Source organism: Amycolatopsis sp. NPDC043885, assembly GCF_056435685.1.
This window is the reverse complement of record NZ_JBWKEA010000001.1, coordinates 1-56,367: the sequence shown is the minus strand read 5'-3', so window position 1 is coordinate 56,367 and position 56,367 is coordinate 1. Positions and strand designations below refer to the sequence as shown.

The window sequence follows — 56,367 nt, the reverse complement described above, 5'->3', positions numbered from 1 at the left end:
GCTGATACAAGCGGGGACGAACCGAGCGACTCGGAAAGGCGGCGACGGGCGGCGCGTCAGCTCGCCAAACTGGCCGCCGCCGGGGTGCCGGGCGCACATCCGGGCACCTGGTACGGCCTGCTGGAACCCTCCACCGGCGAACCGGTGCACGGGCCGGGCGACCTCATCCGCATCTCACCGTCCACTGTGGAGGTTCTGGTCAAATGCCCGCTGCGCTGGCTGATCGAACGCCACGGCGGCAGTGACCCGGCACAACTCGCGGCGGTCACGGGCACCCTGGTGCACGGTCTCGCGCAGGCGGTCGCGGGCGGCAGCAGCGACGAGCAGATCCGCGCAGCCCTCGACGAGGCGTGGGTCCGGGTCGACGCGGGGGCTCCGTGGTTCTCGCGCCGCGAGCGGTCGCGGGTCGAGCAGATGCTGCGGAACTTCATCACCTGGCTGGAATCCAGCCGCAAGGAGCTGATCGAAGCCGGGGTCGAGCAGGACATCGAGGTCGAGCTTCCGGTCGGCGATGACGATGTCCGCGTGCTCCTGCGCGGCCGTGTCGACCGGGTGGAGATGGACAAGGACGGCCGTCCGGTCGTCATCGACATCAAGACCGGCAAGGTCCCGATCTCCGCCGCCGACGCCGAACAGCATCCGCAGCTCGCCGCGTACCAGCTCGCCGTGCTGCTCGGCGCGGTCGAGGGCGGTTCGAAACCCGGTGGCGCGCGGCTGGTCTACGTCGCGAAGTCCAACAACAAGACCGGATCCACCCAGCGCGAGCAGGCGCCGCTGGACGAGGACGGCGGCAAGCAATGGCTGGAGCTGGTGCGCTCGGCGGCCGGATCCGCCGCGGGCCCGGAATACGGCGTCACCGAGAACCCGGACTGTGATCGTTGCCCCGCAAGGGGTTGCTGTCCGCTGCGCCCCGAGGGCAGGCAGGTGACCGGCCCTTGATCTCCGAACTCCAGCGCCGCCAGGTCGAGCCGGGCGAGATCGCCCGTGCGCTCGGCCTGCACAGTCCCACCGACGAACAAGCCGAGGTCATCGCCGCGCCGATCGAGCCGTCGCTGGTCGTCGCGGGCGCGGGCGCGGGCAAGACCGAGACGATGGCCGCGCGGGTGGTGTGGCTGGTGGCCAACAGTGTCGTCCCGCCGGAACGCGTGCTCGGCCTGACCTTCACCCGCAAGGCCGCCCGTCAGCTCGGTGAGCGGGTCCGCACCAGGCTGCGCCGCCTGGTCGGATCGGGGCTGCTCGACAAGATCGACCCGACCGGCGACCTGCGGACGACGGTGACCGCGGGCGAGCCGACGGTGCTGACGTATCACGCGTACGCCGGTCGGCTGCTGTCCGAGCACGGCCTGCGGTTGCCCGTCCAGCCCGGGGTCCGGCTGCTTTCGGAGACGTCTTCGTGGCAGTTCTCGCATCGCGTCGTGTCCACTTGGGACAATGACCTGGACACCGATCGTGTGCCGTCCACGGTGACGGCGCAGTTGCTGGCGCTGGCCGGCGAACTCGGCGAGCATCTGGTCGAGACCGAACGGCTCGCGGAGTACACGTCCTGGCTGTGCGAGGTCATCGAGAACGCGCCACGCGCGAAGGGGCAGCGTGCGTCGTTGCCGCAGAAACTTGCCGAAGTCATGACGGCGCAACGGTTCCGGCTCGCGCTCCTGCCGCTGGTCGAGGCGTACCACGCGCGGAAACGGGCAGAAGGCGCGCTCGACTTCGCCGACCAGATGTCGCTCGCGGCGCAGCTCGCCAGCAGCTATCCGGCGGTGGTCGCGGGGGAGCGCGAGCGCTACGGCGCCGTCCTGCTCGACGAGTACCAGGACACCGGACACGCCCAGCGGATCCTGCTGCGGTCGCTGTTCGGCGGCGTCGAGCATCCGCCGATGCCGGTGACGGCGGTGGGTGACCCGGCGCAGGCCATCTACGGCTGGCGCGGGGCGAGCGCGGCGAACCTGCCCCGGTTCACCACGGACTTCCCCCGCGACAACGGCGAACGGCTCGTCCCGGCCTGGGATTTCGGCCTGCTGACCAGTTTCCGCAACCCGCCCGAGGTGCTCGAACTCGCGAACGCGATCTCGGAACCCTTGCGGGAACGCGGTCTCGGCGTCGCCCGGCTGCGCGCGCTGGAAGGCGCGGGTTCGGCCGATATCGCGGCCGCGCTGCTGCCGGACGTTCGCGCCGAACGCGAGTGGGTGGCCGACGCGGTGGCGAAGCGCTGGTTCGAAACCGTGGAGGAGAGCGGAAAACCGCCGACGGCCGCGGTACTGGTGCGCCGCCGCGCCGACATGGCGCCGATCGCGGCGGAAATGCGGGCACGCGGGCTGCCGGTGGAGGTCGTCGGTCTCGGCGGCCTCCTCGACGAACCCGAGGTCGCGGACCTGGTCAGCACGTTGCGCGTACTCGCGGACCCGCTCGCGGGCAGCGCGGCGGCACGGTTGCTGACCGGGGCTCGCTGGCGGATCGCGGCGGCCGACCTCGCGGCGTTGTGGCGCCGAGCGGGCGAACTGTCCTCGCCGGTGCCACCTTCCGGCAAGTCCGATGTGGACGAGCCGGTGCTGGTGACCGAACGGGTCGAGCAGGCGGGGCTCGCCGACGCCATTGACGATCCCGGGACACCGGAACGGTATTCGCCCGAGGGCTACCGGCGGATCCGGAAGATCGGCGCCGAGCTTTCGGCGTTGCGGCGGCGGCTGGACCAGTCGCTGCCCGAGCTGGTCGCCGACGTGGAGCGCACCATGCTGCTCGACGTCGAGTCGCTGGCCCGCCCGGGACCGGCCGGACGCGCGCATCTGGACGCTTTCGCCGACGTCGTCACGGATTTCGCCGAGACGTCGCCGACGGCGACCCTGTTGTCCTTTGTGGACTATCTGAACACGGCCGCGCACGCGGAGGACGGGCTCACCCCGGGCGAAGTGGAGGTCGTCCCGGACCGGGTCCAGGTGCTGACGGTGCATTCGGCCAAGGGGCTGGAATGGCGCATCGTCGCGATCCCGCACCTGGTCAAGGAGGTCTTCCCGGGGCGGCGGCGTTCGTCGTCGTGGCTGCGGACGTCGACCTCGCTGCCCGCCGCGCTGCGTGGCGACTCGGAGGACCTGCCGGAGTTGCGGATTCCCGAAGGCGCCGACCGCAAGGAAGTGCAGGAAGCGCTGGAGCTGCACGAAGAAGGCTTCGTCGCGCGTGAAGCGGACGAGGAGCGGCGGCTCTGTTACGTCGCGCTGACTCGTTCCGAGCACACGATGCTGATCTCCGGTCATTGGTGGAACGAGAGCAGCGCGCGGCCGAAGGGGCCGTCGGAGTTCCTGCTCGAAATCGGCGAGGTGATGCGGGCGAACTCGGTCGGCCGGATCGAGCACTGGGCCGAGGAACCGGAAACCGACGGCGAGAATCCGCTGGTCGCCGACTCCCGCCGGGCGCGCTGGCCGGTCGATCCGCTGTGGCCGCGGCGCGAGGGCGTCACCAACGGCGTCGACATGGTGCTCGGTGCGATGGAAGACGCGGAGCATGCCGAGGAAGACGAAGAGGACGATCCGGACGGCTGGATCTCCGACACCAAGGTGCTGCTGGAGGAGCGGGCACGGGCGCGGGACCGGGTGCAGCAGGTCGTCCTGCCACCGCATCTTTCGGTGAGCCAGCTGGTCGAGCTGTCGGCCGATCCCGCCGCGCTGGCCAAACGGCTGCGGCGGCCGCTCCCCGTGCGCCCCAACACCTACGCGCGCCGGGGAACGGCGTTCCACGGCTGGCTGGAGCAGCGGTTCGGCGGCGAGCAGTTGCTGGAGATCCACGACCTGCCTGGGGCGGCGGACGTCGACGAGGCGCCCGATACCGAGCTGGAGGCGCTGCAGACCGCGTTCGAGAAGAGCGAGTGGGCGCATCGGGTGCCGCACGCCGTCGAGGTCCCGTTCTCCGCGGACGTCGTGGGCGTCACGGTGCGTGGGCGGATGGACGCGGTGTTCGCCGACGCGGACGGCGGCTGGACCGTCGTCGACTGGAAGACCGGCGCTGTTCCGGAAGCCGATCGGCTCGAGTCGCTGGCCGTGCAGCTGGCGGCGTACCGGCTGGCGTGGGCGGCGCTCAAGAAGGTGCCGGTGGAGAAGGTCCGGGCGGCGTTCCACTACGTGAAACACGACAAGACCGTCCGCCCTGCGGATCTGTTGGACGCCGAAGGCCTGCGGCAACTCCTGCGGAGCGTCCCGACGATCTAGCGTTTAGTCCTCTGGATGCGGTCCTTGCGTGTGCAACTACCGCATCCAGAGGACTAAACGCAGAGGGCGCTAGGCGCGGTCGCGGACCTTGAGAGCCCAGGTCACCAGCGGGATCTGGAGCGGGACGCGGGCCCAGAAGGCCACCCGCCAGTGCTTCGGGGCCTTGCGGCGATCGGCGTCGACGGCCATCTTCACGTTCCCCGGCAGGACCACGACGAACAGCAGCGCGGCCGCGAGCCCGCCGAGACGTCGCGTCTTCGGGTTGGCGACCGCCGCGGCGACGCCCAGCTCGGCCACTCCGGAGCCGTAGGTCCACGCTCGCGGGGAGCCGGGAAGCTGCTTCGGGATGATGGCGTCGAACGGCTTCGGCTGGACGAAATGCAGTACACCGGCCGCGCCGAGCAGGCCGGCGAGGAAATACGCGGGCCGCTGAGACGGCTTGGAATCCGAAGACATGCCCCGAGCTTCGCATACCGCGCTCAACGCGAGGATCTTCGGCTATCCTCCCGACCGTGAGTGACGCGGACCAGGCCGGAGCCTGTGCATGAGGGTTCTCAAGCGTTTCCCGGTCAGGCTGAGCGACCGCCCGGACCACGAGCTCGTCGGCGTGATCCGGATGCCGGAACTGACGGTCAGCCCGCTGCGGTCGATCCTCAAGCGGATCATCGGCGCGGTCCTCGCCCTGCTCGCGACCGTCCTGATCGTGTACCTCGACCGGGACGGCTACCGCGACGCCAACGGCGACGGGCTCTCCTTTCTCGACAGCCTCTATTACGCGACCGTGTCGCTGTCGACCACGGGGTACGGTGACATCGCACCGGCGACGCCGTCCGCGCGGCTGGTGAACGTCCTGGTGATCACCCCGCTGCGGGTGCTCTTCCTCATCGTCCTGGTCGGTACCACGCTCGAAGTGCTCACCGAGCGCTCCCGCCAGGCTTTCAAGATCCAAAAGTGGAGGACGAAAGTGCGTGACCACACGGTCGTCGTCGGATTCGGCACGAAGGGCCGATCGGCGGTCAACGCGCTGCTCGGGGACGAGAACGTCGAACCCGATCACATCGTCGTCGTGGACACCGACCAGCAGGCCCTCGAAGCGGCCACGTCACTCGGCCTGGTGACCGTGCACGGCTCGGCCACCCGCGCCGACGTGCTGCGGGTCGCCGGCGTGCAGCGGGCCAAGGCCGTCGTCGTCGCCCCGAACCGGGACGACACGGCCGTGCTGGTCACGCTGACCGCCCGTGAGCTGGCGCCGAAGTCGCATATCGTGGCGTCGGTGCGGGAGGCGGAGAACGTCCACCTGCTCAAGCAGTCGGGCGCGAACCAGGTCGTGGTGTCGAGTGAGACCGCCGGACGCCTGCTCGGCATGGCGACGTCGACGCCGCTGGTGGTCGACATGGTCGAGGACCTGCTCACCCCCGAGTCCGGTCTCGCGATCGCCGAACGCCCGGTGGAGCCGTCCGAAGAGGGCGGTTCGCCGCGGCATCTGCCGGACATCGTGCTGGGCGTCGTCCGCGACGGCGTCCTGTACCGCGTGGACGCCCCTCAGGCCGACGCGATCGAGCCGGGGGACAAGCTGCTGTACATCCGGAAGGTGACCTCCGCGGAGACGATCGAGCGGTAGCGGGGGACCTTTGGTATCACGCTGCGCTGGACAGGGGGGCTCCTCTGTTCCGCCGCCGGTATCACCTCCCAGGGCTTCTGTGTTTTGCCGCGAGGTTCTGGGAACATGGCGTTCGTGCGCAAGCGATCGGACCCCGCCAGAGGGCTCAGCCCGGGGTGGAACTCCCTGGCCGTGGCGGCCGGGGCCGGCCTGCTGGTGATCTTCCTGGCGTGGTTCGCCGGGCCGGGGCTGTTCGGTATCTCGAACGAGACCAAGGGGACGACCGTGCAGGCGGAGGTCGTTCAGCCCGCGCCCTGTACGGGCGGTGGGGCCACCGAGACGGTCAAGTTCGAATTCGGCGGCGCGCCCATGGAAGGTTCACTCAACGGCTGCGGACACGGCAAAGGCGAGCGCATCGAGGTCGTCGTCCCGGACGGGGCCGCGGGGGACGCCGTCGCGGTGCACGCGGCCGACGCGACGGCGGGAGCGAGCGACGCGCGGCGGCCTCTCGGGCTGGCGCTGCTGGTGTTCAGCTGCTTCGCCGGCGGGATGTACGTCTTCCTGGTGGTGCGCGGCCCGCGGGTCCCGGTGACGGCCTGACCTGGTCTCGTGAGTGGTAAGGACGGTTCTAACCGTCTTTACCACTCACGAGCCAGGTGACCAGCCGGACCGGGCAAGCCGGAATCGACGACGGCACCGCATCCGTCGGCGAACGGCACCCACCACCCGAAGCGCGTGAAGGCCCCCTTCCCCTCGGGCTCAACCGAGGGAAGGGGGCCTTCACGCGCAAACGTCAGGAAACGGCGCTCGCCGGCGCCGAGAAGGTGTTGCAGTCGGCGATCCGGTTGTTGCTCGCGCCCGCCCGCCACCAGGACGCGTAGTGCGCGTTCGTCCCGTGGTCCTGGCTGCGCGAGGTGTTGTCGCCGCGGGTCTCCTGGTCGTTCCAGGCCTTGTTGTACATGTCCCGGCTGATCGTGCCGCCCTGGTCGACATGCGCGCCGAGGAACATCCCGGAGAAGCACTGTGCCTGGAGTTCCTTGCGCCGCGACATCTCCAGCCCGGCCGGGCTGTTCTGCCCGGCGTCGTAGATCTTCTGCCAGGCCGCGTCCATCAGCCCGGCGACCTCCTGCACGTGGTGCCCGTACTCGTGCGCGAAAAGGGCAAGGTAGACGCCGGGGTTGTTGCCGTACTGGTCGGTCTGAAGACCACGGAACGGCACGTAGAGGTTGTTCTCGCAGTAGTACGCCGCCGTCGCGATGCCCACCTGGATCGTGCCGCATTCGGTCTCGAAGCTGGCCCCGGTCGGGAAGTGCAGCGCGGGCGGGGTGAACGGCAGGTCGTAGGCGTCGAGGAACGGGCCCCAGGCGCTGTCGAGGCATTTGCCCGCCGCCGTGAAGAACGCCTCGGCGGCCTGCTGGCTGCTCTGCCACTGCGGCAGCGTGCAGACGCGGTTCCGCAGGCCGGCGTTGGGGTCCTGGAGGATCGGGTGGTCGCCGAGCTTGAGGATCTTCTGCGGCCCGCTCGACGAGGACGGCGCCCTGGACGGCGACGTCGGGAACGGGTTCGTCGAGGAAGACGGCGACGAAGACCCGCTCGGCGGCAGTTCCGCCCGCGACGACGTGGCCGGGAGAGTGCTGTAGCCCGCGTTCGCTACGTGATCGGAGTCGTCACGATTGAGTGAAACGATCGCGACCAGGCCGAGGACCAGTACGGCGACCGCGCCGAGGCAGATACCGATGATCGCGCCCACGGACCGGCGTGGCGGCGGAGGCGGGAAGTGGTGCGGCGCTCCGTGCCACTGGGCAGGGTGCTGGCCGTGCACCGGCGGTGGCTGGACGGCGCCGCGTGGCGGCCACTGGCCGTGGGGCGGTTGCGTCATCAAGTCGGTCCCGGTGGTTCTAGGGGGCGAACCGGGGGTACCCGGCCCGATGTTCAGCATAACGAGCTAACGGTGTCCCCACCCACAGCTCGGCTGCAGAGGGTATCCAGCGTGAGGCGAGCGGTCACCCATCAGTGTCGTCCCCCCAGCTCTGGCTGGGTGTCGGACCCTCTGGAAGAGTGGGCGCAAGCAACGTGAACGGGTAAGGGGCTGTCGCATGACGGAGACCGGCGGACCGTCCGGGCCTGAAGGCACCGAGACGCCGAAGCCGCAGGCGGGGGAACCAACACAGCCGCGGGCGGAGACACCGACACCGCCGCAGGGGGAAGTGCCGCCTTCACCGGCGCCGGAGCAGCAGTGGCAGTCCCCGTCCGGGGCGACGCCACCGCCTCCCCCGCTGCCGTCGTACCAGCCGCCGCAGCAGCAGTACCCGAACTGGAAGGTCGGCCTCGGCAGGCCCGGCGTCATCCCGCTGCGCCCGCTGAACCTGACCGACATCCTCGACGGCGCGGTCACCGCCATGCGCAAGTACTGGCGCATGGTGTTCGGTGCCGCCGCGGTCACCGCCGTGCTCACCGCGGCCATCAACCTGGTCGGGCTGCTGCTGGTCGACACCACCGCCGATCTCGAACGGATGCGCGATCTCGGCCCGGCGGCCACCGATCAGGAACTGATGAACCAGATGCTCGGCGTCCTCGGCGGGACGCTGGCGTCGTCGTCCATCAGCCTGGTCGCCACCCTGCTCGGGACTACGATCCTCACCGGTTTCCTCACCGTGCTGATGGGCAAGGCCGTGCTGGGCAAGCCGGTCACCTTCAAGGAGGCGCTGCGTGAGGCGACGCCGCGGCTGCTGCCGCTGCTCGGCCTGACCGTGCTCTACACGCTGGCGATCATGGTCGCCGCGATCTTCTGCCTGCTGCCCGCGATCATCCCCTACACCTTCTGGGCGCTGGCCAGCCCGGCGTTCATCCTCGAACGCGGCACGGTGATGGAGGCGTTCCGCCGGTCGGTGAAGCTGGTGTCGGGGATGTTCTGGCGGGTCTTCGGCATCTTGCTGCTGGCCACCGTGATCTCGTCCTTCCTGGCGTCCATCATCACGATCCCGTTCAGCTTCAGTGCCTTCCTGTCCATTTTCGGCGATCTGGACCAGATGTACGTGCCGTCGACCGGTGACCTGATCCTGCAGTCGGTGGGCACGGTGATCGCGCAGACGATCGTCGGCCCGTTCACCGCGCTGGTCACCGTGATCCTCTACATCGACCAGCGGATGCGCCGCGAGGGCATGGACATCGAGCTGGCCCGCGCGGCCGGGATCGCGACGCCGCCCCCGCCGCAGGCATGGTGACGCGCTTCCTCACCGAGGTCCCGGTCGACATCGACCGGGACACCGCCCGGCTGCGTGCCGCCGAGGAGCTCTCGGGCGAGGCCTATCTGGCCGCGAGACCGAGCTGGCTGTCCGAAGCGTTCAACTGGGTGGTCGAAAAGCTGCTGGGCTTCCTCGAAACGGTCGACAGCGCGGTGCCTGGCGGGATCTTCGCCGTACTGCTGCTGGTCGTCGTGCTGATCGTGGTGGTCGTGGTGATCCGGCTGAAATCCGGTCCGCTGGCGACGTCGGCCAAGAGCGGGCGAGCCGTGTTCGCCGGGCGGCGCAAGGCGTCCGGCGAACATCGCGAGGCGGCCGAGGAGGCCGCGTCGCGGGGCGACTTCGACGACGCCGTCCGTGAGCGGTTCCGTGCCGTGGTGCGGTCCTTGGAGGAGCGGGCGCTGCTGGACGAGAAGTCCGGGCGGACCGCCGACGAGGCCGCCATCGAGGCCGGACGGCTGCTTCCCGACGTCGCCGTTCCCTTGCGCGCGGGCGCCCGGTTGTTCGACGACGTCCACTACGGCGGGATCCCCGCCACGGAGGCAGGCTACCGGTCACTGTCCGAATTGGACGAAAGCTGCCGTCGTGCCAGGCCAGTCGCCTTGGCGGCCGGATGACCTCGGTTTCGCCCGACGCCCGCCGGATCTGGCGCGGGGTGCGGCTCCCGCTCGCGGTCGTGCTCCTGATCGTGCTGACCGGGACGCTGCTCGTCCTCTTCCGGGGCGAGCAGACCACCGGCGCGCTCGAACCGGGTTCGTACGAGCCCACCGGCAGCCGCGCGCTGGCGACCTTGCTGGAACGGGAAGGCGTCAAGATCCCGATCGTGCGCACCGCCGCCGCGGCCAAAGGGGTCGCGAGGGGAGCGACGGTCTTGATCACCCGGCCCGAGTACGTGCCCAAGAGCGCCTTCACGGAGATCAGGCAGAACGCCGAGCACGTCGTACTGGTACAGCCGAGTCCTGGCACGGTCGAAGAAGTCCTTCCCGGTGTGCGGGTGACCGGCCAGGCCGAGACCGAGACCCGTGCGCCCGACTGCGAGGCCAAGGATCCCGTCGCGGCGGGGAACGCGACGATGGGCGGCCTTCAGTACTCGGCCACGCAGCCGAGGGCGCAGGAATGCTACGGCGGCTCGTATCTCGAAGTCCCGGGTCCACAAGGGACGGTGACCGTGCTCGGCACGCCCACCCCGCTGACCAACGACTGGCTGGCCGACGAGGGCAACGCGGCGCTGGCGATGCGGCTGCTCGGGAAGCACGAGCGGCTGGTCTGGTACCTGCCGACGGCCGCCGATCCGTCGCTGGAGACCGAGAAGAAGCCGCTGTCCGAGCTGATCCCGGCGGGCTGGTCGTACGCGGCGTTGCAGGCCGGGGTCGCGGTGGTGCTGCTGGCGTTGTGGCGGTCCCGGCGACTGGGGCCGGTGGTGACCGAACCGATCCCGGTCGTGGTCCGCGCGGCGGAGGCCACCGAAGGGCGGGCGAGGTTGTATCGCAAGGCGAAGGCCGCCGCGCACGCCGGGGAAACCCTGCGGGAGGCGGCTCGCGCGCGGCTCCGGCCGTTGCTGGGGCTCACCCGCGACGCCGAACCGGCCGCGCTCGTGGAGTCCGTCGCCGCGCGGACCGGCCGGGCGCCCGCCGAGGTCGGCGCGCTGTTGTACGGGGATCCGCCCGCCGATGACGCCGCGCTCGTGCGGCTGGCGGACGGACTCGATGTCGTGGAACGAGAGGTGGAGCGGTCTTGAGTACCGAACAGACCGGACAGTCCAATATGGACGCCGCGGCCGACGCGCGCGCGGCGCTGATCGCGCTGCGTACCGAGGTCGGAAAAGCCGTGGTGGGCAACGACGCGGCCGTCACCGGGCTCATCATCGCGTTGCTGTGCCGGGGACATGTGCTGCTCGAAGGCGTCCCCGGCGTTGCGAAGACCCTGCTGGTGCGGGCGTTGGCGGCCGCGCTGGACCTGGAGACGACCCGGGTGCAGTTCACGCCGGACCTCATGCCGGGCGACATCACCGGTTCGATCGTGTACGACGCGCACAGCGGCGAGTTCTCGTTCCGCGAGGGCCCGGTGTTCACGAACCTGTTGCTGGCCGACGAGATCAACCGCACCCCGCCGAAAACGCAGTCTTCGCTGCTGGAGGCGATGGAGGAGCGTCAGGTCTCCAGCGACGGCAAGACGCGGCCGCTGCCCGACCCGTTCATCGTCATCGCGACGCAGAACCCGGTCGAATACGAGGGCACGTACCCGCTGCCCGAGGCGCAGCTGGACCGGTTCCTGCTGAAGCTGACCATGCCGATGCCGTCCCGTGAGGACGAATTCGGCATTCTTTCCCGGCACGCGCAGGGTTTCGACCCGCGGGACCTGTCCGCGGCGGGGGTCACCCCGGTCGCCGGGATCGCCCAGCTCGACGCCGCGCGGCGCGCGGTCGCCGGGGTCACCGTGCGCCCCGAAGTGCTCGCCTACATCGTCGACGTCTGCCGGGCGACGCGGTCGCTGCCGTCCGTGCGGCTCGGCGTCTCCCCGCGTGGCGCGACGGCGCTGCTTGCCGCCACCCGGGCGTGGGCGTGGCTCGCGGGCCGTGACTACGCCACCCCGGACGATGTCAAAGCCTTGGCCCGCCCGGCTTTGCGGCACCGTCTCGACCTGCGGCCCGAGGCCGAGCTCGAAGGCGCGACCGCCGACGGCGTGCTGGACCGGGTCCTCGCGTCCGTGCCCGTTCCGCGCTGATGGCCGTCACCGGGCGGCTCGGGCTGCTGGCGCTCCTCGCGGCGCCGGTGGTCGGTTTCCTGCTGCCCTCGTCGGCCGGGATCGGGCTGGCCGCGGCGGTGCTGCTTTTGTTGGTGGTGCTGGATCTCCTGCTCGCCGGGAGTGTGCGGCGGTTGGAATTCGCGCGCTCCGGCGCGACGTCGGTGCGGCTGGGGGAGGCGTGCGAGGTCACGCTCACGGTGGCCAACCCCGGCGGCCGTCCGGTGCGCGCGTGGCTCCGGGACGCCTGGCCGCCCAGCGCCGGCGCGGAAGACCGGCACCGGCTGACGTTGCCCCCTGGCGAACGCCGCGTCGTGACCACGCGGCTCCTGCCGACCCGGCGCGGTGACCGGATCGCCGCCAGGGTGACCGTCCGGTCGATCGGGCCGCTGGGGCTCGCCGCGCGACAGGGTTCGCATGACGTGCCGTGGACCGTGCGGGTGCTGCCGCCGTTCCACAGCCGCAAGCATCTGCCTTCGCGGCTCGCGCGGCTGCAGCAGCTCGACGGCCGCAACGCGGTGCTGATCCGGGGCCAGGGCACGGAATTCGACTCCCTGCGCGAGTATGTGATCGGTGACGACGTCCGGTCGATCGACTGGCGGGCTTCGGCGCGCGCGTCCGACGTCATGGTGCGGACCTGGCGCCCCGAACGCGATCGGCATGTGGTGCTGGTGCTCGACACTGGCCGCGTTTCGGCGGGCCGGGTCGGGGACGCGCCCCGGCTCGACGCGGCGATGGACGCGGCCCTGCTGCTGGCCGTGCTCGCCGCTCGGGCGGGTGACCGCGTCGACCTCCTCGCCTACGACCGGCAGGTCCACGCCGCGGTCCAGGGATCGACGGAGTTGTTGCCCGCCTTGGTGAACGCGATGGCACCGCTCGAATCGTCGCTGGTCGAGACCGACGCGCGGGGGATGGTCGCGGAGGTGCTGCGGCGGACCCGGCGGCGCGCGCTGGTCGTCCTGCTGACCGGGCTGGACGCGGCACCGCTGGAAGAAGGCCTGTTCCCGGTGTTGTCGAAGCTGACCTCACGGCACCAGCTGATGATCGCTTCGGTGGCGGACCCGCGGGTCGCCGAGATGGCGGCGGGCCGTGGCGACGCGGAAGCCGTCTACGACGCGGCCGCGGCCGAGCGGGTGCTGGCCGAACGGCGCCAGGTCACCGCGCGGCTGGCGCGGCACGGAGTCGAGGTCGTCGACGCCGTGCCCGAGGAGCTGCCGCCGCGGCTGGCGGACCGGTATCTCGCGTTGAAGGCGGCCGGACGACTGTGATGTCGAGAGCCGTGGACCGGCTCCGACCCCCTGGTGAACCGATCCCCAGGAGGAACCGATGGATTTCGACCGGCACTGCGCGGAGATCGTCACCCAGGCCGAGCTGCTCGCGACCGAATTGGCCGACGCCGACCTGACGACGCCCGTGCCGTCTTGTCCAGGCTGGACGCTGGGCGCGCTGGTGCGGCATCTCGGCGCCGGGCACCGATGGGCGGACGAGATCGTCCGGAGCCGGGCGACCGCGCCGGTGCCCGACGACCAGGTGCGCCGGGTGGACGGCGACGATTCCGGACGGCTGCCCGGGTCTTGGCTGGTGGACGGTGCTTCCCGGCTGGCGTCGGCATTGCGGGAAGCGGGACCGGACGCCGAGGTCTGGGTGCCGTTCCACTACCGGAACGCGTCGTTCTACGCGCGCCGCTTCACGCATGAGACGCTCGTCCACCGCGCTGACGCGACCTTGGCCGTGGGGCTGGAGTTCCGCGCCGCGCCCGACGTCGTGTTCGACGCGATCGACGAGTGGATGGAACTCGAAGCGCTGCCGCTGCATTTCGAGTTCAGGCCGGAGAAGCGGGAAATCCTGGGGGCGGGCCGGTCGGTGGGTTTCGAGTCGGGGGAGCACGCTTGGTTCCTCGACCTCGACGGCTCGGCGGTCACCTGGGAGCGGGGACGGCGAGGTGCCGCGGTGACCGTGCGCGGCTCGCTGACGGATCTGGTGCTGACGCTTTACCAGCGCAGGGAAGCCAGGGACGTCGTCGGCGATCTTGAGCTGTTCAACTTGTGGCAGACCCACGTGCGGTTCGGCTGAACCCGATGGAGTGGCGCCGGTTGGCGAAGGCGGTCGCGGGCGGTTAGCTCGGAGGGAGATCCGGACCGACACGATTGGGGCCCAGGCTTGCGCAGGTTCGTGCTGTTCTTCGCGGTGGTTTCGGTGACGCTGTCCGGGGCGCCCGCTTCCGCGCAGCCCGCCGGGACACCGGTCTACCTCGCCGACGGGGGCGGCACCATCTCCTTGGCCGCGGCCGACGGCAAGCTCGCCCTCGCCGACGCCAAGGACGCCAACGCGCACTGGGTGTACGACAAGGCCGCGCTTTCCTACAAGCATGTCGCGAGTGGACAGTGCCTGGCGGCGATGAGCCCCGTCGACGGGGTCGGCGTCAAACTCGTCGCGTGCGACAGCAAGGACCGTCACCAGCAATGGCGTCGCAACGCCGGGCTGCCCGGGCTGGTGCTGCTGGCGAACGTGGCGACGGCTCGGTGCCTGACCGCGGAGGCACCGGTCGTCGGGGCTCGGCTGTACCAGGAGGTCTGTTCGCTGTCCGGACTCTCCAACACCTGGGCGGCCGGCGTGCGGACGCTCGCGATCCTGTCGGGGAACGGGCAGCGGCTGTCGACGAAGACGCCCGGTCAGCCGTTCGTGGTACGCGTGGTCGGGGAGAACGGCCAGCCCGCGGCCGACGTGCCGGTGAACTTCTTCGTCCGCGCGGCACGGCCGAAGAACGTGCTGGTCTTCGAAGGCGGTGCGGAGACGGCGACCGCGAAGACCGGGGCCGACGGCTCGGCGGCGAGCCCGAAGATCGTCCTGACCGAACCCGGCGAGTTCGAGATCCGGTTCACGGGCAGCGCGAGCCTGGAGGACGGGAACAGCATCACCTTCGAAGGTAGTTGCAGCTGCTAAGCAAGTGGTAGCAAAGGTCCCTTGCTCCCTTTCCCCAGGTCAGCCCGCTTCCGGCCGGGCGTCTCCAGCGTATCGCCAGTCGACATCGCCCACTTCGCCCGCTTTCGCGGCCCTGCGCCCGACGACGAACACGTAAAGCAGGAACGCGACCTCCGCGACCACACCGATTCCGATGCGCGCCCAGGTCGGCAGGCCCGACGGGGTCACGAAACCCTCGATCACGCCGGAGATCAGCAGCACCACGGTCAGCCCCAGCGCCATCACCACGACCGAGCGACCCTGTTCGCCGAGTGCCGCCGTCCGGGAACGGCGTCCCGGGTCGATGACCGTCCAGCCGAGCTTCAGCCCCGTCCCGGCGGCGACGAACACCGCGGTCAGCTCCAGCAGACCGTGCGGCAGGATCAGGCCGAAGAACACGTCGAGCCGCCCGGCCGAAGACATCAAGGCGGCGCCGACCGCGAGGTTCAGCGAGTTCGCCCAGAGCGCGTAGATCACCGGGACACCCAGCACCACGCCGAGGAACAGGCAGGTCGCGGCCACCCACGCGTTGTTGGTCCAGACGCGTGCGGCGAAGGAGCCCGCGGGATCGGACGAGTAGTACGTCTCGTACTTCCCGCCCGGCGCGGTCAGGTCCTTGAACTCCTCGGGCGAGGCCAGCGACGCGAGCACCTGCGGGTCACCGGCGATCCACACCGCCGCGATCGCCATCACCGCGATCGACGCCGTCGCCGACGCCAGCCACCAGCGCCGGCTCAGGTACAGCGCCGCCGGGAACCGCTGGGTGAAGAAGAGGCCGATCTCGCGCCAGGCGGGGCTGTGCGAACCAGTGACGGCCGAGCGGGCCTTCGCGACCAGGCCGGACAACTGCGCGACGAGCACGGGATCGGGCGCGACCGAGCGGATGATCGACAGATGCGTCGCGACGCGCTGGTACAGCGTCACCAGCTCGTCGGCGTCCGGGCCGCTGAGTTTCCCGGCGCGGCCCACGAGGTCACGCAGCCGGTTCCATTCGGCCTGATGCGCGGCGACGAACACGTCCACGTCCAACTCGGAGCCCTCCCGGCGATCGTCCTTGGTCGCCCAGCCTATTCGTCACTACGCTTGCCCGGTGGAACAAGAGTCCGAACTCGTCACCGGCGAGGCTGTCGTCCTGGACGTCCGCGCGGCGAAACTGGCCAGCCGCGGGCTCGCCATGATGCTCGACGTCGTCCTCCAGCTCATCGCCCTGTTCGTCGCGATGCTGGTGCTGAGCCAGGTCGCCGCGTTCGGTGACGAAGCGCTGGCGCTGACCCTGTTCCTGGTGACCGTCGTGCTGATCATGGTCGGCTACCCGGTGATCTTCGAGACGCTGACCCGCGGCCGCACCCTCGGAAAGATGGCGCTCGGCCTGCGGGTGGTCCGCACCGACGGCGGTCCGGTGCGGTTCCGGCACGCGCTGGTCCGCGGGCTCGCCGGGTTCTTCATCGACTTCTGGGCGCTGGGGATGCTCGGCGTCGTGGCGGTGGTCACGTCGCTGCTGTCGCCCAACGGCCGCCGCGTCGGCGACTATCTCGCCGGCACGCTGGTGGTCCGGGAACGCATGCCCGCCGCCAGGACGCCGTACGTCGGGATGCCGCCGCAGCTGGCGTACTGGGCCTCGCAGCTGGACTTGACCCGGCTTTCGAACGACCTCGCACTGGCCGTCCGGCAGTACCTGAGCCGGACGAGCGAGCTTCGCCCCGAAGCGGTCGAAGCGCTCGGGTACGGGCTCGCGCAGCAGGTCGCGGAGGCGATCGGGGCGCCGGTGCCGCCAGGGGTGCCGTCCTGGGCGTATCTGTCGGCCGTGCTGGCCGAGCGGCGGCGGCGGGACCAGGCGAAGCTGCGACCGGCGGTTCAGTACGGGCAGTCGGCGCCTGCCGCGCCGGGATATCCCGCCGCGCCTGGGCAGCAGGCCTATCCTCAGGCGACCGCGCCGGTCGTCCAGCCGGAACCTCCCTCAGCGCCGGTTCCGGAGAACCCCTTCGCGCCGCCGGGCTGACCTGGCGCCCCCAAGTCCGTGAAGGCCTCCTTGCCTACCCTCAAGGTAGGGAAGGAGGCCTTCACGGACTTGACGTCAGGGGCCCGGCAAAGTCGATTGGTGCAGCTCGCAGTACTTGCTTGAGGGGTACGGCGAACGCGGAATGGGGCGTAGTCCGGCACTCGGTCCTGGTGTCCCCAATGTGGCATTGGAGACGCTCAGCGTCTCCAATGCCACATTGGGGACACCGAACGAACCGGGAGGCTCGCGCCAAGCGCCTCTGAACCGCGTGAACACGACTTCGCCGGGACCCAGAGTCCGTGAAGGCCTCCTTCACTACCCTCAAAGTAGGGAAGGAGGCCTTCACGGACTTGACGGAAACCCCGGCGCGGTCAGGAAACGTCGGCCGACTTCGCCGCCCAGGTGTTGCACTGGAACATCCGGTTCTTCTGCGCGCCGTGCTGCCACCACGAGGCCGCGTGCGCGTCGGAGCCGTGGTCGCGCGGGCCGCCGTTGTGGTCGCCGCGGTCCTGGGTCTGCCAGGCGTCGCGGTACATCGCCTGATCGACCGAGCCACCGCGCCCCACCGTCGAACCCAGGAACGTCCCGGACAGACACTGCGCCGAAAGCTCGTTCCGCCGCGACATCTCCAGGCCGGCCGCCGAGTCGGTGCCCGCTTCGTAGCGTGCGGTCCAATAGGCCTCCGAGATCCCCGAAAGCACCTGAATGTGATGCGCGTACTCGTGGGCGAAGACCGCCAGATAGACCCCGGGCCGGTTGCCGTACTGAGGCACCTGAAGGCCTTCGTACGGCATGTACAGAGTCTCGTTCTGCGAGCAGTAGAACGCCGCCACCGAGCCGCCGCTGGCGTCGCCGCACGGGCTCGACCAGTTCTTGCCGGACGGGTACTTCACGGTCGGGATCCGGAACGGCAGTTTCGTGTAGTTCATGACCTGCTGCCAAACGTTGTCCAGACAGGGCCGCGCGCTGTCGAAGAAGGCCGCCGCCGCGTCCGGGTTGTTCGCCCAGCGCGAGAGGTTGCACGGCTGGTTCGGCAGGCCGACTTGGGAATCGAGCCACAGCGGGTTGTCCGCCAGCTTGTGGTGCGGCCGCGGACCGGACGGCGCGCGGCTGGCCGACGTCTCGCGGGTCGAGCCCGCCGACGTCTCGCGTGAAGCGGTCGAATCGCGCGAACGGGTGCTCGTCGTCGACGCGTCGCTGGACGTGGTGGTCGTCGTGTAGTCCGAAGAGGAGGTCGTCGGATAGCTCGAGTATCCGACGTCAGCGACGTGCTTCGAGCCGCCGTTGGCGATGGTGACCACCATGAGCAGCCCGCCCATCAACGCCATCAACGCCACGATCGCGACCGCCGCGATGACCCCGCCGTTCGACTTCTTGGCTTGGTATCCCCCGTAGGGCGCGAACCCGGGCTGCGCGAAACGCGGACCGTACGGAAGCTGCGGCGGGCCGACGGCGCCGGGCCGGAACGGGACCGGCGCGCCGATCCGCGGCGGCGGCAGCGGGGCCGCGCCCGGCGGGGGCAGCGGCATGCCGCCACTCTGCGGCCCAGGCCGGATCGGCGTCGGCTGCGAAATCGGCGGCCGAGGGTGACCGGGCGGGACGGGACCCGGCCGGTTCGGCGGAGGCATCGGCGGGCCACCGCGCGGCGGCAGCGGACGCGCTCCCGGCGGCGGGAGCGGACGGCCACCCCGCGGCGGCTGCCCGGGTGGTGACGGTGGCGGAGTCGGCCGGCGTCGCGGATCAGGCGGGCCGGGCGGCTGCTGGTTCATCGAGTGGATCCCCCATGCGATTCGGCAACGCCGTTCGCCCAAGTGGCGGATTCGGCGTTTCGGCGGTCAGCATAGATCGGCTGCCCTAGAGTGTGTGGCTGTGTTGACGAAATGGGGGACGGCGGTCGTGGCCGTCGCGGCGAGCTCGGCCTTGATGGCCCCGCCGTCGGATACGAACGTTCCGGAGGCGCCCGCGGCGGGCCCTTCGCTGACGAACGCGCCACAATTGCCGAAGCCGCCGCCGATCGGCGCGCGCGGTCAGCTCGGGCTGCTCCAGCCGCCGAGCGGCGCGGCCGCGAACGTCGCGGTGAAGGTGGAACGCGACGGTTCGTTGTCGATCACCGAGCAGGTGACCGTCCCGGGTGGACAGCACCTCGTACGCCGGATTCCCTTGAAGGTTCCCGCCGGTGAAGAGCAAGACCGCGTGTACGTCGTCCGTGACGTCTCGGTCGAGGGCGCGGGCAAGGCGGAGCCGAACGGCGAACAGCTGGTCGCCACCTTCGACGGCGGCGTGGCCACCTTCAAGTACAAAGTGGACGGGGCGGTCGCGGACGTCAACGGCGCGCAGCAGGTCCGCTGGCAGGTCGCGAGCGGCTGGGACGGCGAGCTGTCCCGGGTGTCCGCATCGTTCAGCGCGCCGACGCGTGAAATGCCCACAGTGGACTGTTTCGCCGGTCCGCTCGGTTCGGACAGGCAGTGTTCGCTCGCGGAGACCGACCACAGCGGCGTCGTCCGCATCGAACAGGACAAACTCCCGGCGGGTGAACGGGTCGACCTCGCCGTCCAGCTCCCGGCGGGCACGGTGCCCGCGAACGCGCGGTTCGAGCAGATCGCCACGGTCGGCGGCGCGTTCGCCCTCACCGCCCTCGCCGGCCTCGGTTTCGGGGCGCTGGCACTGATCCTGGTGCTCGGCGCGCTCGCCATCTGGCTGCTGCGCCGCCGCGACAAGGGCGCGCTCACCGCGGGCACCGGTCCGGTCGACGTCCTCATGCGAGAAGGCGATCGGGTCTCGTTCGTCTCGCCGGACGGTGTCCTGCCGGGACAGGTCGGCACGGTCGTCGACGAGACGGTCGACGTCGTGGACGTCAGCGGCACGGTGGTCGACCTCGCGGTCCGCAACTACCTGTGGATCGCCGAGGTCCGCGGCGCGGGCACGGTCGACTGGCGGATCGCGCGCCGCAACGCGCCGGACGAGCACCTCGCCGCCTTCGAACGCGAGATCTACACCGCGATCCTGCCCGAGGGCACCGATTCCGTGCTGCTGTCGGAACTCCGCGGCCGCGGCACCGTCGATCTCCGTGTCGCGGGCGAGGCGATGTACGCCGACGTGGTGCGCAGGGGCTGGTTCTCGCGCCGCCCGGACAAGGGCAAGAGCAAACTCACGTGGGCGGGCATCGGCCTGATCGCCCTCGGCCTCGTGGGCACCGCCGTCCTGACCTTCACCATCGGGCACGCGCTGCTCGGCGTCGCGGCCGTGCTCGCCGGGGTCGCCGCGCTGCTGGGCGCTTCGTGGGTGCCGCCGCGGACCTCGCGCGGCAGGCGCCTGATCGGCCAGGTGCGCGGGCTGCTCGAATACCTGCACACCGTCAAGGTCGCCGACATTCCGGTGGGGGACCGGGAAATGGTGTTCTCCCGGTCGCTGCCGTACGCCATCGTGCTCGGTGACGTCGAGCGCTGGCTCCGGACGTTCGAGGGGCTGGACCCGTCGGCGGACGGTTCGGCCGGGCTGTACTGGTTCGGCGGCCTCGAAGGCGATCGGGATCTGCGCCGGTTCGCCGCGCACCTTCCGTCGTTCCTGTCCGCTTTGGACGGTCTGCTCGCCGAATCCGGGCACCTGCGCTCGCTCCGCCCCGAACCGGTCCCCGCCTGACGTGAAGACTCGCATTTCGTCCTCTGAATGCGGTCCTTGCACGCGCAACTACCGCATTCAGAGGACGAAATGCGTGGGGTTGGCGGTGCTTCTGGTCGTGCTGGGCGCGGCACCGGCGGGAGCACAAGGCGAACCGCAGCTGCCCTCGCTGCCGAACAGCGCGGAGATCTCGCTCAAGGTGGAACGCGACGGCGCTCTCTCGGTCGTCGAGGCGGTGTCCGTGCCGAGCGAGGCGACGATGACCCGCCGGATCCCGCTCCGCACGGCGGCACCGCACGACCGTGACCGGATCATCGGCATCCGTGACGTCGTCATCGAGGGCGCGGGCAACGCCGAGCTGACCGACGACGAGTTCACCGTCAAGCTCAAGGGCGGAACCTCGGTCGTCCGGTACACAGTGGACGGTGCGGTCTCCGAAGCCGACGGCCTGACCCGGGTGAGCTGGCAGCTCGCGGGCGGCTGGGACTCCCGGCTCGAACTCGTGCGAGCGAGCTTCGCCGCGCCGTCCGTCCCGAACGCGGTCACCTGTCACGCCGGGCCCGAGGGGTCTCGCGCGCGCTGCGGCACCGCCCAGATCGCGCATTCCGGGCTGACCAGGTTCAGCCAGCAGAACCTCGCGGCCGGGCAGCGGATGGAGATCTCGGTCGAACTGCCCGGCGGGACCGTCCCGGCGAACGCGCGCCTGGAGCCGTCGAAGACCTTCGCTGGCGCGTTCGTGCTCACCGCTCCGGTCGGCTGGGCTTGGTTCGGCTTCGTGCTCGCGCTGATCGCGGCCGCGGTGGCGTTGACCCTGCTGAGGAGGCGGGACGAGCACCCTGGCGACGCGCTCCCGGTCCGGCTGCTCACCGGGAAGGACGACCAGGCCGCGTTCGCCTCACCCGACGGCGTGCTGCCCGGACAGGTCGGGACCGTGTTCACGGGTCGCGCGGACGCCGTCGACCTGGCCGCGACGGTCGTCGACCTCGCCGTCCGGAACTACCTCTGGGTGAGCGAGGAGCCCGGTGAACTGACCGGCTGGCGGCTCGTCCGCCGCAACCCGCCGGACGACCAGCTGACCGCCTACGAACGCGCCGTCTTCGACGCGCTGCTGCCCGGCGAACGCGAGTCCGTGCTGTTGTCGGAGATCCAGTCGGCGCGGATCGGGATCGAAACGGTGCGGGACGCGCTGGACGACAGCGTCGTCGAACGCCGCTGGTACACGCGGCTGCCCGGCAGGCTGACCCGCGCCGGCCTGCGGATCTGCTTCTACGGTCTGTTCCTCACCGTCCTGCTGGCCTTGACCGTCGGCTACGCCCAGCTCGGGGTGATCGTCATCGCCGCGGGCGCGGTACTCGCCGTCGCCGCCCGGTGGCTGCCGGTGCGCACCGGCGCCGGTGTCGCGCTGCACCGGCGGCTGCTCGGCGTCCGTGACGCGCTGCTGGCGACCGAGGCGACGGCCGTTCCGAAGCTCGAACGCGAGGTGCTGCTTTCCCGGGCGCTGCCGTACGCGCTCGCTCTCGGCGAACAAGCACAGTGGGTCTCCGGATTCGCCGCGCTCAAGGGGCCGCCCAAGATCTACTGGTACGGCAAGGAAGACGGCGATGAAGTCCCGATCGAGCGGGTGAGCGACTTCACGGCCGCGCTAGTGGGAACCTTCGCCGCGACCCGCCAGGGTCGTCGCCTGGAGGCCTGAGTAGCCCGTAGGGTGGTGCGCATGGCCGATCCCGAGCTTGTCCGATTCACCCTCGACAACGGTCTGCGCGTGGTGCTCGCGCCCGACGCGACCGCTCCGGTGGTGGGTGTCAGCGTCCACTACGACGTGGGCTTCCGTTCCGAGCCCGAAGGGCGCACCGGTTTCGCGCACCTCTTCGAGCATTTGATGTTCCAGGGGAGCGAGAGCCTGGAGAAGCTCGCGCACTTCCGGTACGTCCAGTCGAGTGGTGGCAGCTTCAACGGCTCCACCCATCCGGACTACACGGACTACTTCGAGGTCCTCCCCGCCGCGGCTCTCGAGCGCGCCCTGTTCCTCGAAGCGGACAGGATGCGGGCGCCGAAGCTGACGCGGGAGAACCTGGCCAACCAGATCGACGTGGTCAAGGAGGAGATCCGCCTCAACGTGCTGAACCGGCCGTACGGCGGGTTCCCGTGGATCCTGCTCCCGCCGGTGCTGTACTCCACGTTCCCCAACGCGCACAACGGTTACGGCGGTTTCGAGGATCTCGAACAGGCCACCCTCGACGACTGCGCGGCCTTCTTCGACACCTACTACTCGCCCGCCAACGCGGTGCTGACCGTCGCCGGTGACTTCGCCGTCGAGGAGGCCCGCGAGCTGATCGAGAAGCACTTCGGCGACGTGCCGCACCGGCCCGCGCCGGAGCGTCCGTCGTTCGCCGAGCCCGCCCCCGAGGGCGAGCTGCGCGGCGAGCACGTGGACCCGCACGCCCCGCTGCCCGCGGTCGGCGTCGGCTACCGCATGCCGGATCCGATCAACGACCTCGACGGCTACCTGGCGAACCTCGTGCTCGCCGGCGTGCTGACCGACGGCGACGGCTCCCGCCTGCAGCAGCGCCTGGTGCACCGCGAGCCGCTGGTCGTCGACATCGGCGCGGGTGCCGGGCTGTTCGGGCCGTTCGAGGCCCGCGACCCGGACACGTTCACCATCACCGCGATCCACCCGCACGAGGTGAACACCGATCAGGTCCTCGCCGCGCTGGACGAGGAGCTGGAGAAGCTGGCGGCCACGCCGCCGGAGGACCACGAACTGAAGAAGGTCACCGCGCGCTGGGCCGCGAGCCTGCACTCCGAGCACGACAAGCTGGTGTCCCGCACGCTGGCCCTCGGCTCGTTCGAGCTCCTGTACGGCGACGCGTCGCTGGTGTACCGGCTCGCCGAGAAGATGTCGGCGGTCACCGCGGAAGCCGTTTCGGCGGCGGCGAAGGCACTGCGGCCGGACTCGCGCGCCGTCCTCGTCATCCGTCCCGGCAGTGGATCTTCAGACCAGGAAGGTACCGAGCAGTGAGCGCACCGCACCGCACCGCCGAGGAGATCGGCCGCACGGCCACCGGGCCTCGTCCGGTCCCGCCGCTGGGGACACAGCGCGCCGTCGCCGATCTGTCCCATGTGGACGCCACGCTGAGCAACGGGTTGCGGGTGCTCGCCGTCCGCAAGCCCACCGTGCCGCTGGTCGAGCTGCGCGTCTGGATCCCGTTCGCCGGTGACGACAAGTTGCACCCGGCCACCGCCGAGGTGCTGGCCGAAACCCTGCTGACCGGCACCGCCCGCCGCGACCGCATCGAGATCGACGCGGATCTGGCGCTGATCGGCGGTGACCTCGCGTCCGGCGTCGACCCGGAGCGCCTGGTCATCACCGGTACCTCGCTGGCCGACGGCCTGCCGACGATGCTCGACGTCCTCGCCGACGCGCTCACCGGCGCCTCGTACGCGGACGCCGAGGTCGAGCGGGAACGCGAGCGGCTCATCGAGCGGATCGCCGTCTCCCGCACCCAGCCGAGGACGATCGCCCGCGAGGCGCTGCAGAAGCACCGTTACGGTGACCACCCCGCGGTGCGCGAGGTCCCGCAGGCCGAAGACGTGGCCGTCGTGACGCCGGAACAGGTTCGCGCGCTGCACCGGGCTTCGGTGCTGCCGCGGGGATCCGTGCTGGTGATCGTCGGTGACATCGACCCGGAGACCGTCATCGGCGACCTGGAGAAGGCGTTCGGCGGCTGGGCTTCGGACCGCTCCGCCGTCCGCCTGCCCGCGCTGCCCGAACTCGCCGGCGGCAACGTCCTGCTGGTGCCGCGCGCCGGTGCCGTGCAGTCGCAGATCCGGCTGTCCGCGCAGAGCGTGTCGCGCACGGACCCGCGGTACCCGGCGCTGCAGCTGGCGAACCTCGTGTACGGCGGGTACTTCTCGTCGCGGCTGGTCGAGAACATCCGTGAGGACAAGGGTTACACCTACAGCGCGCACTCCGGATTCGAGTTCACCGACCAGACCGCCGTGGTGAACGTCGACGCGGACACCGCGACCGACGCGACCGCGGCCGCGCTCATGGAGACGCGGTACGAGCTGGCCAGGCTCGGTCTCGTGCCGCCGACCGCCGACGAGGTCGAGTCGGTGCGGCAGTACGCGATCGGCTCGCTGGTCACGGCGGCGTCGTCGCAAGGAGGCCTGGCCGCGCAGCTGTCCGCGCTCGCCGCGACGGGGCTGGGCGTCGAATGGCTCGCCGGGCATCCGGAGCGCCTCGCCGCGGTCACCGCCGAAGAAGTGGCGAACGCGGCGCTGGAGTTCTTCGCGCCCAAGCGGTTCACCGGTGTCGTCGTCGGCGACGCCGATGTCCTCGCGCCGAAGCTGACGGCGCTGGGCGACGTGGCCATCGGGGAGCCCGCCTGATGGAGACACCGTTCGGGTTGGGGGCGCTCCCGACGCTTTCGCGCTCCACGGCGGACCGTCAGGAATCCTTGCGCACCAACCCGGACAGGCTCGCCGAGCGCTGGCCGAACGCCAGGATCGTGTTGCTCGACGAGCACGCGCGCACCCCGGTGGTGGAGGGTTCCGGCGTGCTCGCGACCCGCAAGTCGCAGGACTTCGGCACCGAGCCGCCCGCGGACGCGGTCTTCCTGGGGGAGTGGCAGCGCACCGACTACTGGTCGATGCCCGGCCGCCCCGCCGGGGAGACCGAGACCGTCGAAATGGCGGGCAGCTGGAGCGTCATCGAACAGGTCCAGCGCCGCGACGGCGAGATCTGGGTCGACCTGCGCGGCTACGGTGACCTGCTCGACGACACGTCGGCCGGGCTGTTCACCACCGCGCAGGCGCTGCAGGCGTGGCGGCGGCAGGCGAAGTTCTGCACGCGCTGCGGCAGCCCGACCGAGCTGATCCAGCTGGGCTGGGCGAGCAAGTGCACCGGCTGCGGCAGTGAGGAGTACCCGCGCACCGACCCGGCGGTGATCTGCCTCGTGCACGACGACGCCGGCGTCAACGGCGAGCACGTCCTGCTGGCGCGGCAGCCGATCTGGCCGCCGGACCGGTACTCGATCCTCGCCGGTTTCGTCGAGGCGGGGGAGTCGCTCGAAGGGTGTGTCGAGCGGGAGATCCGCGAAGAGGTCGGCGTCGAGGTGCGCGATGTGCGCTATCTCGGCAGCCAGCCGTGGCCGTTCCCGCGGTCGATCATGCTCGGTTTCACCGCCAGGGCCGACATCTCTTCGACGATCGTGCCCGCGGAGGGCGAGATCGAAGAGGCGTTCTGGGTTTCGCGCGAGGAGGTGCGGGCCGCTTTCGCGAACAGTCAGCTGCGGAACGCGGGCGCCGTGCCGACGCCGATCGCCGGCGGTACGCGGCAGCTGGTGCTGCCGGGGAACTCGTCGATCGCGCGCGTGATGCTGGCGGCCTGGGCCGGGGTCTGACGTCTGGCGGGTAGCAAGGGACCTTGCTACCGCTGGGTGCCGGGCCGCGGTGAGCCAGCGTGTGTAGGTAGCTCCTTGGAATCCGGTTGCGGTTGATCCCACGGACTGTCCCCAATGTCACATTGGGGACACTGAGCCCTATCGCTCCTGCCTCCATGCGGAACTGCCTATGTAGGTATGAACCGCAGATCTGGTCGCGCGGTGGGTCGCCGCGTTCGCCCCACTCGCACCAGCAGTCACAACGGCTGCGCGTGAAGGCCCCCTTCCCTCGGCTCAGCCGAGGAAACTCGACCTTCACACCTTGCTGTACTCAGGCAGGTCGGTCAGGCGACCGCGATCGCGTTGTTGACCGCGGTGACGGTCTCGGCGGGATCGTCGACCGTGAGCACGAGGCGGTTGAAGTCCTCGGCCTCGTCGAGGGTGATGACGACCGTGCGGTCGAACCCGGAGACGTTCCAGAACTGCCGGTCGCCGTCGGCGTGAAAGGTGCCGGCGAGCTTGCCGGGGATCCGGAGACCCGGTCCGCGCCAGCCCTTCGGCTCGTCGCGCATCCCTGGGTCGTGTGTCGCGCCGCGTACGTGGGCGAGCGGGAATTCGAGCCGCCGGGTGAATGACCAGACCTTGTCGATCCCCACGGGTTCGACCACGAGCCGGTCTCCGCTGATGGTGACACGGTTGTTGCTCATGCCTTTTTTCCTTCGTCGTCGAAGTCCTGGACGCGGGCGCGGGCCAGCAGCCGTCGTCCCAGCTGGTCGGGGGTCGCCCCGAGGTTCTGGATGACGGCCCGCGCCCGGACGCGCAGCCGCTGGTCGGTGGGTGCCAGTTCGAGCAGCGCGACCAGCAGGATGTCGAGCTGCTCGTCGCGGTCCGCGGCGACGTGTTCCAGCACACGGGCGAACAAGCCGTGCTTGCTGCCGAACGCGCCGTAGAGGCTTCCCCGGTGGACACCCGTCGCCTCGACGAGGTGATCGACCGAAGTCGCGTTGTATCCCCGCTGCCGGAAGACCGCCGCCGCGGCTTCGATCGCTGTCGTCTCATCGAACTGGCGTGGTCGGGCCATGGGTTTGAGAATAGTCATTCAAGAATGACTGGTCAAGAACTTCGTATCGGCCACCCTCCGTGCCGGTGCGTACACTCACTGTGCGAAACACGGCAAGCGTTACCTCCTGACGATTTCGGGAGGACCGAAGTCACCTTCGCCGTGGGCGCGGTGTTGCGAAAGCCGCTTTCGCAACACCTCATGAGGCCGCAAGGCGACCGCCGCCGGTTCGCAGGCCGCAGGGGCAGACGTCGAGCCCCGGCGAAGGTTGGTGATTCGCCCTCAAGGCGGTGACGTGTCCGCTATTCTCTTGCTGTCCGTTTCAGGACCATCGAGTTAGGACACTGGGGAAAACATGAAGAACACCTTGCGGCGGCTTGCCGTCGCCGGAGCCGCTGTCGCGGCCTTCGCCTCGATCAGCGCCGTGACCGCGGGAGCGGCGCAGGCCTCGGACTACGAGTATTTCGGTACGTACAGCAAAGAGGACTGCGGGATCACCGGCCACCATGGCCAGATCGCCGGGGACTGGGACGGGTGGATGTGCTACCCCACCTCGCTTCCCTGGGAGTGGGATCTGTACGTGCAGCCCAACTTCTGATCCACCACCGCGTCGCCGAAGGGCCGCTCGGGAGGCTTTGAACCTCCTGAGCGGCCCTTTGTCGTTACTTACCAGGCAAGTCCGCCGCGCGAACACCCTCCGCGCCGGTACGCGTACCCACTGTGCGGAACACGCCAAGCGTTACCTCCCCGTTTCCCCGCGCCGTTGACGGCTGTGGCTCGGCTCACTACAGTCCCCGGAAACCGTCTGTAAAGTTTCCTAACGAAGTCGGGAGCGAGCCAAGTGCGAGCCGGCAGTCCGCGAATGCTGCGCGAGATCAACGATCGCGCGGCCATCGAGGTCCTCCTCAGGGACGGTCCTCTGACGCGCTCCGAGCTCGAGGTCGCCATCGGCCTGTCGAAGCCCGCGACGGCGCAGCTGCTCACTCGGCTCGAACAGGACGACGTCGTCACCAAGGCGGGCGTCCGCGGCGGGGGCCGGGGCCCGAGGGCGCAGCTTTGGCAGGTCAACGGTGGTGTCGCCTACGTCGCGGCCGTGGACCTGACTCCGCGGCAGGCCGACTTCGTGGTCGCCGACGTCTCGGGCGCGGTGCTCGCCGAGTATCAGGTCCCGCTGCCGGTCCACGAGGGCGCGGACGTCGTCGGCACGTTCGGCGCGGCGCTCACCCACGTCGCGAACAGCGCCGGTCTCGCCGCCACCGATCTCCGCCACGTCGTCATCGGCGCCCAAGGTGCCTTCGATCCCCGCACCGGCTTGCTCTCCTCGGCGCCCCACATCCCCGGCTGGCTCGGTTTCGACGTGCCGCGCAGGCTCAGCCGCGAGCTCGGCGTCGAGGTCACCATCGAGAACGACGTCAACCTCGTCGCGATCGTCGAGATGACCGTCGGCCAGGCCGTCGGGCTCGACGACTTCGTGATGATCTGGCTCAGCGACGGCGTCGGCGGCGCGGTGGTGGTCGGCCGCAGACTGTTGCGCGGCGCGACCGGCGGTGGCGGCGAGATCGACTGGATGCGCGTTCCCGATCCGGTTTCCGTTGCCACGCCGAGGGAGAAGCCTCGTGCGGGAGATCGTTTCGGTGATCTCGTCGCCTCTCCGGCCGTCGTCGAGCTGGCCACCGCGCACGGCATCGTGGCCGAAACCGGCGCGGACGCCGTCGCCAAGGCTCGGGAAAGCCACAACGAAGCCTTCCTCGACGACCTCGCCCGCCGTGTCGCGGGCGGAGCGGCAGGCCTGATCGCGGTCGTCGACCCCGAACTCGTGCTGCTTTCCGGCGACACCAGCCGGGCCGGTGGCGACGAATTCGCCGCACTGGTCGCGCGAAGGCTGCACGAACTGGTCCTGCCCCGCACCCCCGTCGGGGTCGCTTCGGTGCAGGGCAACGCGGTCCGCGCGGGCGCGCTCCAATCGGCGCTCGCCACCGTCCGACGGGACGTCTTCGGCGTCAACACCCCTTCGCTCCTCGGGCCCGGGCGGTCCGGGGCGGGAGAGCCAAATCCGATCGTGGCGATCCCGGATTCACGAACAGAACCACCGTCTCCCGCCCCAACCAACTAGGAGGAGGGTCATGAGTTCCACGACCCAGGTTCGGAGAAGCGGCCGCCGTCGGCGCGGCTCGATAGTGCTCGGCGCGGTCACCGTCGCCGCACTGGTGTCCGCTTGTTCGGGCGCCGCAAGCGGCCCGAGCGGTGGGGCGGGCGACGCGGCGGCCGCCCCCGCCGCGGACGCGAAGCTCACGCTGACCGTCTACAGCAAGTTCACCGACCGCGAATACAACGTGGTCACCGCCGGGCTCAACAAGCTCAAGGCGAAGTTCCCGAACATCGAGATCAAGCACGAGGGCCAGCAGGACGACGACAAGATCACCCAGTCCATCCGCGGTGGCAACCCGCCGGACGTGGCGATCTCGTTCTTCACCGACAATCTCGGCGCGTGGTGCTCGACGGGCAGCTTCCAGGATCTCAAGCCCTACATCGACCGCGACAAGATCGACCTGACCCAGATCCCGGACGCGGTCCGCAGCTACACCGAATACCAGGGCAAGCGCTGCGCCATGCCGTTGCTCGCCGACGTCTACGGCTTCTACTACAACAAGGACATGTTCGCGGCGAAGGGCGTCACGTCGCCGCCGAAGACGACCTCGGAACTGTTCGAGGCCACCAAGAAGCTGACCGAGTTCAACGCGGACGGCTCCATCAAGGTCGCCGGCTTCCTGCCGTCGATGCCGTTCTACGCCAACATGGCGCAGTACTGGGCCCCGAACTTCGGCGCCACCTACCTCGGCCCCGACGGCCAGTCGCACCTCGCCGACAGCCCCGAGTGGAAGGCGATGTTCGACTTCCAGAAGCAACTGGTGGACTTCTACGGCGGCCACGCCAAGGTCGAGCAGTTCAAGGCCGGTCTCGGTGAGGAGTACTCGGCGGACCACGGTTTCCAGCGCGGCAAGCTCGCGATGATGATCGACGGCGAGTACCGCACCGCGTTCATCAAGGACCAGGCGCCGCAGCTCAAGTTCGGCACGGCGGCCCCGCCGGTGCTCGACAGCAAGCCCGACCGCTACGGCGGCGCGTTCACCACGGGCACGATCATCGCGATCCCCAAGGGCGCCAAGAACCCCGGTGCGGCCTGGGAACTGATCAAGCAGGTCACCCTCGACACGTCGACGCTGGTCGAGCTGTCGAACGGCCTGAAGAACGTCCCGAGCACCAAGGCCGCGCTGACCGACCCGAAGCTCGAGGTCACGCCGGAGTTCAAGACGTTCCTCGACCTGTACAACGGCGGCAAGCTGACGCCGAACCCGTCGACCCCGATCGGCGACGCGCACCTCAAGGCGGTCAACGACTTCGCCGAGAAGTGGCAGGCGGGCAACGTCCCGGACATGGTCGCGGGTCTGAAGCAGGTCGACGCTCAGATCAACGACGAGCTGGCCCAGAAGCGCGCCGGCGGCTGATCGCATGACTTCGACCCTGGATTCCAGGGCGGTCGCCTCCCCTTCCGCGTCCACCCGGACGCGGAAGGGGAACACGGCGCGCCGCCGTCGCACCGTCTTCTACTTCATCGCCCCGGCGATGCTCGGTTTCCTGATCTTCTTCGGCTACCCGCTGATCGCCACGGTGTACTACTCGTTCACCCGGTACGACCTGATCAACGCGCCGGAGTTCATCGGCTTCGACAACTACGTCCGGATGTTCACCAGCGAGCCGCTGGTCGGCACCGCCGCGTACAACACGTTGTGGCTGGTGATCGTCCTGACCGTCTGCCGGGTGGTGTTCGCGCTCGGCGTGGCCTCGGTCATCTCCCGGCTGAAATCGGGCGTCGGACTGGTCCGGACGCTGTGCTACCTGCCTTCGCTGGCCCCGCCCGCCGCGGCGACCTTGGCCTTCGTGTTCCTGTTCAACCCGGAATACGGCCCGGTCAACGCGTTCCTGGACTTCGTCGGCATCGACGGCGGGCTGTGGTTCAACGACCCGGCGATGTCGAAGCCGGCGCTGACCCTGCTGGTGATGTGGGGTTCGGGCGAGCTGATGATCATCATCCTGGCGGCGTTGCTCGATGTGCCGCAGGAGCAGTACGAGGCCGCCGAACTCGACGGCGCCGGGCCGATCCGCCGGTTCTGGCATGTCACGCTGCCGTCGATCTCGCCGGTGCTGCTGTTCGGCATCGTCAACTCGATCATCTTCGCGTTGCAGTTCTTCACGCAGGCGATCGTCGCGGGATCGGCCGCGGCGGGCGCGGCCGACGTCGCGGGCAACACGAAGTTCATCGGCGCACCACAGAACTCGACGCTGACCTATCCGGTTTGGCTGTACGTCCAGGGTTTCCGGTACTTCAACATGGGTTACGCGGCGGCGATGGCGGTCCTGCTGTTCATCGTCTCGGCCGGGTTCACCTGGATTCTCGTGCGGCAGCTTCGTAAGTCCCAGCATCAGGAGGAGGGGGCATGACGACACTCGCCGAACGGCGGCCCACCGCCCCGGCTACCGAACCGCCGAAGGTGCGGATGCGGCGCCAATGGGACAAGAAGCTCTACTGGATCGCGACGCACAGCGTGGGCATCGCGATGGGCGTGATCTTCATGCTGCCCATCCTGTTCGTGTTCCTCACCGCGGTGATGTCCAGCGACCAGGCGCTTTCATCGAACTTCTGGCCGACGGAATGGCATTTCGAGAACTTCATCGAGGTCTTCGAAAAGGCGCCGCTGCTGCGGTACTTCGGCAACAGCATGCTGTATTCGACGCTGGCCACCGTCGGTGCGCTCGTCTCGGCGATCCCGGCCGCGTACGCGCTTTCGAAGCTGAAGTTCCGCGGGCAGAACCTGTTCTTCATGCTGACCGTCGCCGCGATGATGCTGCCCCCGCAGGTCACCGTCGTGCCGTTGTACGACCTGTGGGTGCGGCTCGGGTTCACCGGGACACTGATCCCGTTGATCGCGCCGTACTTCTTCTTCGACGCGTTCTCGATCTTCCTGCTGAGGCAGTTCTTCCTCACCATTCCGAAGGACTACCTCGAAGCGGCGAAGATCGACGGCTGCAACGAATTCAAGGCGATGGTCAAGGTGCTGATCCCGATGGCGAAGCCGGGGATCGCGGCCACCGCGATGTTCTGCTTCCTGTTCACCTGGAACGACTATTTCGGTCCGCTGCTCTACACGGGTGAGACCCGGGACAGCTGGCCGCTTTCGCTGGCGATCGCGTCGTTCCGCGGCATGCACCACGTGGAATGGAACCTCACCATGGCGGCCACCGCGCTGATCATGCTGCCGGTGATCGTGTTGTTCGTGTTCGCGCAGAAGTCCTTCGTCAAGGGCATCACATTCACAGGGGTCAAGGGATGAAACTGGCAGTCGTCGGTGGTGGGTCCACGTACACGCCCGAGCTGATCGACGGGATCGCCGGACGGCGGTCCACTTTGGACGTCGACGAGATCGTGCTGATCGATCCGGACGCGTACCGGGTGGAGGCGGTCGGGGACTTCAGCAACCGCTTGCTGAGCCACGCCGGGCATCCGGCGCGGGTGCGCACCACGTCGAGTCTCGAAGAGGGCGTCGACGGGGCGTCGGCGGTGCTGATCCAGCTGCGGGTCGGTGGGCAGCGCGCGCGGCGCGGGGACGAGACGTTCCCGCACGCCTGTGGCTGTGTCGGACAGGAGACCACGGGCGCGGGCGGCCTCGCGAAGGCGCTGCGCACCGTTCCGGTGGTGCTCGACATCGCCGACAGGGTAAGGAAGATCGCCGGGGACGACACCTGGATCGTCAACTTCACCAACCCGGTCGGCATCGTCACCCGGGCGCTGCTGAACGAGGGCCACCGTGCCGTCGGGCTGTGCAACGTCGCGATCCACCTCCAGCGCACGTTCGCGCATCTGCTCGGTGCCGGCGTCGACGACGTCAAACTCGTCCACACCGGACTGAACCACCTGAGCTGGGAAAGGAAGGTGCTCGTCAACGGCGAGGACCGGCTGCCCGAATTGCTCGCGGAACACGCGGAATTCCTCGGCGAGCACGTGACCGCGCCGGTCGAGTGGATGCGGCGGATGAACGTCGTGCCGTCGTACTACCTGAAGTACTACTACGGGCACGACGAGCAGGTCACGAAGCAGCGCACCGAGCGGCCGCGCGCGGACGTCGTCAGCGATGTCGAGGAGGAACTGCTGAAGGTCTACCTCGACCCGGAGGTGGTGACCAAACCGGAGCAGCTGGAAAAGCGGGGCGGTGCCTACTATTCCGAGGCCGCGGTGCAGCTCGTGCACGCGCTCACCTCCGGTGGCCCGGCGGAGGAGCACGTCGTCAACGTCCGCAACGAAGGCACTTTCGACTTCCTGCCGGACGACGCTGTCATCGAGGTACCGTCCCTTGTGGACGGTAATGGGCCACGTCCGATCCCGCAGCCGCCGGTCGAGCAGCGGTTCGCCGGGCTCATCGCCGGGGTGACCGCGTACGAGCACCTCGCGCTGGAGGCGGCGATCAAGGGCGGCCGCGATCGGGTGGCCGACGCGCTGCTCGCGCATCCGCTGGTCGGCCAGTACACCAAGGCGGATCAGCTCGCCGACACGCTGGTGCGGACCAACCGTGAGTTCCTGCCGTGGGCGGGGGCATGACGGCCGGCTCACAGGACGTCGTCGTCGCGATCGACGGCGGCAACAGCAAGACCGACGTCCTGATCGTCTCCCGGGACGGACGGGTGCTCGGACAGTCGCGAGGGCCTGGCGCGTCCCCGCAGAACATCGGGGTCGACGGCAGCGTCCAGGCGCTGGAGAAGCTGGTCCTGGAAGCCCTTCGCGGGGCAGGGCTTCCCGGCGAACGTCCTTTCGCGACACATACGTCCGCCTATCTCGCGGGGCTGGATTTCCCGCAGGAGGAAGCGATCCTGCACGCCGCGCTGGCGGCGCGCGGCTGGAGCGACACGCTGATCGTCGGCAACGACACGCTCGCGCTGCTGCGCGCGGGGAGTTCCGACGGGACAGGGGTGGCGGTGGTGTGCGGCGCCGGGATCAACGGCGCCGGCGTCAGCGCCGACGGACGTGAGCACCGGTTTCCCGCGCTGGGCAAGATCTCCGGCGACTGGGGCGGCGGCTACCGGCTCGGCGAGGAGGTGCTGTGGTGGGCCGTCCGCGCCGAGGACGGCAGGGGCCCCGGCACGGCTTTGAAAGCCGCGGTCACCGCGCACTTCAAGACGTCTTCGGTGCTGGAAGTGGTGGAGCGCCTGCACTTCGGGGAGCTGCACTCCGATTCGATCCACACCCTCTGCCCGCTGCTGTTCGCCGTCGCGGCGGGCGGCGACGAGGTGGCGCAGGACGTGGTCGACCGGTTCGTCGAAGAGGTCGCCCTGCTGGTCTCGGTCATCCTGCGGCGGCTGGAGCTCACCGAGCAAGCACCTGAAGTCATCCTCGGCGGGGGAGTGCTGACCGGGGTCGGCGCGCAGGTGATCGCGGAGATCGAGCGGCGGTGCCTGAAGGTGGCGCCGCAGGCCTCGATCCAGGTGGTCGACGTGGCCCCGGTGGTCGGCGCGGCGTTGTTCGCGCTGGACACCATCGGTGCGTCCGATACCGCCAAAGCCGCGCTGAAGGCCGCCACGAAGCGGGTCTGACGGGTCAAAGCTCGTGAGTGGTAAGGACGGTTCTAACCGTCCTTACCACTCACGAGAACGCAGGACCTTTCGTGTCGGTGCGTGGGTCAGGAAGCGGTGGGGACGAGCGGCTCGTCCGTCTCCAGCAGCGTCTTGAGGTCCGACAGGATCCACGGCCAGCCGCCACCGGCGTTCTCCCCCGGTCCGGCGTTGATGTCCTCCTGGGAGCCGTTGATCAGCGCGGCCGTCGTGGGCGCGCCGGTGACGTCGTGGGTGACGGTCAGCCGGGTGCCCGCGGTCTTCGTCTCTTCGATCTCGTAGGTGAGCTTGGTGTACGGCTCCTTGTCGAAGGACGGGTCCATCAGCAGCTTCCAGGTGATGACCAGTTTGCGAGGTGGATCGACCTCGAGGACCTCGCCGTCGACCAGGTTGTTCGTGAACCCCGCCTCGACGTATTCCGGCGTGGGGTGGGTGACGTGCTTGCCGCCCGGCCGCAGGTCGAAGTCGACGAGGCCGGTGTAGCCGTACTTCCGCGACCATTCGGGCTTCGTGATCGCGTCCCAGATCTTCTCCGGGGTGGCCTTGATGTAGACCCGGTAGACCTGGGTGGCGGCGATGGTGGTTTCGGTCATGACGGTTCCTCGTTTTCGAGATCGGGGGCTTCGAGTTCGGCTTTGAGGTCGAGCAACACGGTCACGTTGCGCTCGGTGAACTTGTCGATCCACCGGTCGTGGATCTGTCGGATCGGTACCGGGTTGAGGAAGTGCTTCTTCTCCCGGCCCTCCTTGCGCGTGACGACAAGTCCGGCTTCTTCCAGCAGTTTCAAATGCTTCATCACGCCGAACCGGCTCATGTCCACTTCGGACTCGAGATCGGTCAGCGTGCGGCCGTCACGCGTGAACAACTGGTCGAGCAGGAACCGGCGGGTCGGATCCGCCAGGGCCTTGAAAACCAGGTCGTCGTCGGGCACATCGAAAGGATAGGTGACCAAAAGGTCACGTGTCAACCGGAACATCCCGGAAGTACATGAAGGCCCCCGTCCTTGCGTCTAGCGCAAGGACGGGGGCCTTCATGTACTTCGGCTATAGGAGGGCGCCCAGCGGCAGGATCAGCGCGATCGCGACCACCGAGATGACCGTCTCCATGATCGACCAGCTCTTCAGCGTCTGCCCGACCGAAAGCCCGAAGTACTCCTTAACCAGCCAGAACCCGGCGTCGTTCACGTGGGAGAAGAACAGTGAACCGGCGCCGATCGCGAGCACCAGCAGCGCGCTGTGCGACGGGTCCATGGTCGCGGCGAGCGGGGCGACGATGCCGGCGGCGGACACGGTCGCGACCGTCGCGGAGCCGGTGGCGAGCCGGATCGCGACCGCGACCAGCCAGCCGAGCAGCAGCGGCGACAGGTTCGCGCCGGTGGCGAGGCTGGTGATGACGTTGCCGACACCGGCGTCGACGAGGGTCTGCTTGAACCCGCCGCCCGCCCCGACGATGAGCAGGATGCCGGCGATGGGCGGCAGCGAATCCGCCACCGTGGACGACAGCTTGTCCCGCGTGAAACCCGCGGACTTGCCCAGGGTGAGCATGCCGAGCAGGACCGCGGCGAGCAGCGCCACGAGCGGGTCGCCGATGAAGTCGAGCACGCGGCGGACGTGGTTCTCCTTCTCCAGCAGGATGTCCGCGAGCGCCTTGCCCATCATCAGCACGACGGGCAGCAGCACGGTGGACAGCGTCGCGAGGAAGCCGGGCCGCCGGCCGTCCGAAGAGGACGATTCCGGGATGAGGCGTTCCGGCGCGACCGCGTCCGGGACCATCTTCGCGGCCAGCTTGCCGAACAGCGGCCCGGCGATGATCACCGTCGGGATCGCGACGAGCAGGCCGAAGGCCAGGGTGAGGCCGACGTTGGCGTTCAGCGCGCCCGCGGCGGCGAGCGGTCCGGGGTGCGGCGGGACGAGACCGTGCAGCACCGAAAGCCCGGCGAGCGCGGGGATTCCCAGCATCAGCAGCGGTTTCCCGGTGCGCTTGGCGACCAGCAGGATCACCGGGATCAGCATGACCAGGCCGATCTCGAAGAACATCGGCAGCCCGATCAGCGCGGCGACCAGTGCCATCGCCCACGGCAGCGCGCGGTCGCCCGAGCGGCGCAGGATGGTGTCGACGATCTGATCCGCGCCGCCGGAGTCGGCGAGCAGCTTGCCGAGCATCGCGCCGAGCGCGATCAGCACGCCGACCGAGGCGACGGTGGAACCGACGCCGGAACTGAAGCTCTTGATCAGCTTGTCCACCGGCATGCCCCCGACGAGCCCGAGCACGCCGGAGCCGAGGATCAGGGCCAGGAACGGATGCTGCTTCGCCTTGGTGATCAGGACGACGATCACGGCGATGGCGAGCACCGTCGCGCCGATGAGACGGGTGTCGTGTCCGGTCCAGGCGGCGGCGAGAGTGGTGGTCATCGGCGGTCCTTGAAAGCGGAAAGGGCGGTGTCGACGATCTCTTCCGGCTTCTTCGCGATGTCGGCGACGAGGCCGAATTCGTCCGGCTGCAGTGGTTCGAGGTCGGCGAGCTGGGAGTCCAGAAGGGACACCGGCATGAAATGACCGGAGCGGGTCTTCATCCGGTCGGCGAGCAGGTCGCGGTCGCCGTGCAGGTGCAGGAACCAGACGTCGCCGCCGCCGCGCAGGATGTCGCGGTAGCGGTATTTGAGCGCGGAGGATGTCACGACGCCGCCGGAGGACTGGTGGTCCCGGATCCAGGCGGCGATGGCTTCGAGCCAGGGTCGCCGGTCTTCGTCGTTCAGCGGGTGGCCGGAGCTCATCTTGTCGATGTTCGCCTTCGGATGGAACGTGTCCGCTTCGGCGTAGTCGACGCCGAGGCGTTCGGCGAGTGCCGTGCCCACGGTCGTCTTGCCCGAGCCGGAAACGCCCATCACCACGATGACGGTCATCCGTACCTCCCACGTCGTTGTAGCCGGGACGAGTACAGCTCAAAAGTACTACTTAATCAACATCAAGTACTACTTAATCGAGTCAGAACGTTACAGTCGCCTGGTGGGCAACGACAGGCATGCCGAAGTGCTCGACGCGCTCGGCTCCGCGATCGCCAACGGGGAGCTTCCGCCGGGCTCCGTCCTGCGCTCGGAGGAGCTCCAGGAGCGGTTCGGCGCGTCCCGCACGGTGGCGCGCGAGGTGGTGCGTGTGCTCGAAACGATGTGCCTGACCAGCAGCAAGCGCCGGGTCGGGGCGATCGTGCGCGAGCCTCGTGACTGGAACCATTACGACCCGAGACTGCTTCGCTGGCAACTCGACGGATCCGAGCGGAAGACCGCGCTGAGGACCCTCACCGAACTGCGCTCCGGCGTCGAACCGTGCGCCGCCCGGTACGCCGCGCTGCGGGCGACACCGGAAGAAGGCGGCCGCCTCAGGGCCTTGGCGAAGAGGCTCGAGGAGACGGCGCACCAGCGGGACCTCGAAACCTTCCTGGGCCACGACGTCGCCTTCCATGATCTGCTGCTGTCCGCGTCGCGGAATCCGATGTTCGCGCAGCTTTCGGCCGTCGTCGCCGCGGTGCTCGCCGGGCGCACCGGGCACGGCCTGATGCCGGAGGAGCCGCAACCCGAGGCCGTCGCCCTGCATGTCGAGGTCGCGGCGGCGGTCGACGCCGGTGACGCCGACCGGGCCGAACGCGCGATGCGGGACATCGTCATCCAGGCGCGTGACGAGATGGCCGTCCTTCTGGGTGGATGATCTTCGAGTAATCTCTGCAGGTCTTCGAGGGATACTGCATGCAGGGGGCGATGGTGAGCGCGGCGCGCGCGATCGGCTTGGTGTTGGGGGTGGCCGCGGACGGGGTGATCGGGGACCCTCGGTCACGGCGTCCGGTGACGGCGTTCGCCAGGGCGGCTTCGGCGGTGGACACGAAGGTGCGGTCGAAGCATCCGGTGGCCGGAATCCTGTGGACCGGCGGCCTGGCGGGCTCCGCCGTGCTGGCGGGCGTGCTCGCCGAACGCGCCGGACGGCGCAGTCCCGTCCTGCAGGCGACCACGACCGCGGTGACCACCTGGGGCGTTCTCGGCGCCGCCGGCCTGGCCGCGCACGGCACGTCGCTGGCCCGGGACCTCGAAGAAGGCGAACTCGAAACCGCGCGCGGCACACTGTCCACACTGGACCCCCGGGTCACCGACGACCTCGGTGTCATCGGCCTCTCGCGCGCATCGGTGGAGACGCTCGCCGAGAACACCGCCGACGTCGTCATCGCGCCGCTGGTGTGGGGAGCGCTGGCCGGTGTCCCCGGCCTGCTCGGCTCGCGCGTGATCAGCCTGCTACGCGGCATCGGGCGCGGGCGTCCCGAGCGGTACCGGTGGCTCGTCGCCCGGCTGGACGAGGTCGTCCATCTCGTGCCCACCCGGGTCGCCGCCGGGCTGACCGTCCTCGCGGCCCCGGTCGTCGGCGGCTCGGCGGGCGGCGCGTGGCGGGCGTGGCGGCGGGACACCACCGCGCACCCGAGCCCGCACGCCGGCCGCGTCGAGGCCGCGTTCGCCGGGGCGCTGGAGATCCGGGTCGGCGGGCGGACGGTGTATCCGCACGGGGTCGAGGAACTGCCGGTGCTCGGCATCGGCCGGAACCCGGACGCCGGGCACGTGACGCGCGCCGTGGAACTCTCGCGGGTGGTCGGCTGGCTGGGCGCGATCAGTTCGGTGGTGCTGGCGGGTCTCGTCGGGCTTCGGCGACGACGGCGCTGACCCGCGGTTTCGGCGCCCGGGGAGCAAGGGACCTTTGCTACCGCTTGCCGCTCTGACCTGCGAAAAGAGAGCAGGGGACCTTTGCTGCCGCGGGTGACTGTGTGGATTTTGGGACATCTGACGTCCCAAAATCCACACAGTCACCGTGATCCGGTCTGGCTTCGTCGCGCCGCGGGGGAGCAAGGGACCTTTGCTACCGCCTGGCGCTCTGACCTGCGAAAAGAGAGCAGGGGACCTTTGCTGCCGCGTGGAGGTGTGTGGAAATAGAGACGTTGAGTGTCCCTATTCCCACACACCCCTTACTCCGCGTAGTGACCGTAGAGATTTTGGTGCGTTGGGTGACCAGAAATCCCACAGTGATCGCCCGAGGAGAGCAAGGGACCTTTGCTACCGCTCCCGCCGCGCCAGCTGCGCCCGCGCCCGTGCGTCCATCGGACCGTCACGTCGCGCGAGTTCCGCGTCGATCCGTGCCCGGTCGGCGGGCTGCTTGTTCCCGCCGAACTTGAACTTCGCCCGCACCCCGGTGACAGTCAGTTCGACGCCCCGGATGCCGGGAAGAACCCGCTTGTCCGGCGCCTCGGTGGCGCTCACCCCCAACCGGTCCGAACCGGGCTCGAAGTGCGCGAGCTGCCGGTCCAGAAGCGCGGCCTTCTCCGCGGCGTCGTCGATCAGCCGGACGTCGCATTCGAGCTGGACGGACGCGTAGTACGACGTCGGAACCCCGTGCGGCGGGTCGGCCGGGGTGTTCCATTCGGAGCGGATGTAGGTGTGATCGTCGATCACCGACAGCAGTGCGCGCGGGTGTTCCTCCAGCAACGGCCAGACCGGGTTGGGGCGCGCGAGGTGCAGCAGGACCGTTCGGTCGCCGTCGTAGACGAAGTGCACCGGGTTGACGATCGGCAGGTCACGGCCCGCGCCCCCGGCGATCAGCTGGCCGAAGTCGTGCGCGGAGAGCCAGGCCTGCCATTCGGCGTCGTCGTGGGCGGCGTCCCACGGGTGAATCAGCATGATCGAAGGGGATCACGCATAATGGACCTATAAAAGGGCCATTTTCGCATCAGATCAGGTGGCCACTTCGGAGCGTTCGTCCTCGGCCAGCATCTCCGCGACACTCTTGCGCCGCTGCGGCCGGTCCGTGGCCAGCGCGCCGCCCGGCTTCAGCTCGCGGACGGTGAAGTACAGCCAGCCCATCAACGCCATCGCTCCGAACGCGATCCACTGGAGCGCGTAGGAGAAGAAGGGGCCGGCGTCGGTCTGCGGCAGCGGCAGCGCGCCCAGGACGCCGGGCTGGTTCACGTCGAGCTGGAAGTAGCCCGGACGGATGTCCAGCTTCGCGGCCCGCGCGACGACCTGGGAATCGACGACGTAGCTCTGCAGTTTCCCGCCGGTCGACTCGTCGGCGAAGGCGTCGCGGTTCTTCCCGTCCTTCTCGTCGTGACGGGCCCGCGTGACGATGTCGACCGTTCCCGTGGGAGGCGGGGCGAAGGGGAGTGCGCGCGACTTGTCGTCGAGCCGGACGTATCCGCGGTCCACCAGCACGACCGTGCCCTCGACGGTCCGGAACGGCGTCAGGACCTCGAAGGCCGCTTCGCCCTGTACGGAGCGCAGACGGGCCACGACCTCGCCCTCGGGCAGGTACGTTCCCTTCATCGCGACCAGGTGCCATTCGGTGCGCTGATCAGGGGCGGCGCCGTGGGGAAGCAGCTGCTCCAGCGACCGCGGCTGCCCGGAGAACGACTCCCGCAGCGCCGCGTTCTGGTGCTCGCGCTCGGTGTCGCGGGAGAACTGCCATGGCGCCAGCAAGGTGAAGCAAGTGATGGCGAAGGTGAACACCACCAACGTCAACGCCAGCCACCCGGGCTTCAGCAGGAACTTCAACCGCACCCCACCACGGTAAGCGGTCGGCCTCAGGCGTGTGCGCGCACCCAGTCGAGCAGGCCGGGAACGGCCCGCTCGATCATGCCGAGGACGTCCTCGAAACCGTCTTCCTCGCCGTAGTACGGGTCCGGGACCTCGGCGCCCTCGGGCGCGGACGGGTCGAACTCGCGCAGCAGACGGACCTTCGCCGGGGCCGACACCTTGCGCCGGAGGAACGACAGGTGACCCTCGTCCGCCGCGAGCAGCAGGTCGGCGGCCAGGTGTCCGCGGTCGACCTCGGCCGCGACGTGGCCGGTCGGGTAACCGTGTTCGGCCAGCTTCGCGCGGGCCCGCTTGTCGGCGGCCTCGCCCACGTGCCAGCCGCCGGTTCCGGCGCTGGAGACCTGGACGAGGTGATCGAGACCCGCTTCCTCGGCCTTCGCGCGGAAGACGAGTTCGGCCATCGGGGAGCGGCAGATGTTGCCGGAGCAGACGAAGACGATGTGCAGCACCTGATCAGTGTGATGGCCGCCGGAGATCGACCGCTCACCGGCTCCGAACGGCTACCGGGCGCGCGAAGGTGGAAAGCCGGGACGAAGCGGGAGTAGACCTCCTGGAGAGAAACACGCAGGAAGGTCGCGTATGAGCGCACCAACACCCAGCGTCGAGTCCCCGGCAACCGGGCTCCGCTGGTATCGCATCACCGTCAAGCTTCCGCACCCCTACGAGGTCGGGCGGGTCCTGTCGGAGCACCACTTCGTCCAGGCGAGATCGCCGAAAGAGGCGATGACCAGGATGCCGTTGCACCTCCGGTCGAGCGCTTCCGTCGCGCCGTACGAGGTCGTCCGGCCCGACGTGCCCGATCAGGCGACGAAGGCCTACCGGGCGATGCTGTGGACGGGCCGCGTGGTGCGCGCGGCCGGCCGCTGGGCGATCAGCAAGGACGCGAAGGCGCTGGACTGAGGTGGGGGCGGTAGCAAAGGTCCCTTGCTCTCTTTCCGCAGGTCAGCGGCCCGGGTGAGGCATGCCGGGAGGTTGCGAAAGTGGCTTTCGCGACACGCGGCGCGGGCAGGCGGTAGCAAAGGTCCCTTGCTCCCTTTTCGCAGGTCAGCGCCGCGAGCAGGCAGACCGCACGGACTCCCCGAGCGCGACCGAGTGCAGCCGGTCCAGCCCGCGCCGCGTGTCGGTCAGCCGCACCGCGACCACGAGCCGCGCGTCGCACGACCGCCGCGCCCGTGCGTCCCGCGTCTCCGCGAGTTCGGAGAGCAGGCCTGTGTTCAGCCGGTCGATCACCGGCCGCACTTCGGTCGCCAGATCGGGCCGTCCGGGCGGCCGCGTGCCGGGCTGCTCGGTCCACCGTGCGTACAGGCCGCGCTGCACGAGCTTGTTCGCCTCGATCTGGTCGCGGAAGAACCGCACCACACCGGCCGCGTCGAGACCGAGGCCGGGCGCCTTCGCGGCCACCGAGTCGAGGATCTGCTGTTCGCGCACCGGATCGTCGATCGGTGACGGCGTGCCGAACTTCGCGGCCGCGACCTTGTCGGCGATCTGCACGCGCCGCGCGGCCAGGTCGGTCAGTTGCCAGAGTCCCGGAGACGCCGATGCCGGCGCGGGTAGCACCACGAGAAGCAGCGAAGCGGCACAGAGCACCCGAAGTCGCATGCCCGGAAACGCTACATGCGAAAATCCCCGGGTGCCCGCGTTAGCCGAAGTCATCGCCGCCTTGGAGCAGGCGTACCCGCCCGAACTCGCCGAATCGTGGGACGCCGTCGGACTCGTCTGCGGTGACCCGGCCGAGTCCGTGGACAAGGTCCTGTTCTGTGTCGACCCGGTCGACGAGACCGTCGACGAGGCGATCGACGGCGGCGCGCAGCTGATCGTCGCCCACCACCCACTGCTGTTGCGCGGCGTCCACGGCGTCCCGGCCGACAGCACCAAGGGCCGCCTCGTGCATCGCCTCATCCGTGCCGGTGTCGCCCTCTACTGCGCGCACACCAACGCCGATTCCGCGTCGCCCGGCGTCTCCGACGCGCTCGCCGGCGCCATCGGCCTGACCGTCCTCGGCCCGCTCGATCCGCGCGAGGACGGCGTCACCGGGATCGGCCGCATCGGCGAGCTGCCCGAGCCCGAACCGTTCTCCGTCTTCGTCGAACGCGTCGCGAACGCCTTGCCGCGCACGGAGCCCGGCGTCTACGGCGCGGGCGATCCCGACCGCCCGATCCGCCGGGTCGCCGTCTCGGGCGGTTCCGGCGACAGCTATCTCAAGCGGGCCACCGCCGCCGGTGTCGACGCGTACGTCACCGCCGATCTCCGGCATCATCCCGCCGGCGAGCATCTCGCCGAGATCACCGAAGTCCCCGCCCTGGTCGGCGTCACGCACTGGGCGAGCGAATGGCCGTGGTGCGAGCAAGCCTCGGCCGTCGTCCGCACCGCGTTTGCGGGTAACGTCGACCTTCACGTCTCCACGAGGTGCACCGACCCGTGGACGCTACGGGCCACCCGAACCGAGCACTGACAATCCAAGGAGCACCGTGAAGGCCGACCCCGCCGTCCAGCGCCAGCTGCTCGAACTCGCGAAGGTGGACGCGGAACTCTCGCGTACCGCCCACCGCCGCCGCACCCTGCCGGAGATCGCCGAGATCGACGCGGGCGAGAAGACGGTGCGCGAACGACGTGACGCGCTGGTCTCGGTCCAGACCGCTGCGTCCGACCTCGACCGCGAGATCGCGCGCCAGGAGAAGGAGATCGAGTCGGTGCGCGCCCGCGGTGACCGCGACCGCAAGCTCCTCGAATCCGGTTCCGTCGCGGCGAAGCAGATGACCGACATCGAGCACGAGCTGAACAGCCTCAACCGGCGTCAGTCCGCCCTCGAGGACGACCTGCTCGAACTGATGGAGCGCCGCGAGGCGCTCGAACTCGACGCCCAGCGCACCAGCGCCGAGGTCGCGAAGGCCGAGGGCGAGGTCGCCGAAGCCGCACGTCGCCGCGACGAGCAGTTCACCGACCTCGACACCACGAAGGCACGCCGCGACGAAGACCGCGCCAAGCTCCTGCCGCGTTTCCCGGAAGACCTGCTGAAGCTCTACGAGCGGGTCCGTGCGCACAAGGGCATCGGCGCGGCACTCCTGCGGGCCCGCCGCTGCGGCGCCTGCCAGCTCGACATCGACCGCCGCGAGATCGCCGAGATCAAGGCGGCCCCCGAGGACAACGTCATCCAGTGCGAGAACTGCGGCGCCATCCTGGTGCGCACGCTGGAGTCCGGCCTGTGACCGACCACGTGCTCGTCGAGGCCGATGGCGGTTCGCGGGGCAACCCCGGTCCCGCCGGATACGGCGCGGTCGTCAAGGACGCGGCCACCGGCGAGGTGCTCGCCGAGCGCAAGGCCTACGTCGGCATCGCGACGAACAACGTCGCCGAGTACGGCGGCCTGATCGCCGGGCTCGCCGCGGCCGCCGAGCTCGGAGCGTCCACAGTGGACGTCCGGATGGACTCGAAGCTCGTGGTGGAGCAGATGTCCGGGCGCTGGAAGGTCAAGCACCCGTCGATGCAGCCGCTGAACGCCGAGGCCAAAGAGCTGGCGGCGCGGTTCTCACGCGTGCGGTACGAGTGGATCCCGCGTGCGGAGAACTCTTACGCGGACGGGCTCGCGAACGAAGCGATGGACGCCGGGAAGCAGCCGGAAGCGCCGAACAAGACCGTGAAGCAGGACAGGGTCAGTCCGGTCGGCTGGACCGGCGCGACCGGGACGCCGACCAAGCTGCTCCTCGTGCGGCACGGCCAGACGGCGATGTCGGTCGAGAAGCGGTACTCCGGCCGCGGCGACGTGCCGCTCACCGAGCACGGCAAGCAGCAGGCGGCCGCCGCCGCGAAACGCCTCGGCGCGATGGAAGGCCTGGTCGTCGACGGCGAGGCAGCGCCGATCATCGCCTCGCCGCTGATCCGCACCCAGCAGACCGCGCAGGCGATCGCGGACGCGCTCGGCGGCCGGGCCGAGACTCATCCGGGGCTGATCGAGACCGATTTCGGCGAATGGGAAGGCCTCACCTTTACCGAGGCGATGGAGCGCGACCCCGGATTCCAGACCAGCTGGCTTTCCGACACTTCGATCGCGGCGCCGGGCGGCGAAAGCTTCGACGGCGTCCACCGGCGGGTCCGCAAGGCCCGCGACGAACTGATCGCGAAGTACGGCGGCCGGACGCTCGTGCTGGTCAGCCATGTCACGCCGATCAAGGCGCTGCTGCGGATGGGCCTGGACGCCGGGCCGTCGCTGCTGTTCCGCCTGCATCTGGACCTGGCGTCGCTCTCGATCGTCGAGTTCTACCCGGACGGCAACGCGTCGGTGCGGTTGGTGAACGACATCTCGCATCTTTCCTGATCGGGAAGGTGTGGCGCGGATCACGCCTGGATATGACGTGTCGCAGGCGGCCGATGGGGTATTGGCTACAGTTTCGGCGACGGCACGTGAGCGAAAAGGCAAAGACGGGGACATGACGGCGAGCGCACTCAGCGAAGCTTCCGAAAAAGACGTGCCCGACCCGGCGGAGACGTCGGCCCGTCGTGGCCTGGCCGCCCGCGTCGCCCCGTACCTGGCGGTGCTCGCCGGGGTGGCGGCGCTGGCCTGGCACGCCACCCTCTACGGCCACTGGATCGTCGACGACGCGGCCATCACCTTCTCCTACGCGCGCAGCTTCGCCGACGGGCTCGGCCCGGTGCTGCAGCAAGGGCAGCCGTCGGTCGAGGGCTGGTCGAATTCGACGTGGCTGGTGGCGCTGGCGCTCGGCAAGCTCGTCGGCGTCTTCGACAGCGGCATGCTGTTCGGCGTTCCGGACTACGTCCTGTTCCCGAAGCTGCTGGGGCTCCTGTTCACCGCCGGGACGCTGGCCGCGTGCCATGTCGCGGCGAAGCAGATCTTCGCGCGCTTCGCTTGGCTGGCGACGCTGGTCGTCGGTCTGACGCTGGCCGCGATCCCGTCGTTCGTCATCTGGACGATCTCCGGTCTGGAGAACTCCCTGTTCGGGATGGCCGTCGCCTGGCTCGCCGTCCTGCTGTTCGTGGCCGTGCGCAAGGACACCGTGCTCACCGCGAAGGTCGCCGTCTGGTCCGGGGTGCTGGTCGCCTTCGCCGCGCTGACGCGCCCCGAAGGCCTGATCTACGGCGGTGCGTACCCGCTCGTCGTCCTGTTCCAGCTGCGGAAGCCGCTCCTGGGGCAGAGCATCAAGCTGGTCGTGGTGTCGGTGGTCGCGTTCGCGATCCCGTTCGGGGCGTACCTCGCCTGGCGGATCGCGGAGTTCGGCAGGCTGCTGGCGAACCCGTCCATCGCGAAGGGGCAGGGCCTGCCCGGGCTTTCGGCGCTGAAGCAGCCGTTCGAGCTGGTCGGCTACGCCGGTGTCGCCGGGACGATCCTGCTGGCGCTGACCATCGGTTACGCGCTGGTCCGGGCGGAATGGCGGCGCGCGCTGATCGCGCTGCTGGTGCCGCTGGCGCTGGGCATCGTCGCGTACGGCGTGATGGTCCCGGACTGGATGGGCCAGCACCGGTTCGCGACCCCGATCTGGATCCTCGCCGTGCTGGCGGGAACGCTGGCCGCCGGTGAACTGCTGCGCCGCTCGCGGGCGGTGCTGCGGACCGTCGTGGTGCTCGTGCTGGTCGCGGCCGCGATCCCGTCCGGGATGGGCTTCGCGTCGGCGTCGAAGAAGTTCCAAGAGGTCCCGACGGTGCCCGCGTGCCTCATCGCCGACCGCTTCGGCCGCGGCTTCAACACCATGGCCGACATCCTCGGCCTCCAGCAGGCGTCGCTGCTGCTGCCCGACCTCGGCGGCTCGTCGATGACCAGCCGCCTGCACCTGGTCGACATGGCCGGGCTGGTCGAGGCGGACGTCGCGGACTTCGTCAAGAACGGTGACATGCCCGGCCTGCGCGACTACGTGTTCGAGAAGGTCAAGCCGACCTTCATCCACTCGTGGGGTCCGTGGGCCGCGGGTAACGGCATCACCGTCGACCCGCGGATCGACCGCGACTACGAGCCGATCTTCGTGTACCCGGGCGGCGGGCCGCGGAACGGGGACTTCGTGCGCAAGGACGCCGTCTCCAGTCCCGAGAAACTGAAGGCCGTCCAGGAGTACGCCGCGAAGACCATGCCGGACGTCGAGAAGGCGCGTTTCGGCGGCCCGCTCAAGGACTGCGGCCCGACCATGCACCCCGGCCAGACCGTCTACCTCCCTTGAAACCCCCGCGTTTAGTCCTCTGAATGCGGTCGTTGCCCCGCGCAACGACCGCATTCAGAGGACTAAACGCGTTCGAGGTCCGCCTCCTTCTCCCGGATCACCGGGAGCACGTGCTTCCCGAAGTACTCGACGTCCTCCAGGTAGTGCAGGAAACCGAGCAGCAGCAGGTTCGCCCCGCGCTTCTTGTACTCGATGGCCCGGTCCGCGATCTGCTCCGGCGTGCCGATCAGCCCGGTGCGGAAACCGTCGTTGTACTGCACCAGATCCTTGAACTCCGAGTCGGCCCACATCCCCTTCTTGTCCGAAGTGGAGCTTCCCGCCTGCTTGACGGCGGTGCGGAAGCCCTCGACGGCCTCGGTGTTCGCCTTCTCGACGATCTCGCGCAGCACGGCCTTCGCTTCGCTCTCGGTCTCTCTCGCGATCACGAAACCGTTGAGCCCGAAGCGGACGGCGTGGTCGTTCTCGGCCGCGTAGCCGCGGACCTCCGCGACCTGCTCGCTGAACCCGTCGAAGTCCTTGCCGTTGCTGAAGTACCAGTCCGAGACCCGGCCCGCGAGCTTCCGCGCCGCGGTGGAGTTGCCGCCCTGGAAGATTTCCGGATGCGGCCGCCCGGCCGGTTTGGGTTTGATGTCGAAATCGTGGATCCGGTAGAAATCGCCGGTGAATTCGGCGTGGTCGCTGGTCCAGAGTTCCTTCACCGCCCGAATGAACTCTTCCGAACGACGATACCGTTCGTCGTGTTCCAGCCACGGTTCGCCGAGATTCGTGAATTCGTCCTTGAACCATCCGCTGACCACGTTGACCGCCGCACGGCCGCCGGAGATCACGTCCGCGCTGGCGATGAACTTCGCGAGTACCCCGGGATGCCACAGTCCGGGATGGATCGCCGCGATCACCTTCAGCCGCTGCGTCGCGAGCAGCAGCGCGAGGCTGAACCCGGTCGATTCGTGCTGGTAGGCTGCACCGTAGCTGGCCGTGTAGCGGACCTGGCTCAGCGCGTACTCGAACCCGCTGTTCTCCGCGAGGATGGCGAGTTCCCGGTTGTACTCGTATCCCCAGTCGGTGCGCTGTTCGATGTCGCTGGTGACCAGACCACCGCTCACATTGGGGACCCAATAGGCGAATTTGAGTGGTTCGGATTCGATTCCCGGCATGCCGCGGAGTGAACCCGCCACCCCCGGAAACCGTCAATCGGCGTCCACGCGCTGGGACCGGCCGAGCGCGGAACTCAATTCGGTGCGGCCGGTGATCCCCAGTTTCCGGTAGGCGCCGGACAAATGGAGTTCGACGGTGCGGCGGGTCAGATGCAGTGCTTCGGCGATCTCCCGGTTGGTGAGACCTTGTGACGCCATCAGCGCGACGCGGTACTCCTGTTTGGTGAGGCCGTGTTCGTTGTCCTTCGCCGTCGTGAGGCTCGTGCGCGCGTCCCGCAGCGCCTCGGCGGCCCGTCTCGCGAGCGGCCGCGCCCCGCAGTGCTTGCTCGACTGCGTGGCCCTCCGCAGCGTGCCGATCGCCTTCTCGGCCTGCCCGTGCCGGGCCTGGAGCACGCCGAGTTCGGTCAGCGCCTCGGCCAGCGCCAGTTTCGCGGTCGATCCGCCGAGAACGTCGACGGCCTTGGTGAGCAGGCGTTCGGCTTCCTCCCCGAGGCCATCGTCGCGGACGAGACCGGCGGTGGTCAGCGCGCTGCCGAGGATCCTCGGCGCCCCCCAGCGTCCTGCGGCGTCGAGGTCTTCCTCGGCGAGCCGGGCCGCCGCGTCGGTGCGCCCGAGCGCCAGCGCGGTGCGGGCGGCGTGCGCGCGCCACGGGGCGAAACCGGGGAAGCGCATGCCGTGGTGTTCGAGACGGCGGCCGCAGCCGCGCAGGTCTTCGTAGCCGAGCTCGGGTTCACCGGTGGCCGCGCGGAGCCTGCCGCGGGCGTAGAGCAGGTAATTGTGCGTGAAAAGTGCTTGTGTGGCCGCGAAATCGATTTTGCCCAGCAGCGCGTTAGCGACGTCGTGGCGGCCGAGGTCGACCGAGACCTCGATCAGCCTCGCCGCGCACAGCACCGCGATCGGGCACCGGCTGGTGACGCCGCGTTCGTCGAACTGCCGCACCAGCGATTCGTAGTGGACGCTCGCCCGCACCAGATCGCCGCCGGCTTGCAGGGCGATCCCGCGGGCGAGGGTGGCCAGGGCCCCCTTCGGCACATGGAAGTCCCAAGGCAGGCGTTTCGTGTCGAGTACCTGGCAGAGCTTGTCGGTGAGCGCGGGCTCGTCGGCGAGCGCGGCCGTCGCGAGCGTGAAGAAGTAGGGCTGTTCGAACAGTTCGGGCTGCTCGCCGGACAACGCCTCCCCGAAATGCCGGACGGCGTTCGCCGAGGACTTCCCGCTTCGCACCGTGTCGAGCGCGAGCAACCCCGACCGGCTCTGCTGTGCGGCGGGATCGTTCAGCGGTGCCCACTGCCGCTCGAAGTCGCGGAAGTCCGGTGGCGGCCCGAGCCTGCTGCCCGCCTCGGCGAGATAGGTCATGCACAGCAGCGGCCAGACGGCGTCGGGCCCGCCCGCGTCGAGCCGTGCGGCGAACTGGCCCGCCGAGTTGATCGCCAGCCGCGCGTCCGGGCCGCAGCACAGCGAAAGGATCATGGCCGTCGCGACGAAGGCCGCGGTTTCGCGGTCGTCGATGTGGTCGATGGCCTCACGCACCCTGGCCGGCGCCGAGTCCGGGTCGCAGTGGAACTCCGCGTGCGCGAGTTGAAGCAGGATCGCCATCCGCTTGCGTTCGCTGAGCCGTTCTTCCAGCGCCCGCGACAGGAACCGGACGGAGAGCTCCGGGTCGCCCTCGACCACGGAATGCCGCGCGGCCAGCCGCAGGACGTCGACCGCCCACGGGATCCTGATCGCGGTCGCCTCCAGGAGATGCGCGCCGACCCGCTCCGGCGCGGCGCCCGCGTCGTGCAGGAGCCGTGCCGCCCTGGCCTGCGTGACCGCCCTGGTGGTGAGCGGCATGTCGGCGAGCACCGAGTTGCGGACGAACCGGTAGGTCAGCGACGGCCGATGGCTGTTGGTCAGCAGGTGTACGCGGACCATGGTGTCGATGGCTTCCAGCGCGGTGCTTTCGTCGACTCCGGCCAGCTGGGCCAGCAGGTCGAAGCTCGCGTCCTCGCCCAGGATCGCGACGGCTTCGAGCATCTTCGGCGCGGCGGTGTACTCGTGCATGCGGACCCGCAGCACCTCGCCGATCATCGCCGACCCCGCGGTGTCCAGGTCCATCCCCGGGACCAGACGGCGCCCCAGCGCGCCGAGCAGGAACGGGTTGCCGCCGGTGACCTCGCGGCATTCCTCGGCGAACTGCCCGGGAGGGACACGAAGGAACTCGGCGACGTGCCGGGTGCCGAGCCCGCGCAACAGGATCGTCGCCGGAGTGCAGCCGGACATCTCCAGCAGCGCGACCTCGCCGGTCTGCAGATGGCCGATCAACGAGGTCAGCACGACCAGCACCGGCAGGTGCTCGACACGATGGCGGATGTAGGCGAGACAGCGCATCGACCACGGGTCGGCGAGGTGGATGTTGTCGATGCCGAGGAAGACCGGCCCCTGTTCGGCGGCGTGCCGGACGGCGTGGAAGAACGCGTCGAGTGCCTCGGTCTGTTCCTGTTCGGTCCGGGGAGGATGGTCCGGCAAGATTTCAGTCACATGCGGCGTGCGCGGCCGCGGTGAGCCGGGGACGGCGGGCGCGTGGGTGAGCCCCTCGATCAGCTGGCGGCCGACACCGCCGCTCAGATGCGTCTCCAGCCGGGACGCGGTGGCGATCGCGACGGTGAACCCGGCCGCTTCCGCGAGCTCAGTGGCCGCGGTGAGCACCGACGACTTGCCCATGCCGAACTCGCCGACCACCACCGCGCTGACGGCCCGGCCGTTCAGGGCGGCCCGGAACAGCCCGGTGATCGTGTCGAGTTCGCTGTCGCGGCCCAGTAGCCCGGCGGCGCGGCGCTTCGGTACCGAAGGCCCGCCGAAGGGGCTCTCGGGATTTACTTCGGTATGCACCGTAGAGACCTTCGTGTCGGGTTGCGGCAGACTACTCGAACGTGAGCGGTATCGGGAGTATTCGCTGGTCATCGAGGGGAGCAGGGGTCGAGATGCCCGCATCCGACGAGATCCGCCGAAGCCGGCGGGACGACCGTTGTGACGACATCAAGGCCGCGCCGACGCACGCCAGGAAGACCACGACGAGGTTGGTCGCGATCAGCGACAGCCGCCCGCACCGCGGTGAAGCGACGGGGGACAGGTAGCGCAGGTCGGCCTTCGCCAGCGCGTCTTCCACCGAAGCGAATTCCGCGACCTGGCGGCCACAGCGCACGCAGCCCTTCAAATGTGTTTCGAAGGCGTGAGCCTCGGCCTGGTCGAGCACACCGAGTACGTACGCCGCCACATCGGTGTGTTTCACCTTTCGCTTCCTCATCGCGAACCCAGCTCTCCTAACGACCGTCGCAACGTCCTCATAGCCGCGTACAGCCGTGATTTGACAGTTCCCTCCGGGATTCCCAATATCACCGCCGCCTCCCGGACCGTATGCCCGGTCAGATACGTCTCGTAGATGACAGCCTGATATTTGCCGTCCAGATAGCGTAGCGCTTCGGAAATGACGAGTGCGGACAGTGACTGCTCGGTCTGATCCGCTATTTCGGCGTTTTCGGAACTGTCCAGCTCCACCTCCTGCGGGCGCGCGCGCCGGTTTCGCCAGCCGTCGATCACGATCCGTTTGGCGACCGTGAGCAGCCAGCCGCGCAGCATTCCCGGCTCACGGTTCAATGTGTCGGAATGCTGCCAGGCGCGAATCAGTGTTTCCTGGACGACGTCCTCCGTCCATTGTTGATCATGGCCGGTCAGGTACATCACCTGGCTGAACAGGGTTTCCCGGAAATCCTTGTACAGTAACGAAATCAGCTCGTCGGAAAGCTCGCTCGACCGAGGCTCGCCGCCGAGCCCGCATTCTCTGCCCACTGCTTCCATGAAGTTCGCAACCTCCCCGGCGGTGGAGGATTTCTCAGGTTGGTACACCGTAGCGCAGACTATCGCCGTGGACCATGTGCAGTAGTGCTCTATTTACCATTAGTCATCCGGGTACGTATGTCGATGGGAAACGGTTCTAAATGTGTCATGTGATGCACGTCACACTGACTGCGACAGTGGAGATCGAACCGGCCGCTCCGGTTCGCCGTACTCCCAGTGAGGCACTTCGAGGACGGGGACGGGTGAAATGATCTATCGGCTTCTTGGAGTGGTGATCGGCTGCATGGTGATATGGGTGGGAACGCCGGCCAACGCCTTCGCGGAAATCGACTCCCACGATCGGGAACTCCTCGTCCGGGTGCGCCAAGCCGGTTTGTGGGAAGGCCCGGTGAGCCGTCAGGTGGAACAGCGCGGGAGCGCGCAGCGGGTCCGCGAGGTCGGCCGCAAACTCGCCGACGACCACGACCGCCTCGACGCGCAGGTCCGCGCACTCGCTTCGAAGGTCCGTGTCGAACTGCCCGGCGAGCCCACCGAAGAACAGCGCTCCTGGGCCGACGAGATCACCGGTGCCGCCGGCGCCGACTTCGACCGGCTCTACGTCAACCGCGCCCGCGCCGCGCACGGGAGCATCTTCGGTCTCGCCTCGCATGTCCGGGCCGCCACCCGCGACGACGCGATGCGGTCGTTCGCCCAGACCGCCGTCGACACCGTCATGCGGCATATGACCCTGCTCGAAAGCACCGGTATCGCCGAGACCACCTCGCTGATGGTCGTTCCGGCGGGCGGCAACGAACTCGACGGCGGCGACATCGCGCTCGGCATGCTCATGGTGGGGATCGCCGGTGGAGCGACCTTCGGTCTCGTCCGGGTTCTCGGCGCGCCGGGCAGGCGAGCATGACGGCCTCGCTCCTGGCGGTGATCCCGGCGTCGTCGCCGCACGACAGCGGGGTGCGGGACATCGCCGCCCTTTCCGCCCGGCTCGCCTACGTGACGATGTGCCTGACGCTGGTGTGGGGCGTGCTGAGCGCCACCGGCTGGATCAGGCGCGTCACCGGTCACGAGGCGTTGCGCGGGGGTCACGTCGTGTTCGCGACGTTCAGTCTCGCCACCGGTGCGGTCCACGGACTGTCCTATCTGTTCCTCGACGACGACTCTTTCGGCGTGCTCGCGTTGCTGATCCCGTTCGCGGGCGGCGGGTTCGCGCGGCACGCGGCAGGTGTCGTCGGGCTGGAACTGTTCGTCGCCGTCTCGGTCACCGCCGCGATACGCCGTGGCGTGACCGATCGCCGCGGGCAGCGGTTCCATCAGGCCGGCTACTTCGCGGTCGGCCTGCTGGCGATCCACTCCTGGCTCGGCGCGGCCGCGAACGGGAATCTCGCGACGGTCTGGCTCGGCGGGATCACCGTGCTCACCCCCGCCGTCGTGCTCACCGTGCTCCGCGTGCTCCCGCCGCGGGCGCTGGTCCGGCTGGGGCTGCTCGAAGGCGGAACCGGCCGGGCCGAACCGGTCCGGATCTCCGTCGACGACAAGAAATGCCACCGCTACGCCATCTGCCAGGCCGAAGCGCCGAAGGTCTTCCAACTACAGGGCGACGGTCAGCTGCGCTACCTCCGTAAACCCGGCGCCAAACAGGTGCCGCTGGTCCAGGCCGCGGCCAGAGCATGCCCGATGCGCGCGATCCGACTGAGCGGTCCGCAGGGGGCTGGACGATGAGCGAACGGATCGTCGTGGTCGGCGGCGGGCCGGCCGGGCTGCGGTGCGCGGAACGGTTGAGGGAACTGCGGTTCGACGGCGAACTGGTGATCGTCGGCAACGAGCCGGAGCTGCCGTACCACCGGCCGGCGCTGTCCAAGCAACTGCTCACCGGCGCCACCCATCCGGCGGAAACGCTGCTCACCCGGCCCGACGAGATCGACGCCGAATGGCGCTTCAACACCCCGGCGACCCATCTTCAGCCCGGCCGTCAGGTCATCCATCTGCCCGGGGCGGAGGAACTGCCCTACGACGGGCTGGTCATCGCCAGCGGCGTCGAACCGCGTCGTCTTTCCGGTGTGCCGCACGGACATCCGAGGGTGGTCGTCGTCAGGACACTGGCCGACGCCGCGGAACTGCGCGACAACCTCGCCGCCGGCCACGGGCCCGTCGCGGTGCTGGGCAGCGGGTTCATCGGCTGCGAGGTCGCCGCGAGCCTGCGCGAGATCGGCCGGGAGGTCACCATCATCGGCCGGTCGGCGCATCTGCTCGGCGAGGTCGTCGGCAAGCACATCGGGCAGAAGCTCTCGGCGCTGCACCGGTCGCGAGGGGTGCGGCTGGCGCTGGGCGCGTCCATCGACAGCTGGCAGACCACGGCGAACGGCCTGCGGCTGCGCTCGTCCGACGGCTGGATCCTGGACGTCTCGTGTGTGGTCGTCGCCGTCGGGACCGTGCCGTCGATCTCGTGGCTGCGCGGGGCGAAGCTGCCGCTCGACGACGGCGTCGTCTGCTCGCCGACCTGCCACGTGCTCGGGATGAGCAACATCGTCGCCGCCGGCGACGTCGCGCAATGGCCGAACCTGCGTTTCGACGAGACGCCGCGACGGGTCGAGCACTGGCTCAACGCCGTCGAAATGGGCCGGGCGGCCGCGGAGAACCTGCTCGCCGGCCCGCAGGCTTCTCGCCCGTTCGCGCCGGTGCCGCGGTTCTGGTCCGAACAGCACGGCATGCGGATCCAGGCGGGCGGCATCCCGAAGCTGGGCACCGACACCGTCGCGCTCGCTTCCCCTGTCGGCGGCGAACGGCCCGTCACCGGCTTCGTCCGCAAGGGGCGTCTCGTCGGCGTCGTAGGCCTCGACAGCCCGTCCGCCGTCCTCCACTGGACCAACCAGATCGCGGAGCAGAACCCCGTCAGCCACCCGGGAGAAACGGAGACGCCTGATGCGCCGATCGCGGTTGACCATGCTCGTCGTCATCGCGGCGCTCGTCGTGGGCGCCGCGATGTGGTGGCAGGCGGCTGAACCCGCGTCGCAGACGGCTCGGGCCCCGGTCACCGAAGCGCTCCCCAGCCCGCGGGTGCCGTCGCCCGGCACCTCGCGGCCCAGTACCCCGGAGGAGGCTCCGGCCGGGACGCGGCTCACCGCCGTCTACATGACCCGGATGGGCCAGGCCGTCCTCGACGAGACCGGCGCCGTCCTCTTCCGCTACGAACGCGACAACCCGCACAAGGCCCGCTCGGCGTGCCTCGGGGACTGCGCCATCTTGTGGACGCCCGTCACGACCAGCGGCACGCCGTCGGTGACCGGCATCGACCCGGCTCTCGTCGACACCATCAAGCGTCCCGAAGGCCCCGAACAGGTGACCGTGGCGGGTTGGCCGCTCTACAAATTCGCCAACGCGCGGCCCGGCGAATGGACCGGGCAGGGCACCGACCACGTGTGGTTCGTCGTCCAGCCCGACGGGCGGCGCAACCTGAACTGCCTGCCCGGACCCGTGCAGTAGGATTCTCCGACGGACGAGTCGGCGGGGCGGCCGCGAGCTGGGAAACCGGTTCGAGGAAAGTCCGGACTCCACAGGGCAGGGTGGTTGTTAACGGCAACCCGGGGCGACCCGCGGGACAGTGCCACAGAAAACAGACCGCCTCCGTTCGCTTCGCGGGCGGAGGTAAGGGTGAAACGGTGGTGTAAGAGACCACCAGCGTCCTGGGTGACCAGGACGGCTAGGTAAACCCCACCCGGAGCAAGGCCAAGAGGGAGCCGCGAGGCTCCTGCGCAGGCGATCGAGGGCTGCCCGCCCGAGCCCGCGGGTAGGCCGCTCGAGCCCGTCGGCGACGGCGGGCCTAGATGGATGGCCGCCACTCGCCCGGCCGCAAGGCGGGGCGAGGACAGGATCCGGCTTACACGCCGGCTCGTCCGTACTTCTTTTCTGGCCGCGGGGGTGCGGTAGGTCCGTGAAGGCCTCCTTACCTACCTTGAGGGTAAGGAAGGGGCCCTTCACGGACTTCGGTAGCGGTGAGAGATGGGCTGGGGTGGTCGTGGGGGGGGGGGGGGGGGGGGGAACCAACCCCCCCCCCCCCCCCCCCAAACCCCCCCACCCCGTGGCCTTGTTTTTTGTCGGGGGGCGACCCAGCCCCCCCCCAAATTCGGGGGTCCCTAAGACTTTTTCCCCACAC

The 56,367-nt window shown here is 69.5% G+C and carries 53 protein-coding genes and 1 other RNA gene (1 of these 54 only partly in view); 36 read left to right on the top strand and 18 right to left on the bottom strand.

Annotation, left to right across the window (positions count from 1 at the left end):
- On the top strand, positions 1-939 hold the 3' portion of the coding sequence (locus AC069I_RS00270) for an ATP-dependent helicase (RefSeq protein ID WP_478228420.1). The gene continues 2,292 nt to the left of window position 1, outside the view; 939 of the gene's 3,231 nt are visible here — the last part of the coding sequence; the start codon falls outside the window, past its left edge; it ends in the stop codon at positions 937-939.
- A complete protein-coding gene (locus AC069I_RS00265; RefSeq protein WP_478228421.1) occupies positions 936-4,193 on the top strand; it encodes an ATP-dependent helicase in 3,258 nt (1,085 codons plus the stop codon). The genes AC069I_RS00270 and AC069I_RS00265 overlap by 4 nt, the downstream gene beginning before the upstream one ends.
- A 69-nt stretch (positions 4,194-4,262) precedes the next feature.
- Here AC069I_RS00265 and AC069I_RS00260 read toward each other — a convergent pair whose 3' ends face one another.
- Complete coding sequence (locus AC069I_RS00260) at positions 4,263-4,649, bottom strand: DoxX family protein (protein WP_034313224.1); 387 nt, start codon at positions 4,647-4,649, stop codon at positions 4,263-4,265.
- Positions 4,650-4,737: 88 nt separating this feature from the next.
- On the opposite strand from AC069I_RS00260, the gene AC069I_RS00255 reads away from it, so the two are divergent.
- Both AC069I_RS00255 and AC069I_RS00250 read left to right on the top strand, forming a co-directional pair.
- The gene (locus AC069I_RS00255; protein ID WP_478228423.1) at positions 4,738-5,814 is read left to right on the top strand and encodes a potassium channel family protein; all 1,077 of its coding nucleotides are present in this window, start codon (positions 4,738-4,740) and stop codon (positions 5,812-5,814) included.
- A 171-nt stretch (positions 5,815-5,985) separates the two neighbouring features.
- Positions 5,986-6,393: a hypothetical protein gene (locus AC069I_RS00250; protein WP_478228468.1), complete on the top strand. Its 408-nt coding sequence runs from the start codon at positions 5,986-5,988 to the stop codon at positions 6,391-6,393.
- 193 nt (positions 6,394-6,586) lie between these two features.
- Here the strand turns inward: AC069I_RS00250 and AC069I_RS00245 are convergent, their stop codons facing one another.
- A complete protein-coding gene (locus AC069I_RS00245; protein WP_478228424.1) occupies positions 6,587-7,672 on the bottom strand; it encodes a neutral zinc metallopeptidase in 1,086 nt (361 codons plus the stop codon).
- 217 nt (positions 7,673-7,889) lie between these two features.
- Here AC069I_RS00245 and AC069I_RS00240 point away from each other — a divergent pair, with 217 nt between their 5' ends.
- The 7 genes from AC069I_RS00240 to AC069I_RS00210 all read left to right on the top strand — a co-directional run bounded on the left by AC069I_RS00240 (position 7,890) and on the right by AC069I_RS00210 (position 14,720).
- On the top strand, positions 7,890-9,017 hold the full coding sequence (locus AC069I_RS00240) for a DUF7847 domain-containing protein (protein WP_478228425.1): 1,128 nt from the start codon (positions 7,890-7,892) through the stop codon (positions 9,015-9,017).
- Positions 9,011-9,652: a DUF4129 domain-containing protein gene (locus AC069I_RS00235; RefSeq protein ID WP_478264554.1), complete on the top strand. Its 642-nt coding sequence runs from the start codon at positions 9,011-9,013 to the stop codon at positions 9,650-9,652. The genes AC069I_RS00240 and AC069I_RS00235 overlap by 7 nt, the downstream gene beginning before the upstream one ends.
- Positions 9,649-10,773: a DUF4350 domain-containing protein gene (locus tag AC069I_RS00230; protein ID WP_478264553.1), complete on the top strand. Its 1,125-nt coding sequence runs from the start codon at positions 9,649-9,651 to the stop codon at positions 10,771-10,773. The genes AC069I_RS00235 and AC069I_RS00230 overlap by 4 nt, the downstream gene beginning before the upstream one ends.
- A gap of 26 nt (positions 10,774-10,799) precedes the next feature.
- A complete protein-coding gene (locus tag AC069I_RS00225; RefSeq protein ID WP_340688791.1) occupies positions 10,800-11,759 on the top strand; it encodes an AAA family ATPase in 960 nt (319 codons plus the stop codon).
- Positions 11,759-13,045: a DUF58 domain-containing protein gene (locus tag AC069I_RS00220; RefSeq protein WP_478228428.1), complete on the top strand. Its 1,287-nt coding sequence runs from the start codon at positions 11,759-11,761 to the stop codon at positions 13,043-13,045. Before AC069I_RS00225 ends, AC069I_RS00220 begins: the two co-directional genes overlap by 1 nt.
- A 58-nt stretch (positions 13,046-13,103) precedes the next feature.
- Complete coding sequence (locus AC069I_RS00215; protein ID WP_478264552.1) at positions 13,104-13,850, top strand: maleylpyruvate isomerase family mycothiol-dependent enzyme; 747 nt, start codon at positions 13,104-13,106, stop codon at positions 13,848-13,850.
- Positions 13,851-13,937: 87 nt separating this feature from the next.
- Complete coding sequence (locus tag AC069I_RS00210; protein WP_478264551.1) at positions 13,938-14,720, top strand: hypothetical protein; 783 nt, start codon at positions 13,938-13,940, stop codon at positions 14,718-14,720.
- A 39-nt stretch (positions 14,721-14,759) separates the two neighbouring features.
- Here the strand turns inward: AC069I_RS00210 and AC069I_RS00205 are convergent, their stop codons facing one another.
- Positions 14,760-15,767, bottom strand: coding sequence for a stage II sporulation protein M (locus AC069I_RS00205; protein ID WP_478228431.1), 1,008 nt, complete (start codon positions 15,765-15,767; stop codon positions 14,760-14,762).
- Positions 15,768-15,828: 61 nt separating this feature from the next.
- Between AC069I_RS00205 and AC069I_RS00200 the strand changes: the two genes are divergently transcribed.
- Positions 15,829-16,737: an RDD family protein gene (locus AC069I_RS00200; RefSeq protein ID WP_478264550.1), complete on the top strand. Its 909-nt coding sequence runs from the start codon at positions 15,829-15,831 to the stop codon at positions 16,735-16,737.
- A gap of 371 nt (positions 16,738-17,108) precedes the next feature.
- Here AC069I_RS00200 and AC069I_RS00195 read toward each other — a convergent pair whose 3' ends face one another.
- The gene (locus AC069I_RS00195; protein WP_478264549.1) at positions 17,109-18,365 is read right to left on the bottom strand and encodes a neutral zinc metallopeptidase; all 1,257 of its coding nucleotides are present in this window, start codon (positions 18,363-18,365) and stop codon (positions 17,109-17,111) included.
- Positions 18,366-18,606: 241 nt separating this feature from the next.
- Between AC069I_RS00195 and AC069I_RS00190 the strand changes: the two genes are divergently transcribed.
- The 5 genes from AC069I_RS00190 (at position 18,607) to nudC (ending at position 25,760) form a co-directional block, all read left to right on the top strand.
- On the top strand, positions 18,607-20,376 hold the full coding sequence (locus tag AC069I_RS00190) for a DUF2207 family protein (protein WP_478228469.1): 1,770 nt from the start codon (positions 18,607-18,609) through the stop codon (positions 20,374-20,376).
- Positions 20,377-20,449: 73 nt separating this feature from the next.
- Positions 20,450-22,048: a DUF2207 family protein gene (locus AC069I_RS00185; RefSeq protein ID WP_478264548.1), complete on the top strand. Its 1,599-nt coding sequence runs from the start codon at positions 20,450-20,452 to the stop codon at positions 22,046-22,048.
- 21 nt (positions 22,049-22,069) lie between these two features.
- Positions 22,070-23,374 (top strand): M16 family metallopeptidase, encoded by a 1,305-nt coding sequence (locus AC069I_RS00180; protein ID WP_478228435.1) that lies wholly within the window; start codon positions 22,070-22,072, stop codon positions 23,372-23,374.
- The gene (locus tag AC069I_RS00175; RefSeq protein ID WP_478264547.1) at positions 23,371-24,747 is read left to right on the top strand and encodes a M16 family metallopeptidase; all 1,377 of its coding nucleotides are present in this window, start codon (positions 23,371-23,373) and stop codon (positions 24,745-24,747) included. The genes AC069I_RS00180 and AC069I_RS00175 overlap by 4 nt, the downstream gene beginning before the upstream one ends.
- Entirely contained in the window at positions 24,747-25,760 is a 1,014-nt protein-coding gene (gene nudC / locus AC069I_RS00170) for an NAD(+) diphosphatase (protein WP_478264546.1), read from the top strand. The genes AC069I_RS00175 and nudC overlap by 1 nt, the downstream gene beginning before the upstream one ends.
- Before the next feature lie 323 nt (positions 25,761-26,083).
- Here the strand turns inward: nudC and AC069I_RS00165 are convergent, their stop codons facing one another.
- Together AC069I_RS00165 and AC069I_RS00160 are read right to left on the bottom strand one after the other, a co-directional pair.
- Positions 26,084-26,446 (bottom strand): hypothetical protein, encoded by a 363-nt coding sequence (locus tag AC069I_RS00165; protein ID WP_395882795.1) that lies wholly within the window; start codon positions 26,444-26,446, stop codon positions 26,084-26,086.
- On the bottom strand, positions 26,443-26,820 hold the full coding sequence (locus AC069I_RS00160) for a TetR/AcrR family transcriptional regulator (RefSeq protein ID WP_478228438.1): 378 nt from the start codon (positions 26,818-26,820) through the stop codon (positions 26,443-26,445). The genes AC069I_RS00165 and AC069I_RS00160 overlap by 4 nt, the downstream gene beginning before the upstream one ends.
- 334 nt (positions 26,821-27,154) lie before the next feature.
- On the opposite strand from AC069I_RS00160, the gene AC069I_RS00155 reads away from it, so the two are divergent.
- From AC069I_RS00155 to AC069I_RS00125, 7 genes are all read left to right on the top strand, one after another.
- Positions 27,155-27,397, top strand: a complete 243-nt coding sequence (locus AC069I_RS00155; protein WP_478228439.1) for a hypothetical protein — start codon at positions 27,155-27,157, stop codon at positions 27,395-27,397.
- Between the two features lie 264 nt (positions 27,398-27,661).
- Positions 27,662-28,912, top strand: coding sequence for an ROK family transcriptional regulator (locus tag AC069I_RS00150; protein WP_478228470.1), 1,251 nt, complete (start codon positions 27,662-27,664; stop codon positions 28,910-28,912).
- Between the two features lie 10 nt (positions 28,913-28,922).
- Positions 28,923-30,305 (top strand): extracellular solute-binding protein, encoded by a 1,383-nt coding sequence (locus tag AC069I_RS00145; protein WP_478228440.1) that lies wholly within the window; start codon positions 28,923-28,925, stop codon positions 30,303-30,305.
- Positions 30,306-30,309: 4 nt separating this feature from the next.
- Positions 30,310-31,299, top strand: coding sequence for a carbohydrate ABC transporter permease (locus tag AC069I_RS00140; RefSeq protein ID WP_478228441.1), 990 nt, complete (start codon positions 30,310-30,312; stop codon positions 31,297-31,299).
- Positions 31,296-32,189, top strand: coding sequence for a carbohydrate ABC transporter permease (locus AC069I_RS00135; protein ID WP_478264545.1), 894 nt, complete (start codon positions 31,296-31,298; stop codon positions 32,187-32,189). The genes AC069I_RS00140 and AC069I_RS00135 overlap by 4 nt, the downstream gene beginning before the upstream one ends.
- Entirely contained in the window at positions 32,186-33,451 is a 1,266-nt protein-coding gene (locus AC069I_RS00130; protein ID WP_340684376.1) for a 6-phospho-beta-glucosidase, read from the top strand. Before AC069I_RS00135 ends, AC069I_RS00130 begins: the two co-directional genes overlap by 4 nt.
- On the top strand, positions 33,436-34,440 hold the full coding sequence (locus tag AC069I_RS00125) for an N-acetylglucosamine kinase (protein ID WP_478228443.1): 1,005 nt from the start codon (positions 33,436-33,438) through the stop codon (positions 34,438-34,440). The genes AC069I_RS00130 and AC069I_RS00125 overlap by 16 nt, the downstream gene beginning before the upstream one ends.
- Before the next feature lie 86 nt (positions 34,441-34,526).
- On the opposite strand, the gene AC069I_RS00120 is transcribed toward AC069I_RS00125, so the two are convergent.
- The 4 genes from AC069I_RS00120 to AC069I_RS00105 form a co-directional block, all read right to left on the bottom strand.
- Positions 34,527-35,051: an SRPBCC family protein gene (locus AC069I_RS00120; RefSeq protein ID WP_478228444.1), complete on the bottom strand. Its 525-nt coding sequence runs from the start codon at positions 35,049-35,051 to the stop codon at positions 34,527-34,529.
- Entirely contained in the window at positions 35,048-35,389 is a 342-nt protein-coding gene (locus AC069I_RS00115) for an ArsR/SmtB family transcription factor (RefSeq protein WP_478264544.1), read from the bottom strand. The genes AC069I_RS00120 and AC069I_RS00115 overlap by 4 nt, the downstream gene beginning before the upstream one ends.
- Before the next feature lie 112 nt (positions 35,390-35,501).
- Positions 35,502-36,869 (bottom strand): GntT/GntP/DsdX family permease, encoded by a 1,368-nt coding sequence (locus AC069I_RS00110; RefSeq protein WP_478228446.1) that lies wholly within the window; start codon positions 36,867-36,869, stop codon positions 35,502-35,504.
- A complete protein-coding gene (locus tag AC069I_RS00105) occupies positions 36,866-37,360 on the bottom strand; it encodes a gluconokinase (RefSeq protein ID WP_478234543.1) in 495 nt (164 codons plus the stop codon). Before AC069I_RS00105 ends, AC069I_RS00110 begins: the two co-directional genes overlap by 4 nt.
- A gap of 103 nt (positions 37,361-37,463) precedes the next feature.
- Here AC069I_RS00105 and AC069I_RS00100 point away from each other — a divergent pair, with 103 nt between their 5' ends.
- A complete protein-coding gene (locus tag AC069I_RS00100; protein ID WP_478228448.1) occupies positions 37,464-38,159 on the top strand; it encodes a FadR/GntR family transcriptional regulator in 696 nt (231 codons plus the stop codon).
- Between the two features lie 38 nt (positions 38,160-38,197).
- Positions 38,198-39,154: a cobalamin biosynthesis protein CobD/CbiB gene (locus AC069I_RS00095; RefSeq protein ID WP_478264543.1), complete on the top strand. Its 957-nt coding sequence runs from the start codon at positions 38,198-38,200 to the stop codon at positions 39,152-39,154.
- 387 nt (positions 39,155-39,541) lie between these two features.
- Here AC069I_RS00095 and AC069I_RS00090 read toward each other — a convergent pair whose 3' ends face one another.
- Genes AC069I_RS00090 through AC069I_RS00080 form a run of 3 tightly spaced genes read right to left on the bottom strand, consistent with a single transcriptional unit; the run spans position 39,542 to position 41,523 of the window.
- Complete coding sequence (locus tag AC069I_RS00090) at positions 39,542-40,162, bottom strand: FMN-binding negative transcriptional regulator (RefSeq protein ID WP_478228450.1); 621 nt, start codon at positions 40,160-40,162, stop codon at positions 39,542-39,544.
- Positions 40,163-40,216: 54 nt separating this feature from the next.
- Positions 40,217-41,038 carry an SURF1 family cytochrome oxidase biogenesis protein gene (locus AC069I_RS00085; RefSeq protein ID WP_478228451.1) on the bottom strand — a complete coding sequence of 274 codons (822 nt, stop codon included), beginning with the start codon at positions 41,036-41,038 and terminating at the stop codon, positions 40,217-40,219.
- A 23-nt stretch (positions 41,039-41,061) separates the two neighbouring features.
- A complete protein-coding gene (locus AC069I_RS00080) occupies positions 41,062-41,523 on the bottom strand; it encodes a low molecular weight protein-tyrosine-phosphatase (RefSeq protein ID WP_478228452.1) in 462 nt (153 codons plus the stop codon).
- A 130-nt stretch (positions 41,524-41,653) separates the two neighbouring features.
- Between AC069I_RS00080 and AC069I_RS00075 the strand changes: the two genes are divergently transcribed.
- Entirely contained in the window at positions 41,654-41,974 is a 321-nt protein-coding gene (locus AC069I_RS00075; RefSeq protein ID WP_478228453.1) for a hypothetical protein, read from the top strand.
- 144 nt (positions 41,975-42,118) lie between these two features.
- Here the strand turns inward: AC069I_RS00075 and AC069I_RS00070 are convergent, their stop codons facing one another.
- Positions 42,119-42,673, bottom strand: coding sequence for a chorismate mutase (locus AC069I_RS00070; RefSeq protein WP_478264542.1), 555 nt, complete (start codon positions 42,671-42,673; stop codon positions 42,119-42,121).
- A gap of 31 nt (positions 42,674-42,704) precedes the next feature.
- On the opposite strand from AC069I_RS00070, the gene AC069I_RS00065 reads away from it, so the two are divergent.
- The 4 genes from AC069I_RS00065 to AC069I_RS00050 all read left to right on the top strand — a co-directional run bounded on the left by AC069I_RS00065 (position 42,705) and on the right by AC069I_RS00050 (position 47,235).
- Complete coding sequence (locus AC069I_RS00065) at positions 42,705-43,526, top strand: Nif3-like dinuclear metal center hexameric protein (RefSeq protein WP_478228455.1); 822 nt, start codon at positions 42,705-42,707, stop codon at positions 43,524-43,526.
- A gap of 16 nt (positions 43,527-43,542) precedes the next feature.
- On the top strand, positions 43,543-44,280 hold the full coding sequence (locus AC069I_RS00060; RefSeq protein ID WP_478228456.1) for a zinc ribbon domain-containing protein: 738 nt from the start codon (positions 43,543-43,545) through the stop codon (positions 44,278-44,280).
- A complete protein-coding gene (locus tag AC069I_RS00055) occupies positions 44,277-45,386 on the top strand; it encodes a bifunctional RNase H/acid phosphatase (RefSeq protein WP_478264541.1) in 1,110 nt (369 codons plus the stop codon). Before AC069I_RS00060 ends, AC069I_RS00055 begins: the two co-directional genes overlap by 4 nt.
- 112 nt (positions 45,387-45,498) lie before the next feature.
- Positions 45,499-47,235, top strand: a complete 1,737-nt coding sequence (locus tag AC069I_RS00050) for a hypothetical protein (protein WP_478264540.1) — start codon at positions 45,499-45,501, stop codon at positions 47,233-47,235.
- A gap of 62 nt (positions 47,236-47,297) precedes the next feature.
- On the opposite strand, the gene sfnG is transcribed toward AC069I_RS00050, so the two are convergent.
- From sfnG to AC069I_RS00030, 4 genes are read right to left on the bottom strand one after another with little or no spacing between them, the layout of a single operon-like run.
- Positions 47,298-48,389 (bottom strand): dimethylsulfone monooxygenase SfnG, encoded by a 1,092-nt coding sequence (gene sfnG / locus AC069I_RS00045; RefSeq protein ID WP_478264539.1) that lies wholly within the window; start codon positions 48,387-48,389, stop codon positions 47,298-47,300.
- 33 nt (positions 48,390-48,422) lie between these two features.
- Positions 48,423-51,257 carry an AAA family ATPase gene (locus tag AC069I_RS00040; RefSeq protein ID WP_478228459.1) on the bottom strand — a complete coding sequence of 945 codons (2,835 nt, stop codon included), beginning with the start codon at positions 51,255-51,257 and terminating at the stop codon, positions 48,423-48,425.
- 31 nt (positions 51,258-51,288) lie between these two features.
- Positions 51,289-51,657, bottom strand: coding sequence for a zf-HC2 domain-containing protein (locus tag AC069I_RS00035; RefSeq protein WP_478264538.1), 369 nt, complete (start codon positions 51,655-51,657; stop codon positions 51,289-51,291).
- Positions 51,658-51,668: 11 nt separating this feature from the next.
- The gene (locus AC069I_RS00030) at positions 51,669-52,223 is read right to left on the bottom strand and encodes a sigma-70 family RNA polymerase sigma factor (RefSeq protein WP_478265143.1); all 555 of its coding nucleotides are present in this window, start codon (positions 52,221-52,223) and stop codon (positions 51,669-51,671) included.
- A 247-nt stretch (positions 52,224-52,470) separates the two neighbouring features.
- Here AC069I_RS00030 and AC069I_RS00025 point away from each other — a divergent pair, with 247 nt between their 5' ends.
- The 5 genes from AC069I_RS00025 to rnpB all read left to right on the top strand — a co-directional run bounded on the left by AC069I_RS00025 (position 52,471) and on the right by rnpB (position 56,110).
- Positions 52,471-53,121, top strand: coding sequence for a DUF4142 domain-containing protein (locus AC069I_RS00025; protein WP_478228461.1), 651 nt, complete (start codon positions 52,471-52,473; stop codon positions 53,119-53,121).
- On the top strand, positions 53,118-53,936 hold the full coding sequence (locus tag AC069I_RS00020) for a ferredoxin (protein WP_478228462.1): 819 nt from the start codon (positions 53,118-53,120) through the stop codon (positions 53,934-53,936). Before AC069I_RS00025 ends, AC069I_RS00020 begins: the two co-directional genes overlap by 4 nt.
- On the top strand, positions 53,933-55,216 hold the full coding sequence (locus AC069I_RS00015; RefSeq protein ID WP_478264537.1) for an NAD(P)/FAD-dependent oxidoreductase: 1,284 nt from the start codon (positions 53,933-53,935) through the stop codon (positions 55,214-55,216). Before AC069I_RS00020 ends, AC069I_RS00015 begins: the two co-directional genes overlap by 4 nt.
- Positions 55,137-55,697, top strand: coding sequence for a COG4315 family predicted lipoprotein (locus AC069I_RS00010; protein WP_478228464.1), 561 nt, complete (start codon positions 55,137-55,139; stop codon positions 55,695-55,697). Before AC069I_RS00015 ends, AC069I_RS00010 begins: the two co-directional genes overlap by 80 nt.
- A gap of 14 nt (positions 55,698-55,711) precedes the next feature.
- Positions 55,712-56,110: RNase P RNA component class A (gene rnpB, locus AC069I_RS00005), an RNA gene on the top strand.
- The last annotated feature ends 257 nt before the right edge of the window (positions 56,111-56,367 follow it).

Excerpts from the sequence above, each read along its gene's own strand:
- AC069I_RS00260 (WP_034313224.1), bottom strand. The coding sequence starts at position 4,649 with ATGTCTTCGGATTCCAAGCCGTCTCAGCGGCCCGCGTATTTCCTCGCC.
- AC069I_RS00255 (WP_478228423.1), top strand. The coding sequence starts at position 4,738 with ATGAGGGTTCTCAAGCGTTTCCCGGTCAGGCTGAGCGACCGCCCGGAC.
- AC069I_RS00245 (WP_478228424.1), bottom strand. The coding sequence starts at position 7,672 with ATGACGCAACCGCCCCACGGCCAGTGGCCGCCACGCGGCGCCGTCCAG.
- AC069I_RS00240 (WP_478228425.1), top strand. The coding sequence starts at position 7,890 with ATGACGGAGACCGGCGGACCGTCCGGGCCTGAAGGCACCGAGACGCCG.
- AC069I_RS00235 (WP_478264554.1), top strand. The coding sequence starts at position 9,011 with ATGGTGACGCGCTTCCTCACCGAGGTCCCGGTCGACATCGACCGGGAC.
- AC069I_RS00230 (WP_478264553.1), top strand. The coding sequence starts at position 9,649 with ATGACCTCGGTTTCGCCCGACGCCCGCCGGATCTGGCGCGGGGTGCGG.
- AC069I_RS00225 (WP_340688791.1), top strand. The coding sequence starts at position 10,800 with ATGGACGCCGCGGCCGACGCGCGCGCGGCGCTGATCGCGCTGCGTACC.
- AC069I_RS00220 (WP_478228428.1), top strand. The coding sequence starts at position 11,759 with ATGGCCGTCACCGGGCGGCTCGGGCTGCTGGCGCTCCTCGCGGCGCCG.
- AC069I_RS00215 (WP_478264552.1), top strand. The coding sequence starts at position 13,104 with ATGGATTTCGACCGGCACTGCGCGGAGATCGTCACCCAGGCCGAGCTG.
- AC069I_RS00195 (WP_478264549.1), bottom strand. The coding sequence starts at position 18,365 with ATGCCTCCGCCGAACCGGCCGGGTCCCGTCCCGCCCGGTCACCCTCGG.
- AC069I_RS00180 (WP_478228435.1), top strand. The coding sequence starts at position 22,070 with ATGGCCGATCCCGAGCTTGTCCGATTCACCCTCGACAACGGTCTGCGC.
- nudC (WP_478264546.1), top strand. The coding sequence starts at position 24,747 with ATGGAGACACCGTTCGGGTTGGGGGCGCTCCCGACGCTTTCGCGCTCC.
- AC069I_RS00165 (WP_395882795.1), bottom strand. The coding sequence starts at position 26,446 with ATGAGCAACAACCGTGTCACCATCAGCGGAGACCGGCTCGTGGTCGAA.
- AC069I_RS00160 (WP_478228438.1), bottom strand. The coding sequence starts at position 26,820 with ATGGCCCGACCACGCCAGTTCGATGAGACGACAGCGATCGAAGCCGCG.
- AC069I_RS00155 (WP_478228439.1), top strand. The coding sequence starts at position 27,155 with ATGAAGAACACCTTGCGGCGGCTTGCCGTCGCCGGAGCCGCTGTCGCG.
- AC069I_RS00150 (WP_478228470.1), top strand. The coding sequence starts at position 27,662 with ATGCTGCGCGAGATCAACGATCGCGCGGCCATCGAGGTCCTCCTCAGG.
- AC069I_RS00145 (WP_478228440.1), top strand. The coding sequence starts at position 28,923 with ATGAGTTCCACGACCCAGGTTCGGAGAAGCGGCCGCCGTCGGCGCGGC.
- AC069I_RS00140 (WP_478228441.1), top strand. The coding sequence starts at position 30,310 with ATGACTTCGACCCTGGATTCCAGGGCGGTCGCCTCCCCTTCCGCGTCC.
- AC069I_RS00135 (WP_478264545.1), top strand. The coding sequence starts at position 31,296 with ATGACGACACTCGCCGAACGGCGGCCCACCGCCCCGGCTACCGAACCG.
- AC069I_RS00130 (WP_340684376.1), top strand. The coding sequence starts at position 32,186 with ATGAAACTGGCAGTCGTCGGTGGTGGGTCCACGTACACGCCCGAGCTG.
- AC069I_RS00120 (WP_478228444.1), bottom strand. The coding sequence starts at position 35,051 with ATGACCGAAACCACCATCGCCGCCACCCAGGTCTACCGGGTCTACATC.
- AC069I_RS00110 (WP_478228446.1), bottom strand. The coding sequence starts at position 36,869 with ATGACCACCACTCTCGCCGCCGCCTGGACCGGACACGACACCCGTCTC.
- AC069I_RS00105 (WP_478234543.1), bottom strand. The coding sequence starts at position 37,360 with ATGACCGTCATCGTGGTGATGGGCGTTTCCGGCTCGGGCAAGACGACC.
- AC069I_RS00095 (WP_478264543.1), top strand. The coding sequence starts at position 38,198 with ATGCAGGGGGCGATGGTGAGCGCGGCGCGCGCGATCGGCTTGGTGTTG.
- AC069I_RS00090 (WP_478228450.1), bottom strand. The coding sequence starts at position 40,162 with ATGCTGATTCACCCGTGGGACGCCGCCCACGACGACGCCGAATGGCAG.
- AC069I_RS00075 (WP_478228453.1), top strand. The coding sequence starts at position 41,654 with ATGAGCGCACCAACACCCAGCGTCGAGTCCCCGGCAACCGGGCTCCGC.
- AC069I_RS00070 (WP_478264542.1), bottom strand. The coding sequence starts at position 42,673 with ATGCGACTTCGGGTGCTCTGTGCCGCTTCGCTGCTTCTCGTGGTGCTA.
- AC069I_RS00050 (WP_478264540.1), top strand. The coding sequence starts at position 45,499 with ATGACGGCGAGCGCACTCAGCGAAGCTTCCGAAAAAGACGTGCCCGAC.
- sfnG (WP_478264539.1), bottom strand. The coding sequence starts at position 48,389 with ATGCCGGGAATCGAATCCGAACCACTCAAATTCGCCTATTGGGTCCCC.
- AC069I_RS00030 (WP_478265143.1), bottom strand. The coding sequence starts at position 52,223 with ATGGAAGCAGTGGGCAGAGAATGCGGGCTCGGCGGCGAGCCTCGGTCG.
- AC069I_RS00025 (WP_478228461.1), top strand. The coding sequence starts at position 52,471 with ATGATCTATCGGCTTCTTGGAGTGGTGATCGGCTGCATGGTGATATGG.
- AC069I_RS00020 (WP_478228462.1), top strand. The coding sequence starts at position 53,118 with ATGACGGCCTCGCTCCTGGCGGTGATCCCGGCGTCGTCGCCGCACGAC.
- AC069I_RS00015 (WP_478264537.1), top strand. The coding sequence starts at position 53,933 with ATGAGCGAACGGATCGTCGTGGTCGGCGGCGGGCCGGCCGGGCTGCGG.
- AC069I_RS00010 (WP_478228464.1), top strand. The coding sequence starts at position 55,137 with ATGCGCCGATCGCGGTTGACCATGCTCGTCGTCATCGCGGCGCTCGTC.